At 53.5% G+C, this 57,671-nt stretch carries 51 protein-coding genes (1 of these 51 running past the window's edge); 20 read left to right on the forward strand and 31 right to left on the reverse strand.

The annotated features are described in order from the left end of the window. Positions 1-514: 514 nt before the first annotated feature. Entirely contained in the window at positions 515-1,447 is a 933-nt protein-coding gene (locus KP814_RS17560) for a LysR family transcriptional regulator (protein WP_216737965.1), read from the reverse strand. 101 nt (positions 1,448-1,548) lie between these two features. Between KP814_RS17560 and KP814_RS17565 the strand changes: the two genes are divergently transcribed. Further along, the gene (locus KP814_RS17565; RefSeq protein WP_216737966.1) at positions 1,549-2,388 is read left to right on the forward strand and encodes a dienelactone hydrolase family protein; all 840 of its coding nucleotides are present in this window, start codon (positions 1,549-1,551) and stop codon (positions 2,386-2,388) included. A 209-nt stretch (positions 2,389-2,597) separates the two neighbouring features. On the opposite strand, the gene KP814_RS17570 is transcribed toward KP814_RS17565, so the two are convergent. The 5 genes from KP814_RS17570 to KP814_RS17590 all read right to left on the reverse strand — a co-directional run bounded on the left by KP814_RS17570 (position 2,598) and on the right by KP814_RS17590 (position 5,876). After that, the gene (locus tag KP814_RS17570) at positions 2,598-3,218 is read right to left on the reverse strand and encodes a PEP-CTERM sorting domain-containing protein (RefSeq protein WP_216737967.1); all 621 of its coding nucleotides are present in this window, start codon (positions 3,216-3,218) and stop codon (positions 2,598-2,600) included. A 680-nt stretch (positions 3,219-3,898) separates the two neighbouring features. After that, positions 3,899-4,240 carry a hypothetical protein gene (locus KP814_RS17575; protein ID WP_216737968.1) on the reverse strand — a complete coding sequence of 114 codons (342 nt, stop codon included), beginning with the start codon at positions 4,238-4,240 and terminating at the stop codon, positions 3,899-3,901. Positions 4,241-4,340: 100 nt separating this feature from the next. Further along, positions 4,341-4,814 (reverse strand): hypothetical protein, encoded by a 474-nt coding sequence (locus KP814_RS17580; protein WP_216737969.1) that lies wholly within the window; start codon positions 4,812-4,814, stop codon positions 4,341-4,343. A gap of 60 nt (positions 4,815-4,874) precedes the next feature. After that, the gene (locus KP814_RS17585) at positions 4,875-5,228 is read right to left on the reverse strand and encodes a hypothetical protein (RefSeq protein WP_216737970.1); all 354 of its coding nucleotides are present in this window, start codon (positions 5,226-5,228) and stop codon (positions 4,875-4,877) included. A 228-nt stretch (positions 5,229-5,456) separates the two neighbouring features. After that, the gene (locus KP814_RS17590; RefSeq protein WP_216737971.1) at positions 5,457-5,876 is read right to left on the reverse strand and encodes a HEAT repeat domain-containing protein; all 420 of its coding nucleotides are present in this window, start codon (positions 5,874-5,876) and stop codon (positions 5,457-5,459) included. A 345-nt stretch (positions 5,877-6,221) separates the two neighbouring features. Between KP814_RS17590 and KP814_RS17595 the strand changes: the two genes are divergently transcribed. Next, positions 6,222-6,857 carry a DUF4360 domain-containing protein gene (locus KP814_RS17595; RefSeq protein ID WP_216737972.1) on the forward strand — a complete coding sequence of 212 codons (636 nt, stop codon included), beginning with the start codon at positions 6,222-6,224 and terminating at the stop codon, positions 6,855-6,857. Positions 6,858-7,252: 395 nt separating this feature from the next. Then, positions 7,253-7,879 (forward strand): hypothetical protein, encoded by a 627-nt coding sequence (locus tag KP814_RS17600; protein ID WP_216737973.1) that lies wholly within the window; start codon positions 7,253-7,255, stop codon positions 7,877-7,879. Positions 7,880-7,911: 32 nt separating this feature from the next. On the opposite strand, the gene KP814_RS17605 is transcribed toward KP814_RS17600, so the two are convergent. The 3 genes from KP814_RS17605 to KP814_RS17615 all read right to left on the reverse strand — a co-directional run bounded on the left by KP814_RS17605 (position 7,912) and on the right by KP814_RS17615 (position 9,541). Continuing rightward, positions 7,912-8,337, reverse strand: coding sequence for a hypothetical protein (locus KP814_RS17605; protein WP_216737974.1), 426 nt, complete (start codon positions 8,335-8,337; stop codon positions 7,912-7,914). Between the two features lie 121 nt (positions 8,338-8,458). After that, positions 8,459-9,064 carry a LysE family translocator gene (locus KP814_RS17610; RefSeq protein WP_216737975.1) on the reverse strand — a complete coding sequence of 202 codons (606 nt, stop codon included), beginning with the start codon at positions 9,062-9,064 and terminating at the stop codon, positions 8,459-8,461. Positions 9,065-9,112: 48 nt separating this feature from the next. Beyond that, positions 9,113-9,541 (reverse strand): DUF2000 domain-containing protein, encoded by a 429-nt coding sequence (locus KP814_RS17615; protein ID WP_216737976.1) that lies wholly within the window; start codon positions 9,539-9,541, stop codon positions 9,113-9,115. Between the two features lie 109 nt (positions 9,542-9,650). Between KP814_RS17615 and KP814_RS17620 the strand changes: the two genes are divergently transcribed. Both KP814_RS17620 and KP814_RS17625 read left to right on the forward strand, forming a co-directional pair. Beyond that, complete coding sequence (locus KP814_RS17620) at positions 9,651-10,550, forward strand: LysR family transcriptional regulator (RefSeq protein ID WP_216737977.1); 900 nt, start codon at positions 9,651-9,653, stop codon at positions 10,548-10,550. Between the two features lie 164 nt (positions 10,551-10,714). After that, positions 10,715-11,254 (forward strand): chorismate mutase, encoded by a 540-nt coding sequence (locus KP814_RS17625; RefSeq protein WP_216737978.1) that lies wholly within the window; start codon positions 10,715-10,717, stop codon positions 11,252-11,254. A gap of 62 nt (positions 11,255-11,316) precedes the next feature. Here KP814_RS17625 and KP814_RS17630 read toward each other — a convergent pair whose 3' ends face one another. Then, entirely contained in the window at positions 11,317-13,176 is a 1,860-nt protein-coding gene (locus tag KP814_RS17630) for a cellulase family glycosylhydrolase (protein ID WP_216737979.1), read from the reverse strand. A 399-nt stretch (positions 13,177-13,575) separates the two neighbouring features. On the opposite strand from KP814_RS17630, the gene KP814_RS17635 reads away from it, so the two are divergent. Further along, entirely contained in the window at positions 13,576-14,367 is a 792-nt protein-coding gene (locus KP814_RS17635; protein ID WP_216737980.1) for a PEP-CTERM sorting domain-containing protein, read from the forward strand. A 142-nt stretch (positions 14,368-14,509) separates the two neighbouring features. On the opposite strand, the gene KP814_RS17640 is transcribed toward KP814_RS17635, so the two are convergent. The 3 genes from KP814_RS17640 to KP814_RS17650 all read right to left on the reverse strand — a co-directional run bounded on the left by KP814_RS17640 (position 14,510) and on the right by KP814_RS17650 (position 16,231). Next, positions 14,510-14,785 (reverse strand): hypothetical protein, encoded by a 276-nt coding sequence (locus KP814_RS17640; protein WP_011397705.1) that lies wholly within the window; start codon positions 14,783-14,785, stop codon positions 14,510-14,512. A gap of 123 nt (positions 14,786-14,908) precedes the next feature. Further along, entirely contained in the window at positions 14,909-15,229 is a 321-nt protein-coding gene (locus tag KP814_RS17645) for a hypothetical protein (RefSeq protein WP_216737981.1), read from the reverse strand. 102 nt (positions 15,230-15,331) lie between these two features. Next, on the reverse strand, positions 15,332-16,231 hold the full coding sequence (locus KP814_RS17650) for a S1/P1 nuclease (RefSeq protein WP_216737982.1): 900 nt from the start codon (positions 16,229-16,231) through the stop codon (positions 15,332-15,334). A gap of 426 nt (positions 16,232-16,657) precedes the next feature. Here KP814_RS17650 and KP814_RS17655 point away from each other — a divergent pair, with 426 nt between their 5' ends. The 4 genes from KP814_RS17655 to KP814_RS17670 all read left to right on the forward strand — a co-directional run bounded on the left by KP814_RS17655 (position 16,658) and on the right by KP814_RS17670 (position 23,131). After that, positions 16,658-17,776 carry a hypothetical protein gene (locus KP814_RS17655; protein ID WP_216737983.1) on the forward strand — a complete coding sequence of 373 codons (1,119 nt, stop codon included), beginning with the start codon at positions 16,658-16,660 and terminating at the stop codon, positions 17,774-17,776. Between the two features lie 167 nt (positions 17,777-17,943). Then, positions 17,944-20,193 (forward strand): TonB-dependent siderophore receptor, encoded by a 2,250-nt coding sequence (locus KP814_RS17660; protein ID WP_216737984.1) that lies wholly within the window; start codon positions 17,944-17,946, stop codon positions 20,191-20,193. A 14-nt stretch (positions 20,194-20,207) separates the two neighbouring features. Beyond that, entirely contained in the window at positions 20,208-21,155 is a 948-nt protein-coding gene (locus tag KP814_RS17665; RefSeq protein ID WP_216737985.1) for a hypothetical protein, read from the forward strand. Continuing rightward, complete coding sequence (locus tag KP814_RS17670) at positions 21,152-23,131, forward strand: ATP-binding protein (RefSeq protein ID WP_216737986.1); 1,980 nt, start codon at positions 21,152-21,154, stop codon at positions 23,129-23,131. Before KP814_RS17665 ends, KP814_RS17670 begins: the two co-directional genes overlap by 4 nt. Positions 23,132-23,152: 21 nt before the next feature. Here the strand turns inward: KP814_RS17670 and gorA are convergent, their stop codons facing one another. The 11 genes from gorA to gspE all read right to left on the reverse strand — a co-directional run bounded on the left by gorA (position 23,153) and on the right by gspE (position 33,655). Continuing rightward, positions 23,153-24,499: a glutathione-disulfide reductase gene (gorA, locus tag KP814_RS17675; RefSeq protein ID WP_216737987.1), complete on the reverse strand. Its 1,347-nt coding sequence runs from the start codon at positions 24,497-24,499 to the stop codon at positions 23,153-23,155. 58 nt (positions 24,500-24,557) lie between these two features. Then, entirely contained in the window at positions 24,558-25,184 is a 627-nt protein-coding gene (locus KP814_RS17680; RefSeq protein WP_127970117.1) for an N-acetyltransferase, read from the reverse strand. Positions 25,185-25,561: 377 nt separating this feature from the next. After that, complete coding sequence (gene gspM, locus KP814_RS17685; protein ID WP_216737988.1) at positions 25,562-26,086, reverse strand: type II secretion system protein GspM; 525 nt, start codon at positions 26,084-26,086, stop codon at positions 25,562-25,564. Positions 26,087-26,089: 3 nt separating this feature from the next. Further along, positions 26,090-27,379 carry a type II secretion system protein GspL gene (gspL, locus tag KP814_RS17690; protein ID WP_216737989.1) on the reverse strand — a complete coding sequence of 430 codons (1,290 nt, stop codon included), beginning with the start codon at positions 27,377-27,379 and terminating at the stop codon, positions 26,090-26,092. 67 nt (positions 27,380-27,446) lie between these two features. After that, a complete protein-coding gene (gene gspK, locus KP814_RS17695) occupies positions 27,447-28,574 on the reverse strand; it encodes a type II secretion system minor pseudopilin GspK (RefSeq protein ID WP_253938455.1) in 1,128 nt (375 codons plus the stop codon). Continuing rightward, positions 28,477-29,301 (reverse strand): type II secretion system minor pseudopilin GspJ, encoded by an 825-nt coding sequence (gene gspJ, locus KP814_RS17700; protein WP_216737990.1) that lies wholly within the window; start codon positions 29,299-29,301, stop codon positions 28,477-28,479. Before gspJ ends, gspK begins: the two co-directional genes overlap by 98 nt. After that, complete coding sequence (gspI, locus tag KP814_RS17705; protein ID WP_216737991.1) at positions 29,301-29,714, reverse strand: type II secretion system minor pseudopilin GspI; 414 nt, start codon at positions 29,712-29,714, stop codon at positions 29,301-29,303. The genes gspJ and gspI overlap by 1 nt, the downstream gene beginning before the upstream one ends. Then, positions 29,698-30,252, reverse strand: coding sequence for a type II secretion system minor pseudopilin GspH (gene gspH / locus KP814_RS17710; RefSeq protein ID WP_216737992.1), 555 nt, complete (start codon positions 30,250-30,252; stop codon positions 29,698-29,700). Before gspH ends, gspI begins: the two co-directional genes overlap by 17 nt. A gap of 47 nt (positions 30,253-30,299) precedes the next feature. Beyond that, the gene (gene gspG, locus KP814_RS17715; protein ID WP_216737993.1) at positions 30,300-30,749 is read right to left on the reverse strand and encodes a type II secretion system major pseudopilin GspG; all 450 of its coding nucleotides are present in this window, start codon (positions 30,747-30,749) and stop codon (positions 30,300-30,302) included. A 41-nt stretch (positions 30,750-30,790) separates the two neighbouring features. Continuing rightward, on the reverse strand, positions 30,791-32,014 hold the full coding sequence (gene gspF / locus KP814_RS17720; RefSeq protein WP_216737994.1) for a type II secretion system inner membrane protein GspF: 1,224 nt from the start codon (positions 32,012-32,014) through the stop codon (positions 30,791-30,793). Between the two features lie 84 nt (positions 32,015-32,098). Further along, a complete protein-coding gene (gene gspE, locus KP814_RS17725) occupies positions 32,099-33,655 on the reverse strand; it encodes a type II secretion system ATPase GspE (RefSeq protein ID WP_253938456.1) in 1,557 nt (518 codons plus the stop codon). Between the two features lie 307 nt (positions 33,656-33,962). Between gspE and KP814_RS17730 the strand changes: the two genes are divergently transcribed. The 9 genes from KP814_RS17730 (at position 33,963) to KP814_RS17770 (ending at position 45,210) form a co-directional block, all read left to right on the forward strand. After that, positions 33,963-34,838 carry a type II secretion system protein N gene (locus tag KP814_RS17730; protein WP_216737995.1) on the forward strand — a complete coding sequence of 292 codons (876 nt, stop codon included), beginning with the start codon at positions 33,963-33,965 and terminating at the stop codon, positions 34,836-34,838. A 309-nt stretch (positions 34,839-35,147) separates the two neighbouring features. After that, the gene (locus tag KP814_RS17735; RefSeq protein ID WP_127970108.1) at positions 35,148-35,813 is read left to right on the forward strand and encodes a transglutaminase-like cysteine peptidase; all 666 of its coding nucleotides are present in this window, start codon (positions 35,148-35,150) and stop codon (positions 35,811-35,813) included. Between the two features lie 259 nt (positions 35,814-36,072). Continuing rightward, entirely contained in the window at positions 36,073-36,456 is a 384-nt protein-coding gene (locus tag KP814_RS17740) for a MerR family DNA-binding transcriptional regulator (protein ID WP_216737996.1), read from the forward strand. Positions 36,457-36,549: 93 nt separating this feature from the next. Continuing rightward, positions 36,550-37,719 carry an isovaleryl-CoA dehydrogenase gene (locus KP814_RS17745; RefSeq protein ID WP_216737997.1) on the forward strand — a complete coding sequence of 390 codons (1,170 nt, stop codon included), beginning with the start codon at positions 36,550-36,552 and terminating at the stop codon, positions 37,717-37,719. 61 nt (positions 37,720-37,780) lie between these two features. Continuing rightward, a complete protein-coding gene (locus KP814_RS17750; RefSeq protein ID WP_216737998.1) occupies positions 37,781-39,388 on the forward strand; it encodes a carboxyl transferase domain-containing protein in 1,608 nt (535 codons plus the stop codon). A gap of 65 nt (positions 39,389-39,453) precedes the next feature. Beyond that, positions 39,454-40,260, forward strand: a complete 807-nt coding sequence (locus KP814_RS17755; protein ID WP_216737999.1) for an enoyl-CoA hydratase/isomerase family protein — start codon at positions 39,454-39,456, stop codon at positions 40,258-40,260. After that, positions 40,253-42,247, forward strand: coding sequence for an acetyl/propionyl/methylcrotonyl-CoA carboxylase subunit alpha (locus KP814_RS17760; protein WP_216738000.1), 1,995 nt, complete (start codon positions 40,253-40,255; stop codon positions 42,245-42,247). Before KP814_RS17755 ends, KP814_RS17760 begins: the two co-directional genes overlap by 8 nt. A gap of 1 nt (position 42,248) precedes the next feature. Next, positions 42,249-43,190 (forward strand): hydroxymethylglutaryl-CoA lyase, encoded by a 942-nt coding sequence (locus tag KP814_RS17765; RefSeq protein ID WP_216738001.1) that lies wholly within the window; start codon positions 42,249-42,251, stop codon positions 43,188-43,190. Positions 43,191-43,209: 19 nt separating this feature from the next. Then, on the forward strand, positions 43,210-45,210 hold the full coding sequence (locus KP814_RS17770; RefSeq protein ID WP_216738002.1) for an acetoacetate--CoA ligase: 2,001 nt from the start codon (positions 43,210-43,212) through the stop codon (positions 45,208-45,210). Positions 45,211-45,267: 57 nt separating this feature from the next. On the opposite strand, the gene KP814_RS17775 is transcribed toward KP814_RS17770, so the two are convergent. Then, entirely contained in the window at positions 45,268-46,209 is a 942-nt protein-coding gene (locus KP814_RS17775) for an electron transfer flavoprotein subunit alpha/FixB family protein (protein WP_216738003.1), read from the reverse strand. 1 nt (position 46,210) lies between these two features. Continuing rightward, positions 46,211-46,960: an electron transfer flavoprotein subunit beta/FixA family protein gene (locus KP814_RS17780; protein ID WP_216738004.1), complete on the reverse strand. Its 750-nt coding sequence runs from the start codon at positions 46,958-46,960 to the stop codon at positions 46,211-46,213. A gap of 630 nt (positions 46,961-47,590) precedes the next feature. Between KP814_RS17780 and KP814_RS17785 the strand changes: the two genes are divergently transcribed. Beyond that, positions 47,591-49,249: an electron transfer flavoprotein-ubiquinone oxidoreductase gene (locus KP814_RS17785; RefSeq protein ID WP_253938457.1), complete on the forward strand. Its 1,659-nt coding sequence runs from the start codon at positions 47,591-47,593 to the stop codon at positions 49,247-49,249. 73 nt (positions 49,250-49,322) lie between these two features. On the opposite strand, the gene KP814_RS17790 is transcribed toward KP814_RS17785, so the two are convergent. The 5 genes from KP814_RS17790 to KP814_RS17810 all read right to left on the reverse strand — a co-directional run. Continuing rightward, complete coding sequence (locus KP814_RS17790; RefSeq protein ID WP_216738005.1) at positions 49,323-50,381, reverse strand: hypothetical protein; 1,059 nt, start codon at positions 50,379-50,381, stop codon at positions 49,323-49,325. Between the two features lie 112 nt (positions 50,382-50,493). Then, the gene (locus KP814_RS17795) at positions 50,494-51,186 is read right to left on the reverse strand and encodes an aspartate/glutamate racemase family protein (protein WP_216738006.1); all 693 of its coding nucleotides are present in this window, start codon (positions 51,184-51,186) and stop codon (positions 50,494-50,496) included. 71 nt (positions 51,187-51,257) lie between these two features. Beyond that, positions 51,258-53,021 carry a reverse transcriptase family protein gene (locus tag KP814_RS17800; RefSeq protein ID WP_216738007.1) on the reverse strand — a complete coding sequence of 588 codons (1,764 nt, stop codon included), beginning with the start codon at positions 53,019-53,021 and terminating at the stop codon, positions 51,258-51,260. 453 nt (positions 53,022-53,474) lie between these two features. Further along, positions 53,475-55,148 carry an SWIM zinc finger family protein gene (locus tag KP814_RS17805; protein WP_216738008.1) on the reverse strand — a complete coding sequence of 558 codons (1,674 nt, stop codon included), beginning with the start codon at positions 55,146-55,148 and terminating at the stop codon, positions 53,475-53,477. 10 nt (positions 55,149-55,158) lie between these two features. Next, positions 55,159-57,671 carry the 3' portion of a WGR domain-containing protein gene (locus KP814_RS17810; RefSeq protein WP_216738009.1) on the reverse strand. 619 nt of this gene lie beyond the right edge of the window, so 2,513 of the gene's 3,132 nt are visible here — the last part of the coding sequence; its start codon lies off the right edge, out of view — the gene reads right to left on this strand; the stop codon is at positions 55,159-55,161.

A 57,671-nucleotide genomic window follows, 5' to 3' on the forward strand; every position in this document is an offset into this window, starting at 1 on the left:
ATCCGCTCCAGAAAGATTTCCCGGCGGGTCTTACGCTTTTTATTCTGGTATTCGGCTTCGGAGAAAGTCATCTGTTCCATGAAAAGTGTTCCTGCTGAGTTGGGCTGCCGTATTATGACTGATTCTTGGGGTTATTCAGAGGTTCCCTAACTCCTGAAAGTTGCATAAGAGTTCAAGATGAACTACGCGATAATTGGCCCGAGTATTTATTAGACACGGCTCACAAAAGAGGAGCCAAACCAGCGATTATTTTTGAGTACGCAACGCCCTATGGCGATATATGCCACTTAAATTCCTGGGTAGTAGATCGAGACAGAAATTATTACGCAATAGAGGTTGTTTATGTACTCGGCGTAGGTAGGGTTCTCTTATATTTAGATGGCGAAAAATACCTCCTAGAAACCGAATATCAGACCCGCACCCTTAAGCCGCTGGCAATCGAGGACAACGAGAAGAATAATTGGGTTAAGACTGAAGCAATTAAAGCCTTAAGTGTGCTTAATCGTGGGAAGTATTATTTCGATGAGTGACAATCATAAACCAACACACATGGGTGCAAGGGTACTGAATGCATAAGCTCAAAGATCGTCGCCAATAATGCTCGGGATGAAGGTGATAACACTTTGTCCCTGCGCTGCATGAGGAAAACTTTCCTGTTTATCTCTGGCTTAAGTTGGGAGAACTTCATGGATACAGCGTCATAGTGCGACGCCCCCAAAGCAGACAGTACAGCAACACCGACTCCAGACCGGGCCAATGCCAGCTGTTGCGCCAGGCTCGAAACCTCAATTCCGATACTCATCCATGCCACCACATCCGAGCCGTTGACGCTAAGCAAATGATGAATACTGGTATCGTTACTTTCTTTAAGCAAAGGCAGGCTCGCCAGGTCACAGACATCCACGTCAGTCCCAAGCTTGTACTCGGAGGGATCGGCAAGCACCCCCAGTGGAGCGCTTAACAACGGGGTGCACAACAATGCTCCCGTGTTTCCGACAGGGGAGCCAATACCGAAGTCCACTTCACTATTATCAACCCGTCGGGTAATCCCCTGACTGTTGTCATTGATGATCCTGACACGCACCCTTGGAAAGCTTTGGGCGAACACCTTAAGCACGGCTGGAAGCACTGTGCAGCCAAATGCCTCACCCACCGCCAGACTAACCGAACCCTGCTGTCCTGTCGCTTCCCCTCGCACCATATCTATCGCAGCAGTCATATCGTTGAGAAGCCGCTGGGCGACCGGCAGAAACCTTTCGCCTTCCATGGTCAGATTAATTCTGCGGGTTGAGCGCTGAAACAGGGTGACGCCGAGCTGGCTTTCAAGCTCCTTCAGAGCCCGAGTCAACGCCGGCTGGCTGATGTGCAGGATTTCACTTGCCCGAGAGACATTACAATAAGCGGCAGTGGTAACGAACATCTGGAGATGACGCTGAGATAGATTCATAACTCTTAATTATTAATCAGCTCAATTAATGCATTAGACATCACTCAAACTGATTTTTAAAGTGGTGACGTCACTATTGGAGCTTGTATCGGAGCCGCACCATGAAACTATCCCGCTTTCTTTTTGCCATGCTATATGCCTACGCTGTCCTTTCCCTGCAGGCGGAAGCCAAAACACCACAAGGAGAAGTAAAGGGGCATGCAAGCGCTCACGACGCCGTTTCATCCCGTAAGGCGATAAGCGACGCTCAGATAGCGCTGCCTGGCAGCGTCACTGGTGGCGATATCTATCTGGGATTATTAAAAAATGCGCCAAAGCTTTTGGACAAAAAGGTTCCCGTGGTGGTATTCCTGCATGGTTCCTCAGGGTTGGGTTTGCAAGCTATTGGTCAATGGCAACAGTGGCTGGCTGGCCTGGGAATCGCCAGTCTCGCCCCCGACTCTTTCGCCCTGCCAGATAGACTGACCTATAAGTCGCCGGTCAGTAAGGATATCTACGAGAAAATCCATGCCCTGCGCAGCTCAGAAATCAATCTGGCCATTCAGGCGTTGAAAACGATTCCCTGGGCTGACAGTCAACAACTGGTGCTGGCGGGCGCCAGTGAAGGATCGGTTGCGGTAGCCCGTTATAGCGGCGAGGCATTCGCGGGACGAATTATCTTTTCGTGGAGTTGCGAGCATAACTACTTTGTGGCTTCTCCCGATACTGCTGTGCTCGACGGGCGTCCCATCATGAACGTCATCAGCGCCAGCGACCCTTACTTCTCTTCCGCCAATGAATGGCTCGGAAATGCGTCCGCCAAGGGAAGTTGTATAGAGGCTTTCAAAGGGCGCGCTAACGCCAGCGTCGTATTAATACCCGATGCGCCCCACACCCTGCTTAACCTGCCTATGGCCAGGCAACCGGTAGCCGCTTTTCTGGAGAATCTTTTCAGGCTCTAAGGCCCGTCACGATGGACACGGCTCACGCCAGGTCGATGAACCGATGTCTGGGGTTTCGCTTTGTAATTGTCGGAGTATCCGCTGGCGGACTCATGATTGAATCTTTCTATTGGCGTACAAAGCCTTCATATGGGGCATTGTCTATGGCGTGGCGCTTTGGGGAAATTAGCCCCCAAAGCGCAGTATGTAAAATCCTTATGACTGTCTTGTTATGCTCTTAGCTTTCGGCCCAGACATAAGCCAAGCCCCATTAACAGGAGGCCAATGGAAGATGGTTCTGGAACAGATACAGGATCTAATGCCCCAATACTAAAGTCAGTCGCTCTGTACGAGCCTGCAAACGAGGAAACAGTAAGACCTTGTGAAGCTAAATGCTTTACAACTCTACCGTCTCCTGGATAACGGTATGTGAAGCCTTGATAACTTCCCTCGCCCTCGTATGAATATTCACTGACTGTTGTTGAAGGTAAGAAGCCACTGATCGACTGGTCATGATAGCCGTATAAAATTATATCCGTAATATCAGTGACACCTAAACCAGAAATATTCCAATGTGTCGGTTCATACGAAGATAAAACAAGTGTAGTCGACTTACCATGTTGATCTCCAATTTCTACATTTGCATTACCCGTGGGGTGATAATCAAAAGAATGATCCCTTCTAGTCTCATATACACCGATAAAATATAGCGAGTAATCGTTATTAACTTCGGAAGACTCATAATAGCTAGTGCTATAACTTGGATCGTTAATAGTTATTGGGACCGCATGCGCCGCGGTTACAAAAAATACGGAAGATAGTGAAAACACTAATTTCTTTACGATACTCATTTTCAGTCCTTTTTTTACTGCTTAGTTTCATAAAATTTTGCCTGGCATCCGGCTCTCCAAGCAAAATTCCGGTATAGCCTTTGTTGAGGAAAATTACGCAAAAAAGCGATATCGGAATGGTATCCAATGCAAGCATGTGGCATATAACTTCCAAGCATTATAATTCAATAAGCTGGCGCTTGCACTCACCAATACGTTTTTGAAGTTCAGATTTGCCTGTAAAGCCCGTGGACATATAGTAAAAAGAAAGTAAAGTTAAGAACATCTTTTGATAGCGCGCCGTTCTCTCAAAAAAAACCTTATTTTTGGCCAAATAACCATCAAGACTTGATGATTGTTATTCACCCACGCAAACCGTGGTCTGCAATGTACTTAGCCACACACAAAGAGCCTTGCGAACAAATTAATATGACGCCTAAAAAATAAGCAAGTGATATTTTAGTCAGATACGTTTATTATTTATGGCGCTCGCAATGTATTCAAGATCATCTTTAAATGTGGGCGTCGATGTTCATCGATTTGGCTACCTATTGTCTGCAAGTAAAATTTATTGTAATTCAACTTGCCAACGTGTAATCCTCAGTACTTACATAGAAGTTTATCCGCGAGCACAGTACAGTGCTCGCGACAGGTAGACATAGTAGCACCGGAGGTGAATTTGGGCTGATTTTGACATTCTTCTATCTCGAGTCATCATAGTAGAAAGGTAATTTTGGAGAGTCAAACTCGCCTTCTCCATATTTTTCTTCAATGTGTTCTGGGAACATATTTCGCATTTTTTCGTGGATTGAGGTATGAAGCAACTTAAAAGCGGCCTTATCATTTATAGACCCCATAAAACGATCAATATCTTCCGTTTTTTGGTAGCGTAATGGCTGATGAAAGAACCGCAGGTATTCCTGTAAAGTAGAAAACACATACATCAGGTCTTTCAAGTTAACCTCTACCTTTTCATCAGGATCGATTGCATCAAAGCCATAGGTTGCGATTTCTTCCAAATCCTCGGTGTACTCTTTATTCACTTACCACCTCGTGAAACATGTGACTATTTAGTGCAGTTCGGCTTTACTGTTTACAAAAAGCTCCGGCGGATACAAATCCGCATGCGGCGCTTTATAGTAATTAGTCACTCTCCCAACAATTTAGCATTCTAACCTTGTTCGCTCCCACTAAGGCCATAAAAGATTCGTGGCATTCGGGGCATCTGACAATGCTGAAGCTGCAGCCATGTCTGGTTATAGAGCCATGATTTACATAAATAGAACCCCACTCTCCCTGAATAAAAACCTGCGCCAGCTCCTCAAGACGCTCTTCAGAAATAGATACGCCATTTTCATAACGTAAATGATCGCCAATAAAATGGATGAGATATGGTGCTGCCTCTGAACTTTCTATCTGCTTATATTTCTCCATACAGAGCTCGAAGGGCCAATCCCATATTTTTAAAGGATTCATTTCATTGAATATTTTTAAAGCAGACTCTAATGATGCCTCTTTCAGTGAGATATCATAGACCACGAAGCACTCGTAATCGAGGTCTTCAGGATACTCCAGTAAGCTTGCCGTGCTTTTGAAAAAATCTGCTAGATGCTTCATAGCTCATTTCACTTAAAGCTTTGATAGGGAGGGAGGTCCTTTTAAAGAAAATTACTAAAGCTACGCAGCAGTAGACCAACATAGCATGAAGTAGAGTGATTGCTCTTTCCACATTAAAGCCTTGCTATTCCAGTCGTTGCACACCAGCGTAAACTCTTTGCAGCGGTCTTGCCCCGAAATATCCAGTTTTTCTCTAAGTGATGCTGAAATATCTTTTACAAATCTCATATAAAAACCATAATCTCTTGGCGTCATTACTCTTTTCCCCCAAGCGTATTCCAAACATGCATCGGCAAATTCGTCTCCGGACTTCCAGCGATCCCACCTTGACTTTATTAACACTATTGCTTGCTCCGAACTCGCAGATTCAAAGCAATATTGATTGAACTCCTTAACTATCTTTATAGATGGCATATAAACTCTAATAGCTACCTTATTAACTCACAGGCGCTTCTCTAAGCGTAAAATACGACAAAACTACAACAGGTCCCATATCATTTTCAGCAATTCCAAATAGTTGCTATCTTTTTGTTATTATGAACCAGTAACACTCACCGTTCATACAGCCAAACGTCGGCTCCATCTCCAACTTAAGGGAGCAGCTTAAGCCCCCAGAGAACAAAGCGGACTGCCTGTCAAGCATCACTGCTCGTACTCACCGCTTACTGATGCGGCAAGTTCCAATAGTTCCTGATAAGCCTCGTGATGATGGTCAGCTGATAGCATATTTTTGTCGAACTTTAAAAGCTGAGCTTGCATCTGAATTAGAGATTCAGGTGATGTAATTGAGTCTGCGATAATAGAAAATGCCGTGATAGACACTTCAAAGCTGCCGGTCAAGACTATATCTACAAGAACTTCCATAAAAGCTTCACAGTTGAATGCACTTAAGGCGTATACGAGCGTTCCTCGGTGGTTAATATTCTCAGGCTTTGTGATTGCCCGGAAAAGTGGCTCGACTGCACGTTCATCACCAAGATCCATTAGAGTTAAAGCTGATCTATTTCTAATTGAAGCGTCTGAAGACGCCAAATCGCGGATAAGTGCCTGAACTTCACACATAACGGATTAATACCTAAAAACTTGTACATTTCACCTTCTGCCCGTATAGAGTATACCGTAGAATTTCGGGCGGCTTAAATCACGTAAGAACTTACTTAAGCATATGAGCATTTGCGTGGGCCTGATTATTACCAGGCCGGGCTATTAAACCGCCATGACTTTTAGAATTCTATTCTCGCAAAAACGTGCTTCCTGGCGCTACAAATAGTGGGGATTCAATATGTTAAATTCTATCTTTTATCTAATGCAAAAAAATCGCCGCATCGTGGCCTACCTTCAGTCAAACTTTAGCTATAATTTAATCGGCGCCATGTAAAATTGGATTAACTGCAAAGGAATATTGCAATGAGAAAGATAATTTATATCAGTACTTTATGTCTATTTCTCATCTCATCCGCATCTTGGGCCTATGAGTATCCTGCTGATCCCTATTGGACGGTGGAACTTGCCGGTGCGTGGGGCTCTGGTTGCCCACATCCAAACGAGGTTCGCGTAGTACCAACTCCAGACTATAAGACCATCGTAGCTAGGTTTGATGACTATCATGCTAATACTGACACTTCTCCTGTTGGAGTCGATTTGGCCAGATGCAATATCACTATATGGGTATGGGGGTATCCGGACTATCAGTTTTCATGGGTTGGAATGAGGTATAGGGGTTTTCTTTATATGGACGAGGGATCCAAAACCTTATTGGAGGCGGACTATTATTTTAACGACACCCCGGTTCATCAGCACTTCAAAAGAGAATGGAATCCCGACTATCCTATAGCAGAAACAATGTACATAGAGGACAAATTCTTCCCTCCCTCATACAAGTGGTCCGAGTGTGGGGAAGGTGCTTTAGTAACACTCGATTCGGCTTTAACCGCTTTTAAACACAATGGAAATTTTGCACAGATAATGCTTACCCATAACGATATCACGACAGAAGTTTACTTCCAGCTAGACTGGAGACCATGCACTCCACAAGCTGAGTAAGACACTTGGGCAATGGCGCTGTATTTTTAGTAAGGTCAAGTATGTACTCTTTTGGTGAACAGACAGCATTATAATGATTTTTCCTGTTCCTGTTTACCAAGGGAGTACAGCTTCCGAAAAACACTAAAAATTTTCGCACCGCGACCTGCCATTCACAAAGCCGACACCATCTGCCGAGATCACAACAAAGATGCGCAACCATTTCTTTACGGGCCAATCTGATACATAACACATTGCTCTGCCAAGAGAGCCCGATATTTGGCTTTCAAACAGGGCACATTATAGTACTTTCATTTTTTCAATGGAAAAATAGTGCATAGCGATATATATTCAAATCCACGAAACCTTAAAACCCACACATCATACAGCAACCAAAATTTCATTTAGGCCATATCATGGGAATATATGCTAGTTATTACCTTGGAAGGAAAGACGGTATAGAAAGCATAGTATTTGAAAACCTTCCCAAGTTAATCGAATGCTTGGATAACTGCAAACTGAATTTCCCTGAGGATTACAACGAATCCATTCACAAAATGTCTATTCATATGAATAATGTTGGGCCGTCATCACTTGATGTTAGCACTGAGGAAGAAGCGACCCTTATTGATAGGGTTGTATCTGAGCTATTACTTTACGACACTCTAGGTTTAATTACTGGCATTGAGGATTCTCTTATTCAATGGATAGAAGTGCCAATAATGAAGAGATACAGATATGCCCATGACTTAAAGTCAATACTTCCAAACAGTTCAGGATATGCCCGAGAACTTTATAGGAGAATACTATTTGAAGGTATGTCGATGGCAAATCGCGGTGGGAGTGTATATAAGCTTAACAATGATTTGGATACCATTTCGTGGCTACTACCTCATGAAATTGAAAGATTCATGCCCGAGCTCTCTACCATTATAGAAAAACCAAACTTCGATAACGACGAGGAAGTTGGAATTTACATTATCCATAGCGCAATGAGTAAAGCACAGGAAGAAAACTGTGCTTTGATCGTTACAATTGGGTAGTAACCAAGCACCAGGATGACAGCCATCCAGTTCTAGTCAAACTCCTCCATCAACTCAGTCACACATAACGCTTCAAAATCAATCTGACTGACTATGCGCCGGAGTTTCTCAATAGGTTCTTCCTCTTCCTGATGCCAGCAAATAGTCAGGGTCTTTTTTTCACGCTTGTAAGCACCGTCTTCCTGGGGTTTGTAGCTTGATACGCCGACTACCGCGCGCCAGTATTCACCCGGAGGCAAATCGCTGGTATCCCGTGGAAGTTCGGCTATTTCTTTTTCAAGCTCGTCCAGCCCCCAATAGAACATACCAGGGCTTTCGCTTATATCACGCTGCGCTCTTTTCATGCGCATTTTCCTTATCATAAATGGAGAGCCTTCAAGGATGTACATGAAAGCGTCAGTTCCCTCTATTTGAGATAGAGAAACGTCAAATCCGGTTTTATCTGTAAATTTCCGCACATCATACCTCTAGGTCGCGTTATAAATTCAGATAGAAAGTTAGCCCCTATTTATATTGAACCTGCGTATTAGAGTTCACTCGAGCACGACGTTCTTAAACTTGCGGCTATGATGTCGTTTTTCAGCGCGTCGTCAACCCTGCCGCCGCTCCACATACGAGTAAAGCGAATCCTGATGATTTATTTAACACGGATTGCGCCTGTGCGCCGGCCAGCCATCGCCGGACACGGTTGGCCGCCATGGCGTATCCCGCCAGGATGAGGAAGACGATAACAAGGAACAGCGGCCCCAGTGTCATGAGTTGTGGGCCGACAGGTGTGTTGGCGTCGAGGAATTGAGGGAAAAACGCGATGAAAAATCCAATGATTTTAGGGTTAAGCAGGGTGACGCCCAAGCCTTGTTTGAATGGATTTTGTTTGGCGACTTCAGTCGCGCCGGACAGATCTTCCGTTGAAGGCTGGCTGCAAAGCTGGCGTACTCCCAGATATGCGAGATAGGCTACTCCAAACCATTTCAGCAAATTGAACGCCAGTGCAGAAGTCTGCACCAACGCCCCCAAACCTGAGACAGTCAGGCACAGCAGCATTGCATCAGCGACCACCACGCCCAGACTGGTGAATATCCCCTGCCCCAGACCGCTGCGCAGCGTATTGGCGATGACCAATAGCATGGAAGGGCCTGGCGCCAGTGTGATCAGCACTGTTGCGACAATAAAACTCACTAACATTTGGTCTCTCCTTTGTTATTCCGCGCCTTTGGATGGCATTTGCTGGCGTCAGCGCAGCAGCCCCAGATTGCCGGTGAATTTATTAACGATCTTTTTGGGTCCGCAAAGGGCGACACCCAGATACTCAAGTTCATCAACCGGAGTGGAATGCAACTTTTCCGCGTAGGCTTCATAGCTCTTGGTCGTCATGGTGGCGCTGGTGAGATCGATAACGGTCAATTGCGGCTCGTGCTCCTTCAATTCTTCCCGCAAGCTGCGCAGGCGAACGCCTTCGGCGCGCAGTATTGGAATGGCTGTGGTGGTAATTCCCGCGCGAAGATGACCGTTATGGTCCGGCAACGCGTCGCCAATTAATTCGGGAAAGGCTTTACCCAGCGATAACGCTAACACAGCGGAGGTATTGGCGATGGGGCCGATCGGCAGATTGGCGTCGATGACTATGACGCACTTCAGGTCAGGAGTTTTATTATCCGTCATCCGTTGTTTCCTCAGAATAATGTGATCAATGGCTGAGAAAACTATATGCGCACGGAATAGCGATGATAATATGGGCCAATTCATTTTCACTGATCGATAATATCGAATAATGATTGACGATTTACGCGCTCTGGCGGTTTTCGCCAAAACGGTGGAAGCCGGCTCTTTTCGCGCCGCGGCGAGTGCGCTGTCATTGTCGCCTTCCGTGGTCAGCCACCATATTTCAGGACTGGAGACACGGCTAGGCGTCGCCCTGCTCTATCGCTCCACTCGACGACTCTCGCTCACCAGCGAGGGCGAACGTCTGTTCGAACACGCCAAGGCCATGCTGGCGGCAGCGGAGGCCGGTTTGAACGCCATCGCCGAACAGGCGGCGGAGCCGACCGGCAAGTTGAGCATCACCGCTCCCGCCGTGTTGGCGCGCGGCCCCTTTACCGAAGACGTCGCCGCTTTTGCGTTGGCTTATCCCAGGGTTTCGCTGTGTATAAACTACAGCGATATAAGACAGGACCTGATTCGCGACGGCATTGACCTGGCGATACGCATCGGCGCGATGCCCGACAGCGCCCTGAAATCGAAAAAGCTTTTCGACCTGACCCGACGTCTGGTGGCGTCGCCCCATTATCTTCAATCCAGAGCGACGCCCAGCAAACCGGAAGACTTGCTGGACTGGGAATGGATCGGACTGCAGATGCGACCGAACTATAAGTTGCTGTACAACGCCGCAGGAGAGTGTCATCGCGTTGACTATTCACCACGCATTACCGTGGACAGCATTGATGCGGTTTGCCAGTTGGCCGCAGCGGGACTCGGTTTAGCCACACCACCGGCTTTTCTGGTGGAAGAAGATCTGCGTGTCGGGCGATTATGCGATCCCCTGCCAGGCTGGAACGTCGACGCCTTGGGCGTCTATGCACTCTGGCCGCCCAACGCCGCGAGAGAAAGCCTGACCTATCGGTTTATTCAGTTTTTGCAGGAACGCCGCCAAGCCGATGCGAACACCGGCTAAATAGACAAAAGTCTATTTCCGCCAATTACTTATTGTCGCAAATGACCAGCACACTAATATCGAGACAAGGCTCTCCCCTTTTTCCATTTCCCTGAGCCTGCTTGCACTTAATAGCGCATTATTTTTTCTCTATATTATTTGATTGTTTGTTTAAGGAAGCTCCCATGAGGAACCTGTTATTTCTGCTCGTTTGCTTAGTCTTCTCTCATTCCGCCCTCGCCGCAGGCTATGCGGAGACCACGTTCAAGACCATCAACGAGCGTTTGAGTTACATGAAGGATGTGGCGCTGTTCAAAGCCCAGAAAGGCGCGCCTATTGAAGACATTGAGCGGGAGCGCGTAGTGTTGGATAAAGCCAAAGACGGCGCCGCCGGACATGGGGTCGATCCAGAGTCCGTCAGCGCTTTCTTTACCGCACAGATCTCCGCCGCCAAAGCCATTCAGTTCCGATATCGCGCCGACTGGCTGTCAGATGCTGACGCCCTGAAGCAGCCCGCCCGTGATTTGCAGGCCGAAGTACGCCCGGCGCTGTTAAAGCTGGGTGACGCGATCATTATCGCTATCGCCGATAAACTGAAAAACGAAGGTCCCTTCACAGACGCTGAAAGGGACCTGTTCAATGACACGCTGACCATCGAAAACCTGTCTCAACGCGACAAAGACATGATCTTCCAAGCGCTGAAACAGATTCGTCTGCAGCAATAAACCTGCGACCAGACGCCCCCATGCAATGCGACAACGGGGGCGTCATATCAGGCGGCCTTCCCTTATTTTTGTCCTTTGGTGATCTTGAACCAGTTCAGGTTCCAGCCACCTGCAGGGGCGTAGATGCCGAAACGCTGCTTACCTGCTTCAAGCGTCACTTGATGCTTGATGGTTTTCCAGTTCTGCCAGCCACCAGTATTCGGCACATCCACGCTGCCGTAAACGATATCGCCGCCGGCTTTCTCGAACTGCAGCACGCCGCCGCCATACAGGCTCGCCACACGATATTCCACGGTATACACGCCGCTTTCCGGAATATCGACCTCTGGGTAGGACATCCAGTCATTGGCGTCGATGTAGCCCACGTTTTTGCCGCCGCCTGTGTCACTGGTGTTTTCCAGCTCCACACCGCTCATCACCAGATAATCTTCCGCCTGCACGGTAATGGCGTTTGGCGCCGGACCACCTTTCTGAGTGACGTCAAACCAGTTGATATTGAACCCGCCGGACACCGCCGCCAGTCCAATTCGTTGTTCACCCGCACTCAACTGAACGTCGTGTGAAATCGTTTTCCAGCTTTGCCAGCCGCCCGTGGATGGAATATCGATAGAGCCGTACACTGGCGAACCACCGGCCTTCTCCGCTTGTAAAATACCGCCGCCGTTCAGACTCGCCACCCGATAGGAAAGCGTGTAAACCCCATCGCTGGGCACATTAATCTTATAAGTCATCCAATCGCCGGAATCGATATAGCCCAGATTCTGACCGCCGCCAGCATCAGAGGTATTTTCCTTTTCGACGCCTTCCATTTCACAGTAGTTTTCCGCCTGCACCTTGCCGGGCACGGAGACTGATCCGCAATCTGGACCAGGCCCTGGATCATCACCGCCAGGAATGGGATCAGAGCTTTGGATGATGGATTTCACCAGCTTACCGGAAGGCGTCAGGTTTCCATCATTCCAACCGCCGGTTCCACTAGCCCCGGGCCAGAAGGTTGAAGCGCCTTCAGCTTTGTCATTCAGCGCCCAGTTGGCGTGGCTGATGCCGTGATTGCGCATGAAGTCAACCCAGGCCCAGGTTTCGCCCTCATTAACGCCGCCATCGCCGCTGGCGTCTACGGTTCCCCATTCCGTCACAAACAGAGCAATGCCGTTGTTCATGGCGCTTTGCGCTTTATCCCGCAGCCATTGTTTATGGGTTCCTGCATAAAAGTGCAGCGTATAGGCGATATTGTTCCTGTTAATAGGGTCCCAGGATGCTTCCTCCACTTCCTGAGACCACTGACGCGTGCCGACGATAATCAGGTTATCTGGGTCAATTTGACGGATGGCGTCAATCACCGACTCGGCGTAGGGTTTGATAACGCCGCTCCAGGATACGTCCAGCGGTTCGTTATAGACCTCGTAAATAACATTGTTTTTGTCGCCGTAACGGCGCGCCATGTCCTGGAAAAACTCGATAGCTTCGCTCTTGTACTTATGAGCATGATGTGAGTGCCAGTCGATGATGACATACATATCGTTGGCGATGGCGGCGTCCACCACGGAGATGACTTTATTGCGATTGCCTTCGCGGTCCTGTATATATCCGCCGCCTTCATCCACGCCCATGGCGGCGCGTACGATGCTGGATTTCCAGTCGTTTTTGATAGCGCCTACCGCGCCGGAGTTATAAAAGCGCTCCCCTCCCCAGCCGTTGTTGCTCCAAAACAGGCTGTTGCCTCCCAGACTGACTTGATTACCGCCACTGACTACTTTATTGCCCTGCACCGATAGCGGCGGCACAGCATGAGCCAACGTCGCGCAGCCGAACAATAAACCGAACATGAAAACGCTTTCATTTCGGCGCCATTTTTTACCAAGACGTTTTTTCAATGCGCCCTCCAACAGTCTGGAAAGCCTTTTTTCTGATCTCTTGCTCATAGTGATTTCCTGGATTCTTGTTGCTGTGGGCCAGAGCCGGCATGCAGGACCCGCCTCCGGTCTCCCTGACGCCTTCTCGAAACACATCCTTTTTCTGAAGACGTTGGAGAATTTTTAAGCGAATGCAACAGCGGGGTCAATCCCCCAATTTGCTTATCGTTTTCATCCGAATGGCAAGTGCGTCAGGTTTCTGAATTTGAGAGAAAAACTAGAAGAAATCATTTTTAATCAGTCACCACGCGCCTCCAAAGGCAGCGTGAAGCCAGCCGCGCCCTGGCTTAAATAACGAAAAAGTTCGGTGTTTTATCTATCTGAAAGGTCGTCAAAACGACCCATTAATGCGTTTCAAAATGCACAATTTCTACTCTGCTGTTGTGTCATTTTTTGAGAGTTTTTTAAATGAAAAGGAATATTTTTCTTACAGGTAGCGTTCTTTTTGCTTGCGCCGTAAACGCCCAGGCAGGCGTGATCACCCACTACGATGTTGACTTCAACTCCCCCGTCCATACTCCCGGATCAACGCCAACCACTGGCTCAGGCGCCGACACTCCAACTAAAATTGGCTTCGGTTCACCAACGGTTAAAGAGCAATTCGGCGCTTTGGATGATCAACCTCTGGTGTTTAATTCAACCGGCAATACAGCTCCATATCTTTACGACCAAATTGGATTTCGGCTGGGTCGTGGCTATGACAATTACAGGTTCGAATACGATATCCTGGCGTCCAACCTTATTGGCTCCGAGTATGAAATGACGTTATTGTTGGATACGCCGACGGTTCAAAATGTTTACTTGCGACCAAATGGACAGATTGGCCTGACCGGGCGCATACTCTCCCCTCCTCCGGCCGCCGCCTATTTTGAAGAAGATAGCATCCTTAAATTTGTCATCGACGTAGACCTGGCAGCATCCAGGTGGAACATTGCAGTAAACGGGTCTCACATAACCAGTTCTACTTTCCAAAGTTCAGGCGGAGACATAGATAACTTCCGGTTTTCGCTTGGGAAGAAAGGGTTCAATTCTCCAAGAAACGACGATGTATATGTCGCACTGGATAACCTCAAAGTCACCAGCTTTGTTGACGGTCCCGATCCCGTTCCTGTCTCTGAACCTGGCGCGTTTGTGTTATTCGGGATGGCCTTATTGGGCTTATTTTCCAAAAAGCGACTCAGAACTCGTCAAACAGCTTAATTAGACAATCGAAGAGTGGACCCCGTTTTTCACATCAGGGTTCACTCCTTGGAGGCATCGGGTTCAGATCTGCGCCAGACGAACGATTGAAAACGAACGCCGCCGTCAGGGCGTTCGTGAGGGGAGAGAAAAGAGTGGTAAATCAGGCGTTGAGGCTTTTAAACAGCCGACGCGCCTCGGTGTAGGCGGAGCCCTGGCCGTCCACCAGCACCTTGTCCGAGCGCAGTAAGGTTAAAACCTGCTCCGGTATATTGTCCTGCCCTATTTCCGCAATCAGATTATCGATTGCTTTTCTGAATCCGTCGCGCACTTGCGCCGCCTTTTCCGGCGAGGCGTCCGTCCAGTGTATTCCCTTATCGTTATACATCGCCATTGATCCTAACAGACCGATGATTTTTTCCTGTTCTTCAATATTCATCAAACAAATCCTGGTGTCGTACTAATCAAAAAACAACCTGAACTACGATAAGCGTCCGTCGCCGGAAATCTCCGTAACAATTCTCGGAAGAACGGCATTGCAGCGGAGATAAACGGACGGCTTTCATTCGTGGTCGGGCACAATATGCACTATGCTCTCTTCCTGCAAGACGCCCAACACGGTTTCCGCTAAAAAACGGGCCCTCAGTTTGGTGATTTCTTTCAGAAGCGGCTCCTGCAGCGCTTCGTCGATTCCTTTCACTTCCGTCGCGGCGGTTTTGACGTAAACCTCCGCAAGACTTTTCAACGCGGCAAGATGTGGTTTGATACGAGGATCGGTCAGGCTCAATTCCAAGCCGTGAGCCTCATTGATCTCATGGAAGAAATAGCGCAGGACGTCTTCCGGAGAAATGTTGTCCTTGCGAAAGCTGATTACTACCCCCATCGATACATCTCCTTACGGGTTGCGCCGTTGCTTACTTCCATTCTATGCAGATTCGCAAGCGGCTGGGAACCATGCTGACTAGCTGCGCACTCGTCTTTTGGTCTAATCCGCCGGAGTCTGGTCTTGATTGGGCGCTAACAGTTGGTTTAGAACCGCGCCTAAGCGTACGCCTGCCTGATAGAGACGCATTTCAGCAACAGGGTATTCCCGCGCCAGCTCTTTTTTACTCCATTCGGAGCCTTGTTTCGGCAGCGATGCATAGACTTTTCGGGTAATGGCGAGCGACTCATTCGCCCAACTCTCCGCATCCTGCAGCGTCAGCGCGGTCACCGCCTCGCCACGATGCTTGCCGCGCACTTTCTTGCCCGCCTTGCGCCAATCCCGGGGCAAGCCTGACTCAGGGATATTCACATCCCATAAGCGGTGTAAATTGGTTTCTTCACCGGCGACGTTATAGACAACCTTGTTGCCGCCGCGGTCATCGCCATAGGACACATGCAGGGGCTGATGAATATCGCCGATAAAATGCCCGATGAACATCAACGCCTGCGCAGGAGTGGCCTGATAATCCGGATGCGGCTTGCCTATCAGGGCGTCCGCGTAGGCGTTGAGCGCCGTCAGCACGCAGCCTTTGCTTTGACAATCCTTAGCGGTGGATACTTCAGTGGCCGCGCGCTCGACATTCACATAGTGATAGGAGCCTGTGTGCTTGAACTCTTTCTCGGACCTGACTTGATCCGGCCACAGGCAGGCCTCCGCGAAAGTGCGCTTGCCCGCCTGCTGCAACAGCTTCTGCACCTGATCACGCGCCGCCGGGGACAATTCCTTCCAAGCGACATCACACACTACACGGTGTCCCAGTTCGCCCCACGCCCAGGCGGAGGTTGGCGAAAGCGCCAGCGCCGCCATGACAACCATCACCCGCCAGTTGAACCTGCGCCCGCCGATCAACCTCAACACGGACAACATTTGTTCTCTTTTCACCGCTAATTTCGCATTCATAAAACTGTTCATCATCCTGTCATAAACGGCGGATTAAGATGCCGCGATTTCCGCCTATCTGTGCGTCATCTATGAAAGTGGTACATTGGACTTACATTATTCTCGCATCCGCATTGCTGATTGTTGGCGCAGTGCTTCTTCCTTTGCCAATTCCTCTGGGCCTGCCGCTGATTTTTATCGCGCTGACCGTTCTCGCGCGTTATTCGCCCAAGTTCAGGGCGCGGCTGCGCAAGCTCTCGCGGAAACATGCCTTTTTGCGCCGTTTTGTACGGCGAGGGAGACTTGATCACAAGCCCTGACGCTTCCATAAGTTACCGTAAAACAATACATTAGCCTAGGGTCTGTTGTGGTTTCCACGTTATAGACAGGCCAAGAATACGCTTCGCGCCGGTTGCGTATGAATTTCACTGCTGACACTATTTGGATATGCGTAGCTTTAGAATTACTCTCGTCATTCGTTTTATTGCATTGGTCCTGCTGACGTCTCTTTCACCAGTAAGAAGCGCCGTCGCGGACGCCCAACTGGAGCGTTGGACGGAAGCCGTCAGGCAGACGCCTTACCGATACAGCCTCAACTTTTACCGCAATCTGAGCATCATCCGCACCTGGGTTTTGTTATCCACCGGATTTTGCGAAAAGCCTGACCGGCACATCCTGTTCGACAACCAGGGCATCTTCAAAGGCTATCTCAACAATCGGGATGATGAAGCCGACACCCAGCAGGCCATCAACCAGCTGCGTAAAAAGCTGGCGGCCAAACAGAAGGAGCCTTTCTGGGCGGAAGGTTCATTAAACGACGCCGGTTATCCTTTCGCGCTCGCCTGCGATCAACCCCACGTAGATCTGCAGGAGTCCGCGATGCGCATGTTGGGGCCGGATAAAGACGTATTAATCTGGGGCTCCTGGGACGGCTTAAAAGTCGGCGACAAGGATAAGCCTGTGCCGCTATACAAAGCCTTCATCGACATTTACGAAACACGCAAAGCCCAGGGACGCTATAGTTTCCCGGACTCCATCATGCGGGAAATCCTCGGCCAGGTTTTGATCGAAAGCGGCGGATTGAAAAACAGCCGCTCCGTCGCCAACGCCAATGGCATCATGCAATTGCGCACCACTGTGCTGAAGGATTGCGGCGTGCCCAAGCAGTATTACCTGCATCGTATGGCGCAGATTGACTGCGCGCTGAAGCTGTATCAACAGAATCATCGCAATCTGGAAGAGCCTTTTAACGCCTTGTTCGGCAAGCTGCCGGAGAAGAAACGCAACGCCTTGTACGGCCTGTTACTGATTCAGGCTTACCACGGCGGCGTCGGCCGTATTACACGCTTACTGAATGACGAGGAGCTGAACCAGAGCGCCCTGTATTTCAGCAGCCACCACCAAAGCTATAGCGCGGAAGATATTGCGCTGGGCATGGTGTATCACAATATGGGCAGGGATCATTTCGGGCTGGCGTCTCTGTTTTATCTGGTGGACGTCGCCATCGCGTCGGACAAACTTTGTGCGCATAAGGCGCTAAAAAACCTTAAATATTGCGCCGGATGACTTTCTAAGGTAAAAGTCAGCTTTGTCAGCAGCGATTCCTCCTCACCGACAACCCGAGGGGCGATGGAAACGCAGAGCCGGAAGCGACGCCGGCTGATCTTGCAGGGAGCGGACGAATAAGAACAAGACACCGGGAAACCTCATACCACACAACTAGACGCTATCATATGCGGTTGATAACTGTCCGAGCGACCAAAGAGCGACGCGGTCTGTCTGCGCTTGTTTTAGCTTGCGCCAGCTCTCTCGCCCATGCCGTCGAAAGCTCTTCGAACGATATGCTGGCGGCGGCCGACATCTCCATGACGGACTGGCAGTCCGCCGAGATTCCGGTGGTGCTGACCCCGGCCCGACTCAAACAGCCCCGTTCGGAAACTCCCGCGACCGTAACAGTTCTAGATGCAGAGTTGCTGCATCGACTTGGCGTACGTAATCTGCACGACGCCTTTCGTCTGGTTCCCGGCATGACTGTCGGGTCCGTGTCCTCCAACCTTCCTTCCGTCAGCTACCATGGCACTAACGCCAACGAGCAGCGCCGCCTGCAGGTGCTGGTGGATGGGCGATCCGTCTACAACCCCAATCTGGCGGATGTGGACTGGCTCAATATTCCGGTCGCCCTGGAAGACATCGCACGCATAGAAATTACCCGCGGCCCTAACGCCGCTGCTTACGGCGCCAATTCGTTCCTGGCTATCGTCAATATCATCACCAAACATCCCTATGACACGCACGGGACCTCCCTTAGCTACTGGGACGGCAGCAATGGCTATAACCGCTATCACGCCAGCTATGGCGGAGGCGGCGACACCCTCAACTACCGTATTTCCGTGAACGGCAAGCAGGACGATGGTTTTGATCGTCGCGCCAATGGCGATCCCTTTATCGACAGCTACGATCTGGACGGATTTAACCTTTCCGCCAATGTGCAACTGGGACCCAGAGATAACCTGCAAGTGCAAGCAGGTCTGTTGAACGGCGACCATGACTATCACCCTGATACCGGCGACGGCCAGACCAGCGTCCCTGAGTCCGACGAACGGGACCGTTTCGCCTCGGTGAACTGGCGCCGGGAAGTGAACGCCAATCACTTTTTCCAGGTGCAAGCCTATGCGCATCGACGCATCCGGCGGCAGGACTGGACCAACTGTAATCACCCCATTCTATTCAGCGACAACCTGTCCGCCCTGTATGCAGCCAATCAACGTTTCGGCTCCATCCTGATCGGCGCCAACGGCGCAACCCTGGCTGAGATCTACGCCAACATTGTCTCCGGGCCGGGCTCGGGGCTTGGCTCTGCGGAAGACGACGCGATCGCCCGCACGCTTATTGAAGAAATGTCCGCCAGCGATCCCGACGCCATCGTCTGCGGCAGAATTAACCTGGACATCGCCGAAACCCGTCAGGACATCGAACTGCAGGACACTTACACCTTTTCCGATGAAGTCAGGCTGGTGTCCGGTTTGAGCTTTCGTAAAGACAGTTTTTACTCAGAAACTTACTTCAACGGCGGCGATGATAACTATCTGCAACGGGCGTTTTTCAATCTGGAATACCGCCCTCAGCCGGACCTCGGCTTCAACCTGGGCGGCATGGCGGAACATGATCAGGCTAACGGCGGTTATTTCTCCCCCCGGGGCGCCATGTTCTACCACCTGACGCCCAACCAGACATTGCGTCTGGTGGTGTCCCATGCCGTGCGCACACCTGACACCTATGAGCAGTCCGTCGCCTGGAGTTTTGTCGCCAGGGATCTGGACCCGCCGCTGGATGGCGAGACCGAAGCCCGCAGTTTTCTGATCCGGTCGCCGGGAGGGCTGGATAACGAAAAAATCGTCTCCCGCGAAATCGGCTACTATCTCAACTATCCGGAATGGGGGCTGGAAGCGGACATCAAGGTGTTTCGCGATAACATGTGGGACCTTATCAGCGCGCCATTGCAGTACTTTTCCTTCGAGCCCGAAAACAACCTCAAAATCGAGCAAACCGGCTTCGAGGTCGAAACCACCTACTCTCCTTCCTTGCGCGACACCCTCAGAGCAACCTACGCTTATCTGGATCAGGATGAGGAATACACCGGCTCTGTGACGGACTTTTACACCGCCTACACCAGTTTCGACGTCAGTCGTTTGTTCCAGATTGAGTCCCGCATGTCCGCCCGCCATAGCGGCAGTTTCGCCTGGCTGCGACGGATCAGCGACCGATTTGATGCGGCGGCGGCTTACTATCTGGCCGACGCCATTGGCGACTACGTCTACGAACGCGCCGACCTGACCGTCAGCTATCATCGCCGCCTGGGTCGCGGCCAAATGGAACTATCCGCAAAACTGGAGCATTACCTGAACGATGACCCGATCATGTATCGCGACAACGTCCTGGACGACCGCACCCATCTGTTCTTGTCCGCGAACCTGAAGTTTTGAGGCGGGGACCAGGGATGGCCGGTATTATTTCATCGTTAGTCCTCTCTCTCACCGCCTCCCGGCGTTACGTGGTCTGGGCCGCCTTGATGCTGGCGCTGTCTCTCGCCACCGCCGCAGGCGCCCAGGAGTTCAGTCTGAAAGTCTATGTGGCCGGGCCGGAAAGAACGCCAATCGCCGCCAAGTTCCTGGAGGAATTCAAAGCGCTGTCTCCCGCTCCCTGGCGCGCGGAGTTCATCAGCGACGCCAACATTCACTTCTCCACACTGGAGAACAACGCCGTCATTCTGGCGTTGGGCGAGCGGGCATTGCAGCAAAGTCTGGCGGGGGCTAAAGGACAACTGGTGATCAGTCTGTTTGTCAGTCGCAGCGACTATCTGAGATTAACCCGGGAATATCCCGGCGCAACGCCGCACACCGCTATCTTTTTGGATGCGCCGTTGCAGCGACAGGCGCGACTGGCGGGCTTGATACTGCCCACCGCCCGGACGGCGGGGGTACTCAGCGCCCAGCCATTGACAGACTTGCCCGCCACGCCGGTGGCCGAACAACTACTCAGCAATTATCCCTTATCCCAATATGAAAGCGCGCAACGCATGCTCAGCGCCGCGCTGGACAATACCGACTATCTGTTGGGCATTCTGGACACTGATGTTTTCAACGGCTCGCAGATCAAACACATATTGCTCACCGCCTACCGTCACAATCGCTTTTTGATCGGCCCCTCTCTCGCTTTCGTCAAAGCCGGGGCGCTCGCCACTACTTATTCAACCAGCGCCGACTTCGCCCGTCAGACGACGGAAATAGTCCAGCGCTATCTTACTGACAAAAAGCCAGCTCCAGCGGAGCATTCCCGCTACTTTTCCGTCGCCGTCAATATCCAGGTGGCGCGCTCGCTGAATTTAATCATTCCCGATGCCTACGAGTTGCAGCATCGCCTGGAAATGTCAGAGGCTGAACAATGAAACGCGGTTTTCAAGACTGGAGCGTTTACAAAAAGTCGTTACTGCTCGGCCTGTTGCCCAGCGGTTTGATGTTTGCGTGCCTGGTTTTCTTCTTCACCACCGTGCGGCTGAGCGAAGCCCGCACTGACCTGATCGCGCGGGGACAACTGATCGCCGACCAGCTCGCTCCGGCGGTGGAATATGACGTCATCTCCGGCAATACCGGCGCACTCGAGAAGCTGCTTGGCAAAGTCGCTCAGTCACCGCTGGTGCACCACATCACCATTCATGACTCCTTTGGCAACTTGATGGCGGAGATCGACGGCGCGGGACGCAAACTGGCTGACGCCGATGAAACGCCCATCGTGCTGTCTGCGGATATTCTGCAGTCGCAGATCGAATTGGAGAACGACGCCTTCGCCAGTTTCGCCAGCGAGTTCCAGTTCACAACCGGTCCTTCGCGGATCGGCAAGGTGGAAGTCGCTATTACTGAAAGCGTCATCATTGAGGGCCAGCATCGGATTATCTACAGCTCCTTCACTGTGGCCGCTCTACTCATGTTTCTCACCTATCTGCTAATCCGGAATATGGCCCGCTCCATCGCCAATCCCATTGAGCAGCTCACCGCCGGTGTGGAGTTAATTAAAAACGGCGACTACCGCACCCGGGCGCCGGACATCAGAGGTCTGGAACTGAGCCGATTACGGGACAGCATCAATCAGTTAGCTGTTGCGCTGGAAAAAGCCAGCCTGGAGCAGACGGAACACCTGGGAATGATCGAAACCGCGCGCAACGAGGCAGAGAGCGCCAGCAAGGCCAAGAGCGAGTTTCTGGCCATTATGAGCCATGAGTTACGCACCCCCATGAACGGCGTGTTGGGCATGTTGCAGTTATTGCAGGAAACCCAGCAGGACGAGGAACAGAAGGAATATACCCATGTCGCCATGCGCTCCACGGAACACTTGATCGCTATCATCGACGATATTCTGGATTTCTCCAAAATTGAGCGCGGACGTCTTTCCATCGACCCCATTGAATTTAACCTGCGCTCCCTGGTGGAGGAAACGCTCAACGCCTTCCGCCCTCAGGTCGAAGAAAAAGGCCTGTTATTGCATCAGGAGTACGAAGGCGAGCTTCAGGACGCGCTAGTCACCGCCGACCCCGCCCGTATTCGCCAAGTGCTCGCTAACCTGATTAACAACGCCATCAAGTTTACCGCGGAGGGCTATATCCGCGTGCACGCCAATTGGGAAGAAATCGGCGCAGACAAAGTCTGCTTCACCTGCGAAGTGGAGGACAGCGGTATCGGCATCGCTCCCGAACAGCAGCGCCGCATGTTCAGCTCGTTCCAACAGGCGGACCAGTCCAATTCGCGGCGCTACGGAGGAACCGGCCTCGGTCTGGCGATCGCCAAGCGACTGCTGGAGTTGATGGAAGGGGAGATTTTCGTTGAAAGTGAATCCGGTAAAGGCAGCTGCTTCAAATTCGCGCTAACGCTGCACTACCGGCGCTCACCGGACGGCGCCAGTTGGAGCGCTCCGGCGGCCGGACCGATTCCTCAGTTCCAGGGCCGGGTTTTGATCGTGGAGGATAATCAGGTCAACCAGAAAGTCACCTGCGGCATCCTCAACAAGCTGGGCGTGGAGACTGAAAATGCCGACAACGGCGAAGAAGCCCTGCAAAAAGTACGCGGGAGCAAATACGACCTGATCTTCATGGACTGTCAGATGCCAATCATGGACGGGTATCAGGCCACCGCCAAGATCCGGCAGATGGAAACCCGCGCAGGCGTCAAACCTACTCCCATTGTCGCGTTGACGGCCAACGCCCTGGAAGGCGCCGCCGACGCCTGTCGTAAGGCCGGTATGGATGATTACCTGAGCAAACCCATCAAGAAGCAACAGCTGGTGGATTGCCTGCAGACCTGGCTGGGCGAATCCGACGCGGAAAATCCCACGCCGGAGAACGCCGCCGCTCACGGCGATGAAGATCGCTAAAAGAAGCGTTCGACGCGGCCCCTAAACAGGCTGCCGCATAGTGACGAACTCTTCCGCACTGGAAGGATGGATACCGATGGTGGTGTCAAATATCGCCTTGGTGGCGCCAGCTCGAATCGCCACCGCCAATCCCTGAATAATCTCCGCCGCTTCCGGGCCGACCATGTGCGCGCCAAGAACCACATCCGTATCCCCGTCCACAATCAGTTTCATCATGGTGCGCTCCTGATTGCCGCTGAGAGTGTTTTTCAAAGCGCGGAAGCTGGAGCGGAAAACTTTGATATGACTGTGCCTCGCCCTCGCCTCTTCCTCAGTTGGGCCTATCGTAGCGACGCTGGGCTGGGAGAACACCGCCGTGGGGATGCGTTCATAATCCACCGACACCGGATTCTCGCCAAACAAGTAGTTAGCAACGTACATGCCTTCTGACAGCGCCACCGGCGTGAGCTGATAACGGTCAATCACATCACCGACGGCGAATATGCCAGGCACATTGGTCTGGTAATCGTCATCCACCAGCACCTCGCCTCTGGCGCCTAGCTTGACGCCGCTTTCCTCCAATCCCAGTCCGGCTGTATTTGGCGTTCTACCCGTCGCATGAAGCGTTAGTCCTACCTGCAGCGTGTCGCCGGATTTGAGCTTCACCAAATAAGGCGCAACGTCGTCGCTAGTCTTTTCGATGGCGACGACATCCTCTTCCAAGTGAAGATGAATGCCTTTCTTGACGATCTCATCGTGCAAGAAGTCGCGAATATCCCCGTCGAACTTCTTCAACAGACGCGGACCGCGATAAACCAGGTGAGTCTCTACGCCAAGGCCCGCGAGTATTCCGGCGAACTCCACGGCGATATAACCGCCGCCCACCACAATCGCCTTATTCGGCAGACGCTCCAGGTAGAACATAGCGTCGGAATCCAGACTATGTTCGCAACCTGGGAACTCCGGCATGAACGACTTGCTGCCGGTAGCCACCAGAATATGTTTTGTTTGCAGCACCTCGCCGTTTACTTCAACTTGGCCGGGGGCTTTAATCGTCCCGCGCCCGTCAATAATTTCCACGCCGGCGTTTTTGAGAAGATTCTCATAAATGCCGTTCAAGCGTTTGATTTCATTATCTTTGTTTTCCACCAGCCGACGCCAGTTGAAGGTTGGTGATCCTGTATCCCAACCGAAGCCCTGGGCGTCGTGGAAGTCTTCACCGTAGTGGGAAGCGTAGACAAACAGCTTTTTCGGCACGCAACCTACGTTAACGCAGGTGCCGCCGTAGAAACGCTCTTCGATAATGGCGACTTTCGCCCCTGACTGAGCCGCGACGCGAGCCGCCCTCACGCCTCCAGAACCGGCCCCAATAACAACTAAATCATACATTTAAAGCGCCTTATTAAGCTTTTACGTTAGGCAAATTAATAAATCGGCGGACAGCGCTTCAGTGGCAAGGTTTGAACAACACCGTTTCGGTGACGTTGCCCAAACGCACCTCGCCTACTTTTTCATAGCCCAGCCCGAGATAAAAGCGCAGGTAACGCGCATTGCCAGTATCCAGCCCAATGCCGGAGGACAGAGGACTCTCCCGGCAGATGCCTTCAATCACCTGCATCAGCATACGTCCGTATCCCTTACTCTGGTATTTGGGGTGCACACCGATAAAAGGCAAGTGGTGATGGGTGTCTTTCGGCAAACAGGCGTGCACCTGCTCGTGGTAATCAATGTAACGTTTGGTGGAGGACAAACCCGCGGTCAGCATCATTCTGATGCGCCAGTTCAGTTGATCGGCGAGACTGAACCTGGCTTCCGGGCTGCCAATAAATGCAACCGCCACCAGCGTATCCTCATCCACCAACCCCAGCGCATCCTGATTGTGCGCAAAGTGCAGCTCCAACCCTTCACGGATGGTGGCGCGAACTCTTTGGTCATAACCGGGGCGGGAAGAATCAAATAAATACTGAAAGGTGGGTTCATGGCGGTAGGCATGAAACAGAATGGACTTTGCTTCAGACAACGCGCTTCTGTCCAAGCGCACTAAAGCAGTGTCAGCGACGAGGTCCCCAGTCATTTTATGGTCTCCTGAGAGCTAGAAAGTATCATTATTTTTATATTTGTACTTCCAAGCGCGCTGAACAGGCGTTCTACAGGCCCAAGCCGGTTAATACCGGCCAGACGCACCGTTACCCGCAGGGGTCTCTCCAGGCGCTTGCCGACTGTATTACTGCTGTCGTTCCTTTTACTGCTTCAGCATTAAAAACCGCTTCCCTAGTCGTTTTAACGCATGCCCAAAGAGGAAAGTTCCCGCCCCTGGGCTTCGGGTTATACAACCCGCTGACGCGTCCTTGCGCCAGTCAATAAAATGGGTCCGTTATCTGAATTCTGACGAATTTTCCGGATAGCGTCAGCGGCTGATGAAAACAGCCGCATCCACTGATAATAAAGGGATTAAATGCTTAAGGAAAGCCTGGAGCTGACAACTCCGGGCGCATCGGCTTTATCTACGGTGATCTGCTCAACCGCGACGCCATAGTTCTTCTCAAGCTCGCCCAGCCACAGCATCAGTTGGTTGAACGAGACTTTATCCAGCCACACATTGACCTTGTCTTCACCGCGCGGCTCGAAACGCTGTAGCTCCAGTCCAAACTTACGCGCGCTGCTGCCCACGGTGGACAACAATGACTGGCCGCCGGAGATCGAACCTTTACCAGAACCGCTTTGACGCGATGATGCACGGGCGCGGGCTTCATTCTCTTTCATCCAGGTCAAAGACTCGTGCGATGCTTCCGCACTGTTCTTTGAACTCTCGACAAAGTCCTGCACCGGAGCCCATACAAACATGTAAACACTGAACGCCGCCACGACCAGAATCATCCACTTCAGAGCGGTCTGATCACGCTGCGATAGGCCGTAAAACCAGCTCAGGCCCTTGCCCACGGCGGGGATCTTTTTAAGTTGCTGCATGCTTCCCATTGCTTAGCTCCCCTTAATGGTAATCTTGCCGCGGACGCCACTGGGCTCTTTGATTGCAGAGCCGATGTCCACCTGATAACCCGACTGCACCAGCGCCTGCTTGTAACGATCCAGCTGATCCAAGGAGGGGGCTTTCACTTCCACCGCGAGCTCGCCGCGCTGGTTGCTGAACTGGAGGTTGTTGAAGCCCATATTCTGCTTGCCGGGCTGCACGGAGAGTTGATAACCCGCCTCCCCCAATAGCAGCAAAAAGCCTCCGCCGCCCGTGTTGCTGGCGTTACGCAGTTTGCCTTCCATTTGTCGCTTGGGGCTGCTCACGTTTTTCTCATTGGGATACAGCGAACGGTATAGCTTGACCATTTGCTGGTCGTATTCATCCGCCTGCTTCTGGTACATGAACCCTTGCGTCAAGTCCAGGCCGACCTGAATGGCGAACCATCCCGCCGCGACCGCCGCAACTGGCCACCATTTGCCGATGCCGGATGAACCGCTGCTTTCTTTAATCGCATAGGGGCCCTGACATAGGTTGGCGGCATAGCTGGTGTTGAAAAAAGATTCGCACAGCAAGTCGAAGGACGGTACGGAGAAAGTCTCCATTTGTACGATCGCGCCGTCAACGTGCTCAATTTGCGCCAACAGAACGCCCAGACTTTCTTTCTGATCTTCCGGCGTCAGCACGCGAATATTCCACGCCGGCGCCTCGTCGTCCTCAGAAGAAGCACGGCTGCGCGCGCAAATTTCCAGGTAGGGCAACAGGTTTTCATGATGGGTGCGCATACACACCAGACCAGGCTGAAACAGCAACACTTCATCGCCGTCAAACAGCACCGTTAATGCGCCCTCTTCGCCCGGGCACATTTGCGCGTCCACATACATGCCATGTAGTGGAAACTCCAGCGCGCTCGCGGCTTCAAACCAGCGGTCCATCCGTTCCCGACGAATGACCAGCACCGGATATTCTTCCTTGCCGATACGTTCGCCAGTCACCAAGTGCATGGACTCAACGTCTTCCGCGATGGCTTCTTCTATGGCGAAGGGCAACGCCTGCTGCACATAGCGCGCCTGTTTGGCGGCCACGTGGGCGACCGTAAAGGTAAAATGAGAGGCTGGCAGCACATACTGCACCCAGACATCCTGCAGATCGTGCTGAGCCACCAACTGCATCAGCTCTTCGGCGTCGTCAGCCCTTCCGGAGCCAATCCGCTCGCCTGTATAACTATACAACGCCCATTCCAGCGCTGTGGCGGCGGCTTGGGTGACCGGAATCGGTCTAACAAATAACTTGATGGTCATAATTCACACATTTAATTATTTTCTTCCGAACAGTCCCGCGACGGAAAGCCAGAAACTGATCCTGTCCTTATTTGGGAACATACACTTCCTTGGTAATGTCTTCTTTCTTACCAAAATCCCGTCGCAAAACGCTGGTGTTACCTTCTTCAGCGTCACGATGAATTATAGATATTAACCGCGTTGTCCGTTCATTAAAAATAGCGCGCAACGTCGCTTGAAAATACTCGCTATTCACTCTAAACAATTTCTTGGGTATTTCCTTCTTGCCCGCTAACTCGGCCAGAGAAAGAAACTGATTCACGTCAGCGAAATGCCCTTCCTCTTTGCGAATGTCGACAATCTTATCCGCAGTCTGTTTATCCAGCCCGGGAATATACGCCATCAACACTTCCGCCGGCGCGGTGTTCACATTGAGCATGCCGGAGCTGTTGGGCAGGATCGCCACAAACTTTTTAAGCTCTTTATAAGTCGCCGCGTCCATGCCGTCGATCAGCCAAAATTCCGATATATCATTGAAATACGAGTTTGCGGCGCGATATGGCGGCTTTTTGAGCAGATAGGTTTCTTCTTCCGCGCCTTTGAGCTGATAGATCTGATCGTCCACGTCAATCCAGTCTACGAACTTCTCCGCCGTCACATCCGGATTGATGTCTTTTAGTGAACTCAACAAACGCTCAAACTGCTGGACCGCTTCTTTATTGACTGCGCTGGCGCCGTTTTTATTGGTGACCAGACTGTTAATATTGAAGCGCCCCATGAGATCGTCGATTTGCCCCTGAATACCGACATTGGTGTCAATGGGAATCTGAATCGCGTACTGCCCCCAGGGCTCATCGGTGTTATCGACCTCGTGGTCCACCATTTTGTTGGCTTTCTTATCCTGGGCGAAGTCCTCACGCAATATGGTCCTAGCGTAGGTTTCCGCCGCCAGGGCGTACATCTTCGCCTGATCTTGCTCCAGAATATTAGAGGTGCGTCGAATATCCAGGTAATGAATATTAAAGAGGCCGGCCACCAGCACCATCACCAGCGCGACGATGAAGATAACGATAAGCGCCGCTATGCCGGACTGCTTGCGCAGCCCGCGATTTCCGCCACTAACCACGACCGCTACCTGAGTCGCCGCCACCATTGGGATCGGGTTTATCGCCACCGGAATTGTTACCGCCGCTACCACCACCTGAAGTGCCGCCATTACCACCGCCATTGGCGGAATCCTTAATCTCAGCCCAACCCGCCACTTGATATATGCGACGGATGCTGCCGAACTTTTCATGGTCCAGGGTAATTTCCAGCGCCTTAGGCACTTTCAAATAGGCGGGCTCGTTCTGATTGGTCAACATGTCTTCCGTTGGCCATTCGTTATGCCACTGGTTATCTTTGTCCATAAATCTGAACTTCACGGATTTGACGTGCGTCAGCAGACGCTGCTTCAGCGGCTGAGAGTCCTGCGCCCGGTCCATGACCTCCCAGTACTCCCGATACAACGTATTCTCCTCCAGCTCATAGGAAACCCGCTGCAGATTACTGCGGCGACTGATTTCCTCTTCATCATCCGCGATCAGCTCCAGCAGATCGTTGGTGTCGCGCCAACCCGTACGGGAAAACTCAATCAGCTTCAGCGCATTCAGATTGGTGACGGAATAAAACTCATCTCCATATTCCCCGCGTACGCTACGGGCGACAATTTGACCGAGGTCCCCTTCCAGCACGCGCTGCGCCTTTTGAATTTCTTCCAGAGACTCGCTCTTGGTTTCCAGATTTTTTTTGTTGCGTATCCCCTGCCCCAAAAACTGAAACGCGGCCGTGCCAATAATCGCCGTGATGGTGACGGCGATCAGCACCTCCAGCAAGGTAAAGCCTCGCTCCCGGGAGCGGGATGTTACGGCGGCGGGTTTTGACGACATGACTGCGGGAGACATCAGGAGTTATTACCTATAAACGAGGTGACCGAGATAACCTGCCTTTCCGACAAGTTCGCCGTATCGGCGATCAGGACCTGAATTTCCACTTTTCTCATCTGGGGGTTCGGCGTCGCGATGACTTTTTCGACAACACGCCAAGTACGGCTGGCGTACTCTATCGTTTTCTTCTTCTCGCCAACGGCGGGGAAGTTTTCCGCGATGGCGAGCTCGGTGTATTCATTGTCCGCAATCCAGGCGGCGAAGGTTTTTAGCTCCAACTGCTCCGTCTGCTTCACAATCTGCGTCATACCACGCACCAAAGCGGCGACGCTGATGGAAAAAATGAGCAACGCCACCAGCACTTCCAGTAGCGTAAAGCCTTCTGCTCGGCTTCGCGGCGACCGCCGCAACGGTTTAAGCATCTTCATCATCCGCCAGCCCTTTCAACTCAAATCCGTTCAACCCATCGGACTTGATGATGAACTTAATGTCTTCATTACTTTTCAGCTTCAGCTCGATGTTGACCGGGGTATTTTCCCCACTGGACAAAAACAGAATTTGAGGGAGGAACTTCTTGTCTTTGTCGTCCTTCTTGTCTTTCTTGCCTTCGTCCTTGTTTTTCAGCTCAATTTCTTTGTTCTTTTTGTCAAAGTCCAAAACCACCCACTCAGGCAGTTCTCTTTCTTTCAGAAATTCCTGCGGCAATTCAATCCAGGCAAGCGCCGTATCGTCAAATCCCATGAACGCATAGCCGTGGTCGTCCAGGCGCAATCCAATGTCCACATTCTGAAAGATGGCTTCGTCGGATGTCATCTGCATGATGGCCAGAAGTTTTCTGGCCTCATTTTCCAACTCTCGGCGCTCACGATTACCACTGACCACCAACGTGACCATGCCGACCATTACCGAGATAATGACCAGCACGACCAGTATTTCAATCAGCGTAAAACCTTTGTGAGCGCGCTTCATAATGTCTCTATCCAATCGCCGCCCCTGACACAGAGACGGCGCATCGGTTATTTATCCCAGCTGGTGATGTCGGCGTCGTAACCTTCGCCGCCTTCTTTACCATCAGCGCCTAATGAATACAGGTCAAAAGCGCCATGGGTGCCGGGAGCAATGTAAACGAATTCTCTCTGCCAGCCGTCGACAGGCAGTTTGTCGATATAGCCTTCTGGGTTCCAGTTTTTCGCTTCTGGGAAACCGGACGGCTTGTTCACCAGCGCTTCGATGCCCTGCTCACTGCTGGGATAATTGTAGTTATCCAGCTTGTACATATTCAGAGCATTGCTGATGGTTTTGATGTTGGTTTGCGTGGTCGTCACTTTCGCCTGGTCAGCGCGCCCCAAAATCTTGGGCGCTACAGCAGCCACCAGCAATCCAAGGATAACCAATACAACCATGATTTCGATCAGGGTGAAGCCCTGTACGGATTTCCTGGTTTTGAATGACGCTTTAGGTTTCATTTTTTCCCTCTGTAACATTACTTCTTTTATTGATGTGTATTTTAACCAACCAGGTCGCTCATGCTCAAAATCGGCAACATGATCGCCATAACGATGATCAGTACGACGCCGCCCATGACCAAAAGCATCAAGGGCTCGAACAGTCCAACCATCGTTGCGATGCGGCTTTGCAGATCGTTTTCCTGGCTGCTGGCGGTCCTTTCCAGCATTTCCCCCAACTCGCCGCTGGCCTCGCCGCTGGCGATCATATGAATCATCATCGGCGGAAAATAACCGGTCTGCTCCAGGCACTTGTACAGACTGCCGCCTTCCCGCACTTTCTGCGCCGCTTCGGCGACCCGTAGTTTCAGCCATTGATTACTCAACACCTCGCCAGCGATGCGCATGGCGTCCACCAGCGGCACGCCGCTGCTGTTGAGTATGCTGAGAGTACTGGCGAAACGGGCGGTATTAACTCCCCGCGACATCTTCGCGGTGAAGGGAAGGTGCAGCAATTGCCGATGCACCTGAAGTCGGAAGCCTTCTTTTTTCATCGCATAAGTGAAGGAAAAGAAGGCGATGATCAAAGCGGCCACAATAAACAGCGCATAGCTGGCGACGAAGTCGCTCAACGCCAGAATCACCTGGGTCAACGCAGGCAGCTCCTGCCCTTTGCTGACGAACACTTTGATGATGTCAGGTACGACATAGCCCAGCAAAAAGCCGACGATACCGAACGCCACGAAGGTAAGAATGACCGGGTAGATGGCGGCCAGCTGAATTTTTTGCCGACTCATCTGCCGTTGCTCAGTGTAGTCAGCCAGACGATTCAATACCAAGTCCAAATGACCTGCGTGCTCACCCGCCGCTACCGTTGAACGGTAAAGCTCCGGAAACGCGCTGGGGAATTCGCTAAGGCTGTCCGCCAGCGAATACCCCTCCAGCACCTTCGCACGCACGGCCAGCATCATACTTCTGACTTTGGCTTTTTCGCTTTGCGAAGCCACGGCGCTCAGCGTTTCCTCTACTGGAATGCCGGACTGAATCAGTGTGGCGATCTGACGGGTCAGCAGCGCCAAATCAGAGGCGCTAAGCCGACTGCCGCGAGGACGAAAGGCGCCTCCGCCATTTTTGTTGCTCTGCTTGTCAGACGCCTGGGTGACTTCCAGCGGCGTCCAGCCTTTATCTCGAATCTGCTGCCTGACCTGACGGGCGCTATCCGCTTCAAGAACGCCTTTTTGCGGACGCCCCTTTTGGTCCAGGGCTTTAAAATCAAATGCTGCCATATGCGGTAATACTATGAAATTTAGACTGCCGTTCTGAAGTAAGCGCCCGCCGTCGAACCTTCTTCAATAATCGCCCTTTGCGCTTTACTCCCGGTGAGTTACCCGCACCACCTCTTCCACAGAGGTCAGGCCCTTCAACACCTTGGCGATGCCGTCCGCATGAATGCTGGGGCCACGCTTGCGCGCGCAGGCTTCCAGCTCCATTTCGCCGGCTTGTTTATGCACCAGGTGACGCAATTCCTCATCGACCTCAATCACCTCATAGATCCCCAAACGTCCGCGATAGCCGAGGTGGTTACATTCAGCGCAGCCTTTCGCGTGGTAGATATGCTGAGGATTTTGCGGATCAATGCCGAGGAACTCGCAAACTTCGTCGTCCGGCGCGTAAGCCTCTTTGCAGTGCTCGCATAATACGCGCACCAGACGCTGAGCTATTACGCCGATCAAACTGGAAGATATCAAAAATGGCTCCACGCCCATATCCATCAAACGGGTTACTGCCCCCACCGCACTGTTGGTGTGAAGGGTGGACAACACCAAGTGTCCGGTCAAACTCGCCTGTACTGCGATTTCGGCCGTTTCCAAGTCCCGGATCTCACCAATCATCACCACGTCCGGGTCCTGACGCAGAATGGCGCGCAGACCTCGTGCAAAGGTCATATCGACTTTGGTGTTGACCTGAGTCTGACCGATGCCGGGCAGGTTGTACTCGATAGGGTCTTCAACCGTCAGGATATTGCGGCTGCGGTCATTGATTTCAGACAGTCCCGCGTACAAGCTGGTGGTTTTACCGGAGCCCGTAGGACCCGTCACCAAAATAATGCCGTGGGGACGATGGATCAGTTTCTTGATCAGATTGAAGTCACGATCAGCCATACCAAGCTTTTCAAGCTTCAACCTGCCCGCCTGTTTATCCAACAAACGCAGTACGATACGTTCGCCGTTGGCGGAAGGCATGGTGGACACCCGGATATCTACTTCTTTACCTGCAACGCGCAGGGAAATCCGGCCGTCCTGTGGAATTCTTTTTTCCGCGATGTCCAATCTGGACATAACCTTGATACGAGACACCAACAGCGGCGCCAAAGCCCGCTTCGGTTTGACCATTTCCCGTAATACGCCGTCCACGCGGAAGCGCACGACGAGGTCTTTTTCAAAGGTTTCTATGTGAATATCCGAAGCGTTGGTTTTTACCGCTTCTGTCAGGATGGCGTTGATCAGGCGAATGATAGGCGCGTCGTCCTCCTGCTCCAGCAGGTCTTCCGTTTCTGGAACGGAATCCGCCAGACTGGCCAGGTCCATGTCGTCACCCAGCCCCTCCACCATTTGCATCGCTTCGGTGGAGTCATTCTGATAAGCCTTCGCCAGACCATCCTCGAAGACGCCGTCTTCTATCACTTCAAAGCGGCATTTACCTTCGACATATCGATTTACTTCCGCAAATATTTGCGGCTTCAGCGATTCTTTGTAATAAACAATTTGACCATGATTCTCATCCGGCTGACCGACGAACACGCCGTGACGCTTGGCGAATGAAAACGGCAGGCGGTAATAGGACCGCGGCTGATCCTCCTGATCTTCGGAATCGTCCGTCAATACTGGAATCGCGTCTTCAGTTGCTTCGAGTTGGCGCTCGTCCATATCTAACCTTTAGTCTATTGTAAACATTGTCATTCCGGCTTACGCTCAGGCCATACATGGAAGCCGGGAAGGTTTGAGAATCTACTTTATCTTTTCAAGAGATTCCAGACTACCTGGTCTCATTTCATTTATAGTTAATTATATGTAATAAAGGCCATTAAATACCCGTTTTTAGTATATTTTTGAGAATTCCGGACTTTTCTTTTAGAGCTGCTACAGCAAAAATACCGGGCACAGAATTACTTAACCGGGACAATGGTCGCACATAATAAAAAGCGAGCCATTAGAACACCGAGACAGATTCATCGTGAACAAAGACAAACTACTCAATTCCGCCCCCTCCATTACGGCGTCGCTACTGTTGATCGCCGCTACCGCAACGGTTGGTTGGCGCGGTTATCAGTTCTGGCTCGACTACAACACCAAGAAGGAAATTGTAGTCAAGGCAGCGCCAGCAACCCAGGTCAAACAGGAACGCACCGTACAACAGTTGGCGCCCCTCAATCTGTTCGGCAAAAATGAACCTATCGCCCAGAAGAAAGAAACGGAAGATCTCCCCTCCACCAATCTGCGCCTGACTTTGCGGGGCGTGGCCGCCACCAACCTTGAAAAAGGCGAGTCCGGCGGCGCATTGATTGAGGGACCGGATCGCAATACCGATTTCTTCCGTGTGGGCGAAAACATGCCCGGCAACGCAACGCTACACTCTGTCTACGCCAACCGCGTGGTCATTGATCGCCGGGGCAGCCTTGAAAATCTGTTCTTCCCGGAAGAGTCCAGTTCCGGCGCCAGTATAGAAAGCTACGCCAGCGTCTCTCGCGACGACGCCCCCGACTATACTGAGCCCGCCTACGAGGAACCCGTCTACGAAGAGACCCAGTATCAAGAGCCGGAATATCCGGAGCCTCAGTACGAAGAACCCAAGTATGAGCAGCCTGACAGCGGCGGCGAGCCGGTTCCCGTCGTAGATGCGCCTCATGACGACGGCTCTCAGCAGGCGATTTCAGAACCCGCCTATCAGGAAGAACCGACTTATGCTATCGATCAGCCGCCGGAAGAGCTTTCCGAGCCCTCCAACGATAACAGTTCAGAGCTGAGCGAAATGGACGAACAACGTCGTCAGGAAATTCGTGATCGACTGCAAAAATTGCGCGAACAAATCCGTCAAAAGAACAACGGTTAGTCGCGCCCGATTTTAAGCGCCGAAACGTCAATATCGTTCCGGCGCCCCATCTCCCCTCCCTAAATTAACGATTTCTAATCCTTGTCTTTTCAAACCCTGGCCATTCCAGCGCAATTCACTTTATTTCCCTTGTATTTAAGCCACTTAGGGCTAGTCTTAAGATTCACCTTTCCTTACACAGTTTTACAAAACTCATCCAGTCATATTTCCGATTAATTCCTATACTTAAACTCATAAACATAACTACGACTCCGGTCCAACAGCCGGCATTAACCACACCAACGATATCGACGACGGGACGCCCCACCTATGCAGTGGACAAGAAAATTGCGTGTCAAAACAGCCATTACCCTGTTTTCATGCTGGGCTCTTGTTGCGTCTGCGGCCTTCGAAATCAGTCAACAGATTCTGACTCATGTGGAGCGTGAATACGGCGGCTCCGCCCGCGAGCGCCTGGAGCGCTGGCAAAAACTGCTCAACACCCCCAAAGACATCCCTGACGAACGTAAGTTAATGATGGTCAACGCCTTCTTTAACGAAACTCAGTTCGTTCCGGACATCAAACACTGGGGACAGGAAGATTACTGGGCCACGCCCGTTGAGCTGCTGGTCACCAATGGCGGCGACTGTGAAGACTACTCCATCGCCAAATATTTCGCCTTGCGCGAAATGGGCGTGCCGGACGACAAATTACGCATCACCTACGTTAAGGCGCTAAAGCTCAATCAGGCGCATATGGTGCTTGCGTACTACCCGGACCAGGACAAAGAGCCGCTGATACTGGACAATCTGATTCAGGAAATCCGCTCAGGCTCCGAACGCGATGACCTCTATCCCATCTACAGCTTCAATGGCGATGGGTTATGGCTGTCCAAGCAACGAGGATTGGGCAAGCGTGTAGGCCAGGCCAATCGACTGGATCAGTGGAACGATTTAAACACGCGCATGCTGCAACAATTGCAGACCCGCCTCTGATCTCATACCTCATTCAAGCAGGCGCGATTAACCGCGCCTGCTTTCTGACTTCTTTGTGTTTTTCTTTTCCAATCAAACACTTTTCCGCTGTCGCTTTATTATTTTGCTTCAGCGCACCTTATAGCCGCCGACCTATTTTCTTTTTATCCGCTTACTCAGGCATCACCTACTTCTCGTCTATTCATGGCGGCGCATTATAACGTTGACGTAAACGTAAACTTGCTGCAATAATTTTGCTCAATTCAGACAGAGAACGCCCATGACAAAAAACTACAGCATCAGTGACCTAGCGAAGGAGTTCGACGTTACCACAAGGACAATCAGGTTTTACGAAGCGGAAGGGCTGCTCAGCCCGGAACGGCAGGGACAGACCCGCATCTACTCCGAAAAAGACCGCGTCTACCTCAAACTTATTTTGCGAGGCAAACGACTCGGCTTCTCCCTGGCGGAATCCAAACAAATTATCTGCATGTACGACCCGGACAGCGGCAACCGGGTGCAGCTACAACTGATGCTGAACAAGATTGCGGAAAAAAGAGACATCCTGAAGCAGCAGCTTTCTGATATCCGCCTCATGCAGGAAGAATTGGATGAAGCGGAAGAGCGCTGTCAACAGGCGCTGGCGGACTTTGAAAAAGGCTGACTAAGCGTGCGCGCGGCGAGCGTGCGCAACAAATCGCAGCAGGCCTTCTTCTGATGACATTGATTCAACGTTAAAAATAACAAAGGAACCATTATGGCCAATCACTATCACTCCCTGAACTTCGGACTGGGCGAAACCCTGAATATGCTGCGTGAACAGGTGGCGGGATTCGCGCAAAAAGAGATCGCGCCCATCGCCGCGCAGGTGGACAAAGACAACGCGTTCCCCAACCAATTGTGGCCTCGCCTGGGAGAAATGGGTCTGTTGGGTGTCACCGTCAGCGAAGAGTTCGGCGGCGCTGAACTGGGATATCTGGCTCATGTCCTCGTCATGGAAGAGATAAGCCGCGCATCCGCATCTGTCGCGCTCAGTTACGGCGCCCACTCCAACCTGTGCGTTAACCAGATTTACCGTAACGGCACGCCAGAGCAAAGACAGAAATATCTGCCAAAACTGATCTCCGGCGAACATATCGGCGCTCTCGCCATGAGCGAGCCCAACGCCGGCAGCGATGTGGTCAGCATGAAATTGCAGGCGGTAAAAAAAGGCGACAAATATGTGCTTAACGGCGCCAAAATGTGGATCACCAACGGCCCTGACGCGCACACTTACGTCATCTACGCCAAGACTGACGTTCAGGCCGGCCCCAGAGGCATCACCGCATTCATCGTGGAGCGCGATTATCCCGGCTTCTCCCGCTCACCCAAACTCGACAAACTGGGCATGCGCGGCTCCAACACCTGCGAGCTGGTGTTCGATAACTGCGAAGTTCCAGAAGAAAATATTCTCGGCGGTCTCAACCAGGGCGTGAAAGTCCTGATGAGCGGCCTGGACTACGAGCGCGTCGTACTGGCAGCCGGCCCTATCGGCATCATGCAGGCCTGTATGGATGTCGTCGTTCCCTATATCCATGAGCGTGAGCAATTCGGCCAGGCTATCGGCCAGTTCCAGCTCATTCAAGGCAAAGTGGCGGACATGTACACCACCCTGAACGCCTGCCGCGCCTACCTTTATGCAGTCGCCGCCGCCTGTGATCGTGGCGAAACCACACGCAAGGACGCCGCTGGCGTGATTCTATACTGCGCAGAAAAAGCCACCCAGATGGCCCTCGACGCCATTCAGATTCTGGGAGGCAACGGCTACATCAACGAATTCTCCACCGGCAGACTGCTGCGCGACGCTAAGCTATATGAAATCGGCGCCGGCACCTCTGAGATCCGCAGAATGCTGATCGGCCGCGAACTGTTCGAGGAGTCCCGGTAGCTTTCGGCCGCCGTTCTCCACAAGGAATCCAAACAACCACCCAGCAAGACAGGACGAAGCTATGGCTGTTCTGAAATCCCAAACATCCACCGACAGCGAAAGCTATCAAAGCCAATATGCGGCGATGAGCAAACTGGTGGATGATCTCAAGACTGAAATCAGTTTTATCGAACAAGGCGGCGGCCACGCTGCTCAGGAAAAGCAGCGCGCAAAAGGAAAGTTGCTGCCTCGTGAGCGCGTCGCCAAGTTGCTCGATCCCGGTTCGCCGTTTCTTGAAATCGGCCAATTCGCCGCCTACAACGTCTACGCAGACAACGTGCCCGCCGCCGGCGTCATCGCTGGTATCGGAAGGGTCGAGGGCATTGAGTGCATGATCGTCGCCAACGATTCAACGGTCAAAGGCGGCACCTACTACCCACTGACGGTGAAGAAGCACATTCGCGCACAGACGATCGCAGAAGAGAACAACCTGCCCTGTATCTATCTGGTGGATTCCGGCGGCGCCAATCTGCCGCAGCAGGATGAAGTCTTCCCCGACAAGGAAGACTTCGGGCATATTTTTTATCGTCAGGCGCGCATGTCCGCCCAGGGCATTCCTCAGATCGCCGTGGTAATGGGCCTTTGCACCGCTGGCGGCGCTTATGTACCCGCCATGGCCGACGAAGCCATCATGGTGAAAGGACAAAGCTCTATCTTCCTGGCGGGACCACCTTTGGTGAAAGCCGCTACCGGCGAAGAAGTCAGCGCCGAGGAGCTGGGTGGCGCTGACGTTCATTGCAGAATCTCCGGGGTGGCGGACCATTACGCTCAAGACGAATTTCACGCCCTGTTGCTGGCCAGACAGGCGGTTAAACGCCTCAACCGCAAGAAAACTGTCACCATGGACATCCAGACGCCGGTAGAGCCGCTATATCCCGCTCAACAGCTGCGCGGCGTCGTCCCCACTGATCTGCGTACGCCTTATGACGTGCACGAAGTCATCGCCAGACTGGTGGACGGCTCCGAATTCGACGAGTTCAAGGCGCTCTATGGCGCGACGCTGGTGTGCGGTTTCGCACGTATCAACGGCTACCCCGTGGGTATCATCGCCAACAATGGCATTTTGTTCAGCGAGTCCGCCGTCAAAGGCGCGCACTTTATCGAGCTGTGCTGCCAGCGCAAAATTCCTCTGGTGTTCCTGCAGAACATCACCGGTTTCATGGTCGGCAAGCAGTATGAAGAAGGCGGCATCGCCAAAAACGGCGCCAAGCTGGTCACCGCTGTCGCCTGCGCGGAAGTGCCCAAGTTCACTATAATCATTGGCGGCAGCTTTGGCGCCGGCAACTACGGCATGTGCGGCCGCGGCTACAACCCCCGCTTTCTGTGGATGTGGCCGAATGCGCGCATCGCAGTAATGGGCGGCGAGCAGGCGGCGGGCGTGCTGGCGCAGGTGCGCGAGGATAATCTACGCCGCAAAGGCGCGCTGTGGACCGAAGAGGAGAAACAGGCGTTCAAGGCCCCCACTATTCAGCAGTTCAACGAGCAGTCACACCCCTATTACGCCTCCGCGCGCTTATGGGACGACGGCATCATCGACCCGGCGGACACCCGCATGGTGTTGAGCCTGGCGCTTTCCGCCGCGTTGAACGCCCCGATTAAAGACAGCAAATTCGGCGTGTTCCGCATGTAGGCGCGACAAGGACTTCACATGACGCCAACTCAGCCGACCACCAGACCAACAAGAGAGGTTACGCCGTGTCAGAACCCGTTTTATACCGCGTAAATCAGGGCGTTGCGGAAATAGTTTTAAACCGGCCCGAAAAGCATAACGCGTTTAACGCCGATGTTATTCAGTCCCTGAACGAAATGATCGAGGAGACCGCCAACGACAGCGCCGTACGCATCGTCGTCCTGCGTAGCGAAGGCAAGCACTTCTCCGCCGGCGCGGACCTGGAATGGATGCGCGCCAACGCCAATGCAGACCATCAAGCCAACCTGGATGACGCCGCCGAACTGGCCAGACTCATGCGCGGCCTCTTTGAGCTGCCCAAACCAACTATCGCCCGAGTTCAAGGTAGCGCCTTCGGCGGAGCCCTGGGCCTGATCAGCTGCTGCGACATCGCCATCGCCAGCGCGCGCAGCAAGTTCTGTCTGAGCGAAGTGAAGCTGGGCATCCTGCCCGCGGTGATCAGCCCCTATGTACTCCGAGCCATCGGGCCTCGCGCCATGCAGCGCTACACCCTGACCGCCGAGCTGTTCGACGCCAAAGAGGCGCTACGCCTTGGCCTGATCCACGAAATCGTCGAAGAGACCAACCTGGATGCGGAAGTGGAGCTTTTCACCCGCCTGTTCAAACAGAACGGCCCCAATGCCCTGTCCCGCGCCAAAGAGTTGCTGCGCCGGGTCGAAGCAAGCCCCATTGACGATGCGCTGGTCGAACACACCACTCGCGCCATCGCCGACGTGCGCGTTTCTTCCGAAGGACAGGAAGGGCTCAGCGCATTTTTGGAAAAACGACCCGCCGCCTGGACCCTTGTCGATGGAGCCGCCGAGCATGATTGAGACGTTATTGATCGCCAATCGCGGCGAGATCGCCAGCCGCATTATCCGCACCGCCAGTCGCATGGGTGTGCGTACGATCGCCGTATATGCGGATGTGGACCGTAACATGCCGTTCGTGCAAGAAGCCGACGAGGCTTACCCCCTGCATGGCGTGACCGCGACAGAAACTTACCTGAATCAGGATAAAATCATCGCCGTCGCGAAAAAGTGCCGCGCTGACGCTATCCACCCCGGATACGGCTTCCTGTCGGAGAACGCGAGTTTCGCCGCGCTGTGCGCCAAGGAGTCTTTGATATTCATTGGCCCTCCCGCCAAAGCTATTGACGCTATGGGCGATAAAGCCCGCGCCAAGCATCTGATGGAACAGGCCAATGTTCCCCTGATCCCCGGCTATCACGGCGAAGACCAAAGCGTTGACGTCCTGCGCGCCCAGGCCGAGGTAGTCGGCTACCCGGTCCTGCTTAAAGCCAGCGCGGGCGGCGGCGGCAAAGGCATGCGCGCCGTGCGCGCGCCCTCTGAATTTGATGAACAGCTGGCGTCCGCGCAGCGTGAGGCGAAAAACGCCTTCGGTGACCAAACCATGCTGATCGAAAAGCTGATCGAACAGCCTCGTCACGTCGAAGTGCAAATCTTCTTCGACGCTCACGGCGAAGGCGTCTATCTGTTTGACCGCGACTGCTCCATCCAGCGTCGCCATCAGAAGATCATCGAAGAAGCGCCCGCCCCTCATCTCGCCGACGCGACCCGTCGCAATATGGGAGAAACGGCGGTCGCCTGCGGCAAGGCGATTGGCTATGTCGGCGCCGGCACGGTGGAATTCCTGGTCGATAAAAATGATAACTTCTATTTCATGGAAATGAACACCCGCCTGCAGGTGGAACACCCGGTGACGGAAATGATCACGGGTCTCGACCTGGTGGAGTGGCAGATCAAAGTCGCTGGCGGCGAGCCTTTACCGGCGACCCAGGACCGCATTCGCAGCAATGGCTGCGCCATTGAAGCGCGCATCTATGCGGAAGACCCGGAGAATGGCTTTCTGCCCAGCGCCGGCGCGTTGCATTTTCTCTCCGCTCCCGCGAGGGGCGAACATACTCGCATTGATTGCGGCGTCGCAGCGGGCTGCGAGATTTCCCCCTTCTACGACCCGATGATCGCCAAGGTCATCGGCTGGGGGACCTCCCGCGAGATGGCGCGGCGACGCCTGAAAGACGCGCTGGCGGATTTCCTGGTGACCGGAGTCACCACCAACACCGGCTATCTGTGTCGCATCATCAACAGCGATGACTTCATACAGGCGCGTTTGACGACGGGCTTCCTGGAAGCCAACCCAGGGTTGGAAAAAGCGGATCGGGAAATTCCTTTTAACGCCAAGTGCGCGCTGGCGGCGCTGTATTGGTCCAACCTCAAGGGCGCGCCCATCGCCGCCGATCAGGACCCGTTTTCACCCTGGGCGCAGATCAACAACTGGCGCCTGAATCTGGTGGAGGCGTCCGAGTATGAGTTCTGGCTCAATGGCGAATCATTCTCCCTGCTGCTTGAACAGCATCATGACAAGCTAAAAATCGGCGACGGCCAGCACTGGGCGGATGTCAGCTTCAACCGCAATCACTCTCATGTGGATGTGTGGGTGGATGGCGTAAAAAGCGGCTTCCGTTTCGCAATTTCGGAGAGCTGCATCGACCTGTTCAAAGACGGCGCACACTGGCGCTTCGAGACTCCGGATGACAATACGCTGACCGAGCACCATGTGCAGGATGGCGGCTCCCTCAACGCGCCCATGGGCGGCACTATCGTCAAAACCGCCGTGCAAGCGGGCCAGGAAGTGGTCAAAGGCGACATTCTGGTAGTAATGGAAGCCATGAAAATGGAGCACAGCATACGCGCTCCCGGCGCCGGCACCGTCACGGAAGTGCTGTGCAAAGAAGGCGAGGTCGTCACCGCCAACCAGATTCTGGTGGCGTTTGAAGCCAGCGGCGAAGGAGCCTGATATGTCCTCTGAAGTGAACGCCACGCATATCACCGGCGATCCGGATTTTGTCCGCATTGTAGAGGTGGGCCCTCGCGACGGCTTGCAGAACGAAAGCAAGCTGCTGAGCGTTGAAGAGAAAGTCCACCTCATCAAAGGGCTGATCGACGCAGGCGTCAGTTATATTGAGGCGGGAAGTTTCGTTTCCCCGAAATGGGTGCCGCAAATGGCCAGCTCCGCCGAAGTGATCCAGCAGCTGCCGGAACGCAAAGATGTAGTCTACGCCGCCCTGACGCCAAACCTGAAAGGCATGGAAGCGGCGCTCCAGACCCAGGTCAACGAAGTGGCGGTGTTCACCGCCGCTTCCGAGGCGTTCAACCAGCGCAACATCAACTGCTCCATCCAAGAGAGCATTGAGCGCTTTCAACCGGTATTCGCATTGGCGCTGGAGCGCAACATCCCTGTTCGCGGCTATGTCAGCTGCGTGCTGGGCTGTCCCTACGAGGGACGCATCGAGATAGCCCAGGTTCTGAAAACCACTAAACTGCTGCTGGAAGCAGGCTGTTACGAAGTGTCTCTGGGAGACACCATCGGCGTCGGCTCCACCCATCAAGTGGCCAACCTGCTCAAAGCCCTGCTGTCCGAAATACAGAGCGACCGGCTGGCGGTGCATTTCCATGACACCTACGGGCAGGCTCTGGCCAACATCGACACAGCCCTTAACCTTGGAATTCGCACGGTCGACGCTTCTGTCGCCGGATTGGGCGGCTGCCCCTACGCAAAAGGCGCCTCCGGCAACGTCGCAACAGAAGACGTGGTGTACATGCTGCACGGCAACGGCTTGAAAACAAACATTGATTTGACTCGCCTCGCCATGGTAGGTAATGAGATTTCCACCCTGCTGGCGCGCAACAACGGCTCCAAAGCCGGTCTGGCGTTGTCGCAGGCGCATTCTTCACAATAAGGATAATATTGGAGTCTTTATGACCGCGCTCCCTTTATGGCGCCCCGGACACGAGCGAATACAACAAGCACGACTCACCGACTTCGTCGCATTTTTAAAAACCAGAAAGCTGTCGCCGCCATCTCACTATGACGCGCTACATGCCTGGTCGGTGGACAATAAAGAGGCTTTCTGGCTGGCGATATGGGAGTACTTTCAGGTCAAAGGCGACCTCGGCGGGGCTCCGTTTCTGCGCAATGCCAACAAGATGCCCGGCGCGCAGTGGTTCCCTGAAGCCAAAATCAACTTTGCGGAAAACCTGCTCAAGCATCGCAACGGCAAGCACGGTGACGAACCCGCCATTATCGTCAGAGGCGAAGACGGTCGTCGTGAAGAACTCAGCTTCAACGAACTGTATCGCCAAGTCGCCAAACTGGCGCAATTTCTGAAAGCCAATGGCGTTGGTCCCGGCGATCGCGTCGCCGCGTTCATTCCAAACTGCGCCGAAGCGGTTATCGGTATGCTGGCCACCGCCAGTCTGGGTGGCGTCTGGTCTTCCTGCTCCCCCGACTTCGGACTTAACGGCGTGATTGACCGCTTTGGCCAGATCGCCCCCAAACTGCTGATCGCCTGTCGCGGTTACAACTACAACGGCAAAGTGATCGACACTACGGATCGAGTGCAGGATATCGTCGGCAAGCTCCCCGGCTTGCATGGAGTGGTCTGGGTTAACTATCTGAAGAACCCGCAGGCGGCGCCGACGGACTTGTCAGGCGTCACGGCGACTTCCTGGGAAGACATAGTGAACACGCCTGGAGAAAGCGCCATCGAATTCGCCCGGCGCGGGTTTGCCGAACCGCTCTACATCATGTACTCCTCCGGCACCACCGGTCAGCCCAAGTGCATCGTGCACGGCCAGGGCGGCACGCTGTTGCAGCACCTGAAAGAACTGGGATTGCATACCGACCTCAAACCCGGCGACCGCATATTCTATTACACCACTTGCGGCTGGATGATGTGGAACTGGCTGGTGAGCAGTCTGGCGATCGGCGCGACGCTGGTGCTGTATGACGGCTCCCCGTTTCATCCGTCACCCTCTCATCTGTTCGACATCGCCCAGGAAGAGAACATCAACGTATTCGGCTCCAGCGCCAAGTTCTACGCCGCCTGCGAGAAGAATCATCTCAAGCCGGCGCAGACCCATCGTCTGGACAGTCTCAGAGCCATGCTTTCAACCGGTTCTCCGCTGGCCCATGAGAGCTTCGACTACATCTATCGGGACGTGAAGGCGGATGTCTGTCTGAGCAGCATCTCCGGCGGCACTGACATTGTGTCCTGCTTCGCCCTGGGATGCCCCACACTGCCCGTTTACCGAGGCGAACTACAGTGTATCGGCCTGGGCATGGATGTCGAGTTTGTCGACGACTCAGGCCGTTCTCTGGCGCAAGGCAAAGGCGAGCTGGTCTGCAAGTCGCCCTTCCCTTCCATGCCGGTTGGATTTTGGAACGACGAGGATGGCGCGCGCTTCCACAGCGCTTATTTTTCCTCGATCGACAACATCTGGGCCCATGGAGACTACGGCGAATTCATCAGCCATGCGGAAAACGGCGAAGTGGTGCAGAAAGGCGTCATCATTCACGGCCGCTCTGACGCCGTACTTAATCCTGGCGGCGTGCGCATCGGCACCGCCGAAATCTATCGTCAGGTGGAGAAGATTGAGGAAGTGCTGGAAAGCATCGCGGTCGGACAAGCCTGGGGAGACGACGAGAGAGTCATTCTATTCGTCAAAACCCGCCCCGGCGTTGATCTGAACGACGAGCTATGCAGCCGCATCACCCAGACGATTCGCAAGAACACCACGCCCCGACATGTGCCGGCGAAGATCATTCAGATCGCCGACATTCCCCGCACCATCAGCGGCAAAATCGTTGAGCTGGCGGTGAAGAACGTCATTCACGGCAAGGAAGTTAAAAACAAGGACGCGCTCGCCAATCCGGAAGCGTTGCAGTTGTTTGAAGATCTTGAAGAGTTGCGCGGCTAGAACAGTCTGAAGAAGAGATCCCTCCCCGGATTGGGGAGGGAGTATTCGTAAACTGGCTTAGAGAACTTTATCCAGTTCAGCTTCCAGTTGCGGAACCGCTTCGAACAAGTCCGCCACCAGACCGTAATCGGCTACCTGGAAGATTGGCGCTTCTTCGTCTTTGTTGATCGCAACGATTACTTTACTGTCGGACATACCCGCCAAGTGCTGGATCGCGCCGGAGATACCAACGGCGATATACAGTTGCGGAGCCACGATTTTACCAGTTTGACCGACCTGCATATCGTTGGGAACGAAGCCTGCGTCAACCGCCGCGCGAGATGCGCCAACCGCTGCGCCCAACTTGTCAGCCACTTTGTACAGCATTTCGAAGTTGTCGCCGTTCTGCATGCCGCGACCACCGGAAACAACAATGTTCGCACTGGTCAGTTCAGGACGGTCGGACTTGGCCAGCTCTTCTTTCACGAAAGAAGAAATGCCTGCGTCGTGAGCCGCGCCAACGGATTCCACTGCAGCAGAGCCGCCTTCCGCCGCAACCGGGTCGAAACCGGTGGGACGTACGGTGATGACTTTGATTGCATCAGAGGATTGCACTGTGGCGATCGCGTTGCCCGCGTAGATAGGACGCACGAAGGTGTCAGCGGAATCAACGCGGATGATGTCGGAAATCTGAGCCACGTCCAGCAACGCTGCAACGCGGGGCATGAAGTCCTTACCGGTGGTGCCGGCGGAAGTCAGCACATGGCTGTAGCCTTTACCCAGTTCAGCGACCAGCAAGCCCAGGTTTTCAGCCAGAAAGTGGCCGTAGGCGGCGTTGTCGGCGTGCAGCACTTTCGCTACGCCAGACACTTTGGAAGCCGCTTCAGCAACCGCGCCGCAATCAGCGCCGGCAACCAGAACGTGAACGTCTCCGCCGATTTTCTGAGCGGCTGCGACAACGTTCAACGTAGCGGGTTTCAGAACCTTGTTATCGTGATCTGCAATTACCAGAATGCTCATCTTAAATCACCTTCGCTTCGTTCTTCAGCTTGTCCACCAGCTCAGCTACGCTGCCCACTTTAATGCCCGCCTGACGTTGCGCAGGGGCTTCCACTTTCAAGGTGGTCAGTCTGGGAGCGATTTCCGCGCCAAGATCCGCAGGGGAAACAGTGTCCAGCGGCTTCTTCTTGGCTTTCATGATGTTGGGAAGAGAAGCGTAACGGGGTTCGTTCAGACGCAGGTCGGTGGTCACGATAGCAGGCAGATTCAACGCCACGGTCAGCAGACCGCCGTCGATTTCGCGAGTCACGTTGACTTTATCGCCCTCAACAACCACTTCGGATGCGAAGGTGCCCTGCGCGTAACCGCACAACGCCGCCAGCATCTGGCCAGTTTGGTTGTTGTCGGTGTCGATGGACTGTTTGCCCAGAATCACCAGCTTGGGTTGCTCTTTTTCTACAACCGCTTTCAGCAGCTTGGCGGCCGCCAGAGATTGAATCTCTTCGTCGGTCTCCACGTGAATGCCGCGGTCAGCGCCCAGCGCCAATGCGGTGCGGATTTGTTCCTGAGCGGCTTTAGGGCCGATGGATACAACGACGACTTCGGTAGCGACGCCTTTCTCTTTCAGGCGTACGGCTTCTTCCACTGCGATTTCGCAGAATGGATTCATGGCCATTTTTACGTTTGTCAGGTCTACACCGGTATTATCCGGTTTTACTCGTACTTTAACGTTGTAATCAATTACTCGTTTTACAGCGACCAGAACCTTCATAGATTCCTCGTTTGTGTTGTGATGTGTAATTAACGAAGCATATCCTCGCGGCTCTGGATTTTTATCCCGATAACCACCCTGTCGAAAACCGGGTTCTCGGCCAAAAACTTCAGCCGAAACGCCAGGATATGGTCCAAACAAAGCAGGCTAATACTGAACGCTTATCCCACTCAGGTCAATATTCAGGGACGCGCTTGACGCGTCCGAAAAGGACCTGCGATCAAAGGACGATCGATTTATTGTTAACGCCGAAAAAGATTCGGGTTTACTCCGTCCCGGAATTCAGGAAGCGGCCTCGCAGGCGACGCCTGAGACCCCGACGCTCAACGCCGGAAACGCTCTTCTTAACTGCGTGCCGCTTATTAAAGGCGATTTTCCGCAAAAATTCAAACAAACGTTTGTTTGAGTGGGCGAATGATATATGCTACCTGGACTTAATCCATTATACTTCTGACGATTTTTAATAACTGCAGCACAGCGTAGTCGGAAAAATAAGACAGGATAAAATCAGTCAGGGACGCAGCTCGACCGCTTCCGCGGGACAGCATCGTCGCAGCTTTTCGCGACCCCCAAAAGCCGTGTTGCCTATAAACTTTTTAGACTGAGAGTTGTGAAGCTAAAAGGAGATCAATGGTGGAACGCGAATCGATGGAGTTTGACGTACTAATCGTGGGCGCAGGACCGGCGGGCTTGTCAGCCGCCTGCAAAATTCTCCAGTTGGCCAAGGATAAAGGGCAGGAACTGACCGTATGCGTCGTGGAGAAAGGATCGGAAGTCGGCGCGCATATTCTGGCCGGCACCGTTTTCGAGCCCACCGCTCTGAACGAGCTCTTCCCTAATTGGAAAGAAGAAGGCGCTCCCCTCAATACTCCCGTCACCCGAGACGACATTTTCGTATTACGCAGCCAGGAAAACGCCATCAAGGTGCCCAATGCGTTCGTGCCCCGCAATATGCACAACGAAGGCAACTTCATCATCAGCCTGGGCAACCTGTGCCGCTGGCTGGCGGAGCAGGCGGAAGGCCTTGGCGCGGAAATCTACCCCGGCTTCCCCGCCGCCGAGATTCTGTATCATGAAGACGGCAGCGTAAAAGGCATCGTTACCGGCGACATGGGCGTCGGCCACAATGGCGAGCATAAAGATTCCTACACTCCCGGCATGGAATTGCACGCCAAGTACACCCTGTTCTGCGAAGGCTGCCGCGGTCATCTGGGCAAACAGCTGATCGAAAAATTCAAGCTGGACGAAGGCAAAGACCCGCAACATTACGGTATCGGCATTAAAGAGCTGTGGGATATCGATCCCGCCAAGCACGAGCCTGGCCTGGTCGTTCACACGACGGGTTGGCCATTAGCCGAAAGCAGTTCTACCGGCGGTTCTTTCCTTTACCACCTGGAGAACAATCAGGTTTACGTCGGTCTGATCACCGACCTGGGTTACAGCAACCCGCACGTTTCTCCATTCGAAGAATTTCAGCGCCTGAAGCTGCATCCGGAAATCAGTAAATATCTGGAAGGCGGCAAGCGCGTATCCTACGGCGCGCGCGCCATCACCAAAGGCGGCTTCAATTCTCTGCCCAAGCAGTCCTTCCCTGGCGGTCTACTGCTGGGTTGCGACGCTGGCACCTTGAACTTCTCCAAGATCAAGGGCTCTCATACCGCCATGAAGTCCGGCATGCTGGGCGCGGAAGCGGTGTTTGAAGCGCTCCAGCAAGGCTCTGAAGGCAAAGAAGACCTCACCGCTTTTACGGATAAGTTCAAAACGTCCTGGCTCTACAAAGAGCTGTACGAAGAGAGAAACTTCGGACCGGGCATGCACAAGTTCGGCAACATCCTGGGCGGCGCTCTGGCGTTCTTCGAGCAGAACATTCTGCGTGGAAGCCTGCCGATCACTCTGCGTGATCTGAAGAAAGACCACGAGGCTCTAAAGCCCGCCAGCGAGTGTCCGAAAATCAGCTATCCGAAGCCGGACAACAAGCTGACGTTCGACCGTCTGACATCGGTGTTCCTGTCGAACACCAACCATGAAGAAGATCAGCCCTGTCATTTGACCCTCAAGGACAAAGACGTGCCGATCAACTACAACCTGCCCAAGTATGACGAGCCCGCGCAGCGCTACTGCCCTGCTGGCGTTTACGAAGTGGTGGAGAATGACGACGGCGGCAAGCGCTTCCAGATCAACGCGCAAAACTGCGTACACTGCAAAACCTGCGATATCAAAGACCCCACCCAGAACATCATCTGGGTCACCCCGGAAGGCGGCGGCGGTCCCAACTATCCAAACATGTAGTGCAAAAAAGCCGGCTTACGCCGGCTTTTTTATTTCTGCTGTTTATCAGTAGATAAGCGACATTATTTCTCGATCAATCCACCTGCAACCGCACTCTGACCTTCATGGTGTTTTTCCTATCGGGTCTGGCGGCCAGGGCTTCCAGGCTGGGCCAATAGGGCATTTGCTTGTCGCCGCTGTATTCGTAGGTCAGGGTCAGACTGTCCTTGCTTTGCTCAGTGATCAGGCCAGTGCGGATTTCGCCTAACACCGGAGCGTCAGGCAGTTGTTGCAGGGATTGCCAGACTTCCTGCTCAAACTTCTTCATCCCTTCTTTGATTTCTGCCGGATCATCACTGCTCGCCAAGGGATAGTCATTGATGCCGTCCGCATTGAGTGTGGGATATAAGCGCAGCTTGATAGGTTCATTGCTGGAGCCGCTTTCGTCCAGCACCTGATCAGCGCCTTTACGATCAGTCAGCGTGGCGATATCCCTGACATTCAAGGATGGCTCCCATTCCGCATAGAGTTCGTAGCCCTGCCCGTACAGCGAGGGCTGCAGGGTTTTGATGGTCAAACCGGTGACCTTCCCCGACGCCGATACTTCCCGCCTGGTGCGCACATAATCCGACGCATCCGGCGTTTGCGAGTCGAAGTACAGACTGACTTTCACGTCGCCCTGCACGACCAGTTCGCTGTCGTCATTCAACGGCATATAGGGTTCTGATTCCCAGCTGCCGCGACCGTATTCAGGGGCCATTTCCGGGATCAGTTTATCCAGATCCGGCCGAATCCAGACCGCCTGATCGGCGTTGGCGACCAAGCTGTATGTCCAATCAATTTGTGTGGTTTCCGGGCCGCTCAAGCCCTGATGCACCTTGTGCTCGACTTTGGAAGCCTCCTGCTCAATCTTCAGCTCCACGAACAATCGCCCTTTGCGCCAGCCATCATCGGCGGGATTCCAGTCGAGGGCGTCGTCCTGACTATCCATATCGCCGTCAACCCGATACTCCGGCGGCGCATCTACACCATCATCACTCGGAGATCCCACGTCGGGAGAGGAGTCAGAGCAGGCGCTCAGGAACGTGACGCCCGCCAGCGTCAAGCAACGGAACAGTAACGGAAAGGCTGCGACTATTTTCTTATTTTTCATAAGGGTGGACGACTTCCTGAAAATGAGGTGGACGTCATCGCATGCTATCAGGGAGCGATTAAATTAGAAATGTGGAGAGATCACATCTTGTAGGATCATTGACGTCGGAGCGTCACGCTCGCAGCGCTTCCATCAGCGCGGCCCGAGCCAGCAAACGAGTGGAGTCCAACGTCGGCAGCGGACAGTCATCAGGATCGACGAGCAGCGGAATCTCAGTGCAACCCAGCACCACCGCATCGCAACCGCGGTCTTGCAGTCGCTGGATCGCCGCATTGAAACGTAATCTGGATTCTTCCTTAAACACCCCATTCACCAGCTCATTGAAAATCACCTGATCAATGATTTCGCGATCCGCCTCATCCGGAATCAGACTGTCGATATTAAACCTGCTCAAGGCTTGAGGATAGACCGGCCCGGTCATCAGAAAGCGCGTACCGGTGATTCCCAACTTGCGATAGCCTTGCGTTTGCGCCGCCTGCGCCACGGTTTCCGCGATATGCAGCCAAGGAATGGGCGATTCGGCCTGCACCATCTGAAACGCCTGATGAATAGTGTTATCCGGACAGATGGCGAAGTCCGCGCCCATCATCGCCAATTTTCGAGCGGACGACAGCATCAAATCAGCCACTCCGCGCCAATCGCCCTCATTCAGATAAGGCATGTAATCCGCCACGGGATGCGTATGCAGCGATACTTCCGGATGCCGATGCTCTCCCATCAACGCGGGCGCTTCCGCGCAGATAGTGCGATAACAGAGCGCAGCGCCCTCAGCGCTACATGCAACAATGCCGATGTGTCTGGACATTTTCCTTACTCCGTTGCTTGCGGTTAGCACTTCGGGACATGAACCGCGCCCAAAAGTGCTTTGCTCTTTCCTTACGCCAGCATCTTCATCACAAGATAGATGAGTATGCCGATAGCCAGCATGATCCACCCTGTTTTTGCGTGAGATTCGCCCTCAGGACCTGGCGCGGGAGGTTGCGCTTGCTGTTGCGGGCGTGTCGGCGCAGGCGCTTGCGCTGGCTCAGCGTCTACAGACGATGGGACAGGAGTCGCCTGCGCCTTCTGCGCCGCTTTCTCCGCCTTGCGCTCTTCCTTCACCTGCTCCGCTGTCTTCTCCCGTTCCGGCGCGGCGGCCGCTTGCGCCTGCCACCAGTCTTCGCGGGGCGCTTCGCCTTTCGCCGCCTTCAGACGCATGCGTTTTTTATTCAACGCCAATACCCGGGACGGCTTCACTTTCACGCCGTATTTGAGCTTCAGCTGCGCCACTTTCTGCTGTAGCGGCACGCCTTTTTCAGGGTTCACCATCGCCACATAGTTAGCGAATCCGTCAATGACGGCGAACAGCTCTCCCCGCCCCCAGGTTTTACCAGCGGGACCGTCTCTATCGATTTGAAACAACAGCGCACGAAACCGCTTCAGCTGTTTTCTTTCCACCGAAGCCTTGTCATTTACGACGACGCCGGTGACTTCCTGTCTGCGATGTTTGCGCATAATCCGAGTTTTATCCGGGTGCACCACAAAACCTTCATCCTTGATGATGCTACGGCAGCGCCACAACAGACGCTTGACGTCATCGTCCGACTTGCCGTCGGCGGAGAAGGTCACGTCATCCGCGTAACGGGTATAGGTGAATCCAAGTTTGGCTGCCATGCTTTGCAGACGGCGATCGAGCTTTCGGCAAATGACATTACTGATCGCCGGACTGGTGGGCGCGCCTTGAGGCAGAAAGCGTTCACCTTCGCTGACAAACCATTTCTGGCCGTCCATTTCCACTTCCTGCACTTTCTGCTGCGAACACAGCAGCCCCAGAATAGTGGCGATTTGCTCGCTGTAGCCAAGATGGCGAAACGCGCCTTTGATGCGCGCATAGGAAACTGTTGGGAAGAAGTCCTTCAAGTCCAGGTTAATAACCACGTCTTTGCCCACGTGAGGCTGCGCATTAGACACAATGGAGCGCTCGACGACAAAGCCATGCGCGGCCTCATGCAGAGAAAGCGGCGCCAATATGTTGTCCAGAATCCAATACTGCGCTCTCTTCATACGCGGCATGGGAGCGGAAATTTCGCGCACGCCGCCGGTTTTCTTGGCGATAGCGAATTGCTGATAGTGACTGAGCTTGGACACCTCTTTGTTGTAGGCGAGGAAACGCAATTCGTTCAACGTCACGCCCATCGCCGTCGCCAACTCTTCGGCGGCGTTTATGACCGGCAGATTCTGACTTCGTAGACGCGCGTCATCTGAGGCTGCATCGCCCAATCCCCCTGACACGTTTTCACCAAGGTAGGTGATCTGTTGCGCCTGCACTTCGCGCCAGTGTTGCGCCCGCTGGAATCGCTCTTCGTTGCGCTTGCGACGCGTCTCTTCCCGCTTGGCCAGCGCCGCCTTCTTGCGCTGTTTGTGCATTTCCTTCAGCGCGTCCTCTGGATCGGAGTACAGCATCTGTTGCCGCCCCAATTCCCGCAATGCGGCCTGTAACTCAGCGCGTTTTTTGATAAACGCTTCCGACAAAGAAGGCTTTTCCGAGTTGTCCGGCCAAAAGCCCAAGCGCACCATTTCGGAGAGAATGTACTCGTCCTTGCTGGTTTCACGGATGCGTTGGTAGATTTCCTGACGGGTCAGTTTTTTCTCTTCGCTCATCTCAACGCCCTCCTCTCAATGCCGGTGACAACCGCGTACTGCAGCGACCAACGCGCACGGCGGCGGACCGACTTGCAACAGTGACGGATAACGATTTGAGTGCGGGGAATGATAATGAGGACGCATAGGAGCGCGCCGAGACGGCGCAAAAAGAAGGCGGTAGCGCGACATGGTTTCCCTTCGTAGAATTCTCAGAACTGGACTGATCAACTCGACGCCGTACGCACCACCTATCGCTCATTGGTTTCGTAGAAACCAAACCGCAATAGCGATAGGTGGTGCAGTACGGCCCAGTAAAGATCTGGCCAGTGAAGCGTGATAAGTCTAATAGCAAGAACGGCGATCCACCGCTCGGATTGCAAGGTAGTTTTGTCGCGCTACCGCCGTCGAGCAGTATAACAACCTGGGCGGAGCAAGCAAACCCCGCCGTTGATTTAACAGGAAAAATTGCGTTCATCGCCCTGCCTCCTCTGCGCCAGCGAGCACATAAGGATGCTGTATCTGATGTTGCTTACGCAGCGCCAGCATGTGTTCACAGGGGCCTTTGCGCAGACGATTGTGCACATAGAAGTGACACTGGCATTCACCCTGACGCAGTCGTTGATCGGCGTCTATCGACACTTTGGGTCGGTAAGCGACGGCGTTGTCGGTCACCTCTCCCTGCAATGACAGTACGCCGTCGTTGACGTCCACCGCGCTCAGTTTCACCAGATTGGCTTTGTTGAAATTCTCCGCCATCTCCTCACGCTCATTGGCGTAACGCAACTGCGTCATCGGCAACGGCTCGCGACTCAACTCGCGGATACGGTAAACCCCTTCCGCCAGATCGAACAGAACCTGCCCCTGCTGGCTATAAATGGACAGCGCGGATTGCACCACGGTGTCGTCCAGCCCCAAGCGGGCGGCCAGACTACCGGCGCTTTCCAGCCAGTTTTCCTGTAGTCCGTGATAGACGCGGCGCAGTGTGATCTCATCTACCTCCGCTCGCGGCGCCATCAGGTCAAAGTTACCCATACGCGACCAATCGTTGGCGCTCCAGCCGGACAGACCCAAGGTAAAGGTCAGATCTCCCATTTCCGCCACATAGAAACTGGGCAGGCCATCTCCCATGAGGTGCACGACGAATTTGTCCGCTACCGGAATCAAGCGCTCCAGAATATGCAGACGACGACGTCCCCACACACGAATGCTTCGCGCTTCATGGCCCTGATAGATTGAGCGACTGCATACCACCTCTTCGCCCCAGGGTTCGAATATCACCCGCACCGGCTTGCCGGGCTCCAGCTCGTAACGCATCGCCCGCGGTCCGACCCGCTCTTTCTTGCGACGCAGCACATAACACAGGTTATGCACGTCCATGGGCTGCAATTCCACCTTCACCATCGGCAACGTCATCGCCGAACTGACTTGTAGAAAACCGCGCACCCAGCTTTCCGGCAGATCGATTTTCTTCTCATCGAACTGATCGTCATCGCCGGTCTGCACGCTAAAGCCGCCGGGGTCTACCTGCAACAGCGTTTCCCGATAATCGCGGATTTTCTGGAACTCGTTATACAGCCCCTGGGAGTAATCAATGTTCGTGGTGCCGCAGGCGGTGTCGCTGATGGTTTCAAACACCTCGTAACCGCAGCTCAATTTGCCGTAACTGGATTCATCTTCGGAAAAACATTCGAAGAATACCTGGTCCGGATGCACTGTGATCACCGGGTCCAGCACATACCAGGCGTCCAGGTCATGCTTGTATAGATAGTTAAAGTAATTGCGCTGTGCGTCGTAATACGGCTTGAGCACTTTGTCGCTCTGCTTGTTCAGATCGTCCAGCTCGCTGCGTAGAGAGCGAATCTCCGTCTGCAGCGACTCTTTGCGGGACATGAATTCCGCCAGCATGTTCTGCTCTTCCTGAGCCAGCCAGCGTTTGTATTCTTCTTTGTCTTTGGGCTGAAAACGCATGTCGGAAATGACTACGTTATGCAGCGCGGATATCGCTTCGCGAAAGGCGATATGTTTTCTCAGTTTGCCGACGAAATGGGTCGGCGGCCGCAGGCTGTCCGGGGCGAAGGACAGATCCGTCTTGCCCGCATTGCTGTCCACGCGGCTGTGTCCGTGATAACGGTAACGAAACTCCATCAACGGCTCCTTAATATTCTCTTACTTCGGCGGGCTTGACGCTGAGCGGCGTTCCCAGTTGCGGATAGTGGCGACGCAGGTCCAACAGGGCCTTGATCAACGCAGCTTTGTCTTTGTGCACGACGGTCAGGGAAATGCGGGTGAACAAATCCGCCGCCATATTAGCCACCTGCTCATTGAGCAGCGACTGTTCAGATAAAAACGCCAGAATGCGATCCTTACAGACGCGACTGCGATTCACCTGCGACAGCACCGTGGTGAAGTAGCCTTGCAGACTGAGAATGCGCTCTGGGTATCCGGCGGCGTATTCATTGAGGAAGTTGCTCACGAAAAACTGCACATTAGCCGAAGGGTGCTGACTGAGCTTCAACAGATACTCGACGCCATTCTGTTCCTGGAAGAAGCGCTGCAGCAGCTCCATGCCATAGCGCTGCACGTCCGGCCGCACGCTGTCGCACAGGTAGACCACCAGCTCAGGCGTCCACAGGGTTTCGCCCGCTTCCTCATAATGGCTGCGGAAGAAGGCGAAGCCGAACTCGCGGCAGTCATCCCAGTCTGAGTCCAGAATGCGCAATGCGTCGCGAATCTCCGCCAGAATACGATCCGGGTTGGCTTCATAGGCGTCATAGGCGTACTGACGCACCGCCACGTCTGGATGCTTGGCCAACTGCGCCCACTGACGGACGCTAAACTGCAATGGACTGCGCGCCTGCAACAACAGCGCGCCTATCTGCTGCGCGCCGGTGGATTGCGCCTGCAGCAGGCGCCAGCAAGTACTATCGTCCACAGCGTCGAACGCGGCGCTGAGCGCGTCTTTGAAGAACACCAGCCATTCTTCCCGCTGACCGTCCTGCTTTTCGCTGCGGAATGTATACGGCAACAAATGATGCAGAATCGCCTCCGCCCATCCCCGTTGCGCCAGCGCCAAACGTTTCAGAATAGCGGCGGCGGCATTGCGATCATCCGCTTCGCCTTCAAAGAATTGCAGGGCGAGCACGCCCGCCTGTTTGACCAGTTCGGCATCCGGCTGTTTGCCCAGCAACAAGGTCTGGCATGCGCGCACCGCCGACGAGTCCGACTGCATGATGTGTTGCAACAGGCGTTCGGGAATATCGCCAAAACCGACGCCATGAGCCACCAGCAAACGCGCGCCGAATAATTGCAATGCCGTATTGCGCTCCGCCAGCAGACGGTCGATCAAGTGCAGGGACAATTCCCGGCAGGCGTCGGCGAAGCGGGCGATACAGAAGTCCGCCAACCAGACGGCATGGGATTCCTGGGACAGTGCTGGCGGCAATTCAGGGGTCGTGTGCAACGCCTGCTCAATCAGGGTGTGCAGGCACTGCGCCTGATCCGACGCCGTCCAGGGATATTGCGCAGTCTTGTCCGCCGCAAACCGGCGCACTTCTTCGTATTGCGCTAGCAATAACGCCGCCAGTAACGGCGCTTCGACCAGGGTCGCCGGCGGCATTTGCGCAAGAATTTCCATCCCTAACGCCCGCGCTTCATCCAGACCGCTGTTCAACAGCGCCAGCAACAAGCCATGTTCGATATGGCCGTCCAGGCGGGTCCGCGCCAACTGCAAGGCAAATCGCTGAGTCGCTTCATAGCGGCTGCGCAGCAGACGCTCAATATCAGAGACAGCAATGTCCGCGCAAAAAGACGTGTTCGCAGCCAATACCTTGCTTGCAAACTCATGCACCGGCTCACACTGGCTCTCCAACATTAAGCGCAAAGCGCAGTCAGGACGCTGATCCCACAAATGAGAGAAGGCTTCCTCACGGGCGTCCGCCGCGCGCTCATCGGAGACTTTCAACCAGGCTCGCCCACTGGGGGCCAATTTATACTGCGCGCTATCGCCTCGTAGAATGTGATTGAACGCAATCAGGCCCGCGTAATGATCATAGAAATTACGCGCGACCAGCTTGTGCTCATAACGTCGACCATTACGCTCCCAGCGATAGATATCCGCTTTGCGGGTTTCTCCCGCGTCCGCATCCGACACGGTAAGCAGCATTTCCGTGGCCATGTCGACATAGCGTAAATCGCCCACCTGCCCGATGCGCTTGATGCTGCGCCAGCTGCGACGACGCAGGTAATTGCGGGTCTTATTGGAGTAGGCGACTTTGGGATCGGGCTTTTTCAGCTCGCTTTTCGGTTTGAAGCTGCCCACGCCCGGCAACCAGGCCCAGTCCCATTGGTATTGGAAGAATTCACGACTGGTTTCAAAACGACGCGCCAGCAGGGCGAACATCGGGGCGTCCAGACGGAACTCGGCGGCTTTGTAGATATAACGTACGCCACTGAATACGCCAGGCGCCAGTTTGCACTGACTGAGCCAGCCGTACAGCGCCTGATAGAGCGCAGGATAATACAGCGCCAGCAGATAAGCGTTTTTCAATAGATCATTGGCGCCGGCGGGCGCGGCGTTCAAACCGTTTTCCAGTTGCAGACGCACGCCCACGTCGTCGCCGGAAGTCAGCGCCTGTTGCAAGGGCGACGGCATCTGATTCCATTGCGTTT

Source organism: Hahella sp. HN01 (assembly GCF_018986435.1).
Taxonomy (GTDB): Bacteria; Pseudomonadota; Gammaproteobacteria; order Pseudomonadales; family Oleiphilaceae; genus Hahella.

Excerpts from the sequence above, each read along its gene's own strand:
- gspK (WP_253938455.1), bottom strand. The coding sequence starts at position 28,574 with ATGGCGGCACTTCAGGTGGTGGTAGCGGCGGTAACAATTCCGGTGGCG.
- gspI (WP_216737991.1), bottom strand. The coding sequence starts at position 29,714 with ATGATGAAGATGCTTAAACCGTTGCGGCGGTCGCCGCGAAGCCGAGCA.
- KP814_RS17680 (WP_127970117.1), bottom strand. The coding sequence starts at position 25,184 with ATGACTGGGGACCTCGTCGCTGACACTGCTTTAGTGCGCTTGGACAGA.
- KP814_RS17640 (WP_011397705.1), bottom strand. The coding sequence starts at position 14,785 with ATGAATATTGAAGAACAGGAAAAAATCATCGGTCTGTTAGGATCAATG.
- KP814_RS17735 (WP_127970108.1), top strand. The coding sequence starts at position 35,148 with ATGCAGTGGACAAGAAAATTGCGTGTCAAAACAGCCATTACCCTGTTT.
- KP814_RS17745 (WP_216737997.1), top strand. The coding sequence starts at position 36,550 with ATGGCCAATCACTATCACTCCCTGAACTTCGGACTGGGCGAAACCCTG.
- KP814_RS17760 (WP_216738000.1), top strand. The coding sequence starts at position 40,253 with ATGATTGAGACGTTATTGATCGCCAATCGCGGCGAGATCGCCAGCCGC.
- gspH (WP_216737992.1), bottom strand. The coding sequence starts at position 30,252 with ATGAAGCGCGCTCACAAAGGTTTTACGCTGATTGAAATACTGGTCGTG.
- KP814_RS17620 (WP_216737977.1), top strand. The coding sequence starts at position 9,651 with ATGATTGACGATTTACGCGCTCTGGCGGTTTTCGCCAAAACGGTGGAA.
- KP814_RS17585 (WP_216737970.1), bottom strand. The coding sequence starts at position 5,228 with ATGCCATCTATAAAGATAGTTAAGGAGTTCAATCAATATTGCTTTGAA.
- KP814_RS17630 (WP_216737979.1), bottom strand. The coding sequence starts at position 13,176 with ATGAGCAAGAGATCAGAAAAAAGGCTTTCCAGACTGTTGGAGGGCGCA.
- KP814_RS17750 (WP_216737998.1), top strand. The coding sequence starts at position 37,781 with ATGGCTGTTCTGAAATCCCAAACATCCACCGACAGCGAAAGCTATCAA.
- KP814_RS17665 (WP_216737985.1), top strand. The coding sequence starts at position 20,208 with ATGGCCGGTATTATTTCATCGTTAGTCCTCTCTCTCACCGCCTCCCGG.
- KP814_RS17635 (WP_216737980.1), top strand. The coding sequence starts at position 13,576 with ATGAAAAGGAATATTTTTCTTACAGGTAGCGTTCTTTTTGCTTGCGCC.
- KP814_RS17785 (WP_253938457.1), top strand. The coding sequence starts at position 47,591 with ATGGTGGAACGCGAATCGATGGAGTTTGACGTACTAATCGTGGGCGCA.
- KP814_RS17590 (WP_216737971.1), bottom strand. The coding sequence starts at position 5,876 with ATGTGTGAAGTTCAGGCACTTATCCGCGATTTGGCGTCTTCAGACGCT.
- KP814_RS17790 (WP_216738005.1), bottom strand. The coding sequence starts at position 50,381 with ATGAAAAATAAGAAAATAGTCGCAGCCTTTCCGTTACTGTTCCGTTGC.
- KP814_RS17775 (WP_216738003.1), bottom strand. The coding sequence starts at position 46,209 with ATGAGCATTCTGGTAATTGCAGATCACGATAACAAGGTTCTGAAACCC.
- KP814_RS17650 (WP_216737982.1), bottom strand. The coding sequence starts at position 16,231 with ATGAATGCGAAATTAGCGGTGAAAAGAGAACAAATGTTGTCCGTGTTG.
- KP814_RS17660 (WP_216737984.1), top strand. The coding sequence starts at position 17,944 with ATGCGGTTGATAACTGTCCGAGCGACCAAAGAGCGACGCGGTCTGTCT.
- KP814_RS17600 (WP_216737973.1), top strand. The coding sequence starts at position 7,253 with ATGGGAATATATGCTAGTTATTACCTTGGAAGGAAAGACGGTATAGAA.
- KP814_RS17615 (WP_216737976.1), bottom strand. The coding sequence starts at position 9,541 with ATGACGGATAATAAAACTCCTGACCTGAAGTGCGTCATAGTCATCGAC.
- KP814_RS17580 (WP_216737969.1), bottom strand. The coding sequence starts at position 4,814 with ATGAAGCATCTAGCAGATTTTTTCAAAAGCACGGCAAGCTTACTGGAG.
- gspG (WP_216737993.1), bottom strand. The coding sequence starts at position 30,749 with ATGAAACCTAAAGCGTCATTCAAAACCAGGAAATCCGTACAGGGCTTC.
- KP814_RS17800 (WP_216738007.1), bottom strand. The coding sequence starts at position 53,021 with ATGAGCGAAGAGAAAAAACTGACCCGTCAGGAAATCTACCAACGCATC.
- KP814_RS17570 (WP_216737967.1), bottom strand. The coding sequence starts at position 3,218 with ATGAGTATCGTAAAGAAATTAGTGTTTTCACTATCTTCCGTATTTTTT.
- KP814_RS17595 (WP_216737972.1), top strand. The coding sequence starts at position 6,222 with ATGAGAAAGATAATTTATATCAGTACTTTATGTCTATTTCTCATCTCA.
- gspL (WP_216737989.1), bottom strand. The coding sequence starts at position 27,379 with ATGACCATCAAGTTATTTGTTAGACCGATTCCGGTCACCCAAGCCGCC.
- KP814_RS17610 (WP_216737975.1), bottom strand. The coding sequence starts at position 9,064 with ATGTTAGTGAGTTTTATTGTCGCAACAGTGCTGATCACACTGGCGCCA.
- KP814_RS17770 (WP_216738002.1), top strand. The coding sequence starts at position 43,210 with ATGACCGCGCTCCCTTTATGGCGCCCCGGACACGAGCGAATACAACAA.
- gspM (WP_216737988.1), bottom strand. The coding sequence starts at position 26,086 with ATGGGAAGCATGCAGCAACTTAAAAAGATCCCCGCCGTGGGCAAGGGC.
- gspE (WP_253938456.1), bottom strand. The coding sequence starts at position 33,655 with ATGGACGAGCGCCAACTCGAAGCAACTGAAGACGCGATTCCAGTATTG.
- KP814_RS17670 (WP_216737986.1), top strand. The coding sequence starts at position 21,152 with ATGAAACGCGGTTTTCAAGACTGGAGCGTTTACAAAAAGTCGTTACTG.
- KP814_RS17805 (WP_216738008.1), bottom strand. The coding sequence starts at position 55,148 with ATGGAGTTTCGTTACCGTTATCACGGACACAGCCGCGTGGACAGCAAT.
- KP814_RS17560 (WP_216737965.1), bottom strand. The coding sequence starts at position 1,447 with ATGAATCTATCTCAGCGTCATCTCCAGATGTTCGTTACCACTGCCGCT.
- KP814_RS17645 (WP_216737981.1), bottom strand. The coding sequence starts at position 15,229 with ATGGGGGTAGTAATCAGCTTTCGCAAGGACAACATTTCTCCGGAAGAC.
- gorA (WP_216737987.1), bottom strand. The coding sequence starts at position 24,499 with ATGTATGATTTAGTTGTTATTGGGGCCGGTTCTGGAGGCGTGAGGGCG.
- KP814_RS17625 (WP_216737978.1), top strand. The coding sequence starts at position 10,715 with ATGAGGAACCTGTTATTTCTGCTCGTTTGCTTAGTCTTCTCTCATTCC.
- KP814_RS17780 (WP_216738004.1), bottom strand. The coding sequence starts at position 46,960 with ATGAAGGTTCTGGTCGCTGTAAAACGAGTAATTGATTACAACGTTAAA.
- KP814_RS17740 (WP_216737996.1), top strand. The coding sequence starts at position 36,073 with ATGACAAAAAACTACAGCATCAGTGACCTAGCGAAGGAGTTCGACGTT.
- gspJ (WP_216737990.1), bottom strand. The coding sequence starts at position 29,301 with ATGTCTCCCGCAGTCATGTCGTCAAAACCCGCCGCCGTAACATCCCGC.
- gspF (WP_216737994.1), bottom strand. The coding sequence starts at position 32,014 with ATGGCAGCATTTGATTTTAAAGCCCTGGACCAAAAGGGGCGTCCGCAA.
- KP814_RS17565 (WP_216737966.1), top strand. The coding sequence starts at position 1,549 with ATGAAACTATCCCGCTTTCTTTTTGCCATGCTATATGCCTACGCTGTC.
- KP814_RS17655 (WP_216737983.1), top strand. The coding sequence starts at position 16,658 with ATGCGTAGCTTTAGAATTACTCTCGTCATTCGTTTTATTGCATTGGTC.
- KP814_RS17795 (WP_216738006.1), bottom strand. The coding sequence starts at position 51,186 with ATGTCCAGACACATCGGCATTGTTGCATGTAGCGCTGAGGGCGCTGCG.
- KP814_RS17765 (WP_216738001.1), top strand. The coding sequence starts at position 42,249 with ATGTCCTCTGAAGTGAACGCCACGCATATCACCGGCGATCCGGATTTT.